General features: G+C 58.3%; 58 protein-coding genes and 1 pseudogene (2 of these 59 only partly in view). 32 read left to right on the top strand and 27 right to left on the bottom strand.

What is annotated here, in order from left to right:
• The 3 genes in view from PHA01_RS20295 to PHA01_RS20285 are tightly spaced (at most 29 nt apart) and all read right to left on the bottom strand, a layout consistent with a single transcriptional unit that may run on beyond the window.
• Positions 1-368, bottom strand: the 5' end (the start) of a protein-coding gene (locus PHA01_RS20295) for an NAD(P)/FAD-dependent oxidoreductase (protein WP_271898168.1). It extends 871 nt beyond the left edge of the window; only the first 368 of its 1,239 coding nucleotides appear in the window; it begins with the start codon at positions 366-368; its stop codon lies beyond the left edge, outside the window.
• Positions 368-682, bottom strand: coding sequence for a MocE family 2Fe-2S type ferredoxin (locus tag PHA01_RS20290; RefSeq protein ID WP_271898167.1), 315 nt, complete (start codon positions 680-682; stop codon positions 368-370). Before PHA01_RS20290 ends, PHA01_RS20295 begins: the two co-directional genes overlap by 1 nt.
• A gap of 29 nt (positions 683-711) precedes the next feature.
• On the bottom strand, positions 712-1,815 hold the full coding sequence (locus tag PHA01_RS20285; RefSeq protein ID WP_271898166.1) for a fatty acid desaturase family protein: 1,104 nt from the start codon (positions 1,813-1,815) through the stop codon (positions 712-714).
• A 134-nt stretch (positions 1,816-1,949) separates the two neighbouring features.
• Between PHA01_RS20285 and PHA01_RS20280 the strand changes: the two genes are divergently transcribed.
• Together PHA01_RS20280 and PHA01_RS20275 are read left to right on the top strand one after the other, a co-directional pair.
• The gene (locus tag PHA01_RS20280) at positions 1,950-2,981 is read left to right on the top strand and encodes a LacI family DNA-binding transcriptional regulator (RefSeq protein ID WP_271898299.1); all 1,032 of its coding nucleotides are present in this window, start codon (positions 1,950-1,952) and stop codon (positions 2,979-2,981) included.
• A 311-nt stretch (positions 2,982-3,292) separates the two neighbouring features.
• On the top strand, positions 3,293-4,120 hold the full coding sequence (locus PHA01_RS20275; RefSeq protein ID WP_271898165.1) for a TIM barrel protein: 828 nt from the start codon (positions 3,293-3,295) through the stop codon (positions 4,118-4,120).
• 48 nt (positions 4,121-4,168) lie between these two features.
• Here the strand turns inward: PHA01_RS20275 and PHA01_RS20270 are convergent, their stop codons facing one another.
• Both PHA01_RS20270 and PHA01_RS20265 read right to left on the bottom strand, forming a co-directional pair.
• Positions 4,169-4,315 carry a hypothetical protein gene (locus PHA01_RS20270; protein ID WP_183661624.1) on the bottom strand — a complete coding sequence of 49 codons (147 nt, stop codon included), beginning with the start codon at positions 4,313-4,315 and terminating at the stop codon, positions 4,169-4,171.
• Between the two features lie 127 nt (positions 4,316-4,442).
• Positions 4,443-4,574 (bottom strand): hypothetical protein, encoded by a 132-nt coding sequence (locus tag PHA01_RS20265; protein WP_271898164.1) that lies wholly within the window; start codon positions 4,572-4,574, stop codon positions 4,443-4,445.
• A 340-nt stretch (positions 4,575-4,914) separates the two neighbouring features.
• Between PHA01_RS20265 and PHA01_RS20260 the strand changes: the two genes are divergently transcribed.
• The 5 genes from PHA01_RS20260 to PHA01_RS20240 all read left to right on the top strand — a co-directional run bounded on the left by PHA01_RS20260 (position 4,915) and on the right by PHA01_RS20240 (position 10,371).
• A complete protein-coding gene (locus tag PHA01_RS20260; RefSeq protein ID WP_271898163.1) occupies positions 4,915-5,844 on the top strand; it encodes a sugar ABC transporter substrate-binding protein in 930 nt (309 codons plus the stop codon).
• A gap of 233 nt (positions 5,845-6,077) precedes the next feature.
• A complete protein-coding gene (locus PHA01_RS20255) occupies positions 6,078-7,619 on the top strand; it encodes a sugar ABC transporter ATP-binding protein (RefSeq protein WP_271898162.1) in 1,542 nt (513 codons plus the stop codon).
• Positions 7,620-7,795: 176 nt separating this feature from the next.
• Positions 7,796-8,824, top strand: a complete 1,029-nt coding sequence (locus tag PHA01_RS20250; RefSeq protein ID WP_271898161.1) for an ABC transporter permease — start codon at positions 7,796-7,798, stop codon at positions 8,822-8,824.
• 257 nt (positions 8,825-9,081) lie between these two features.
• Positions 9,082-10,071, top strand: a complete 990-nt coding sequence (gene iolG / locus PHA01_RS20245) for an inositol 2-dehydrogenase (RefSeq protein ID WP_271898160.1) — start codon at positions 9,082-9,084, stop codon at positions 10,069-10,071.
• Between the two features lie 84 nt (positions 10,072-10,155).
• Complete coding sequence (locus PHA01_RS20240) at positions 10,156-10,371, top strand: DUF4287 domain-containing protein (RefSeq protein ID WP_271898159.1); 216 nt, start codon at positions 10,156-10,158, stop codon at positions 10,369-10,371.
• Between the two features lie 68 nt (positions 10,372-10,439).
• Here PHA01_RS20240 and PHA01_RS20235 read toward each other — a convergent pair whose 3' ends face one another.
• Positions 10,440-11,549: a Gfo/Idh/MocA family protein gene (locus tag PHA01_RS20235; RefSeq protein ID WP_271898158.1), complete on the bottom strand. Its 1,110-nt coding sequence runs from the start codon at positions 11,547-11,549 to the stop codon at positions 10,440-10,442.
• 154 nt (positions 11,550-11,703) lie between these two features.
• Between PHA01_RS20235 and PHA01_RS20230 the strand changes: the two genes are divergently transcribed.
• The gene (locus tag PHA01_RS20230) at positions 11,704-12,537 is read left to right on the top strand and encodes a MurR/RpiR family transcriptional regulator (protein ID WP_114430296.1); all 834 of its coding nucleotides are present in this window, start codon (positions 11,704-11,706) and stop codon (positions 12,535-12,537) included.
• On the opposite strand, the gene PHA01_RS20225 is transcribed toward PHA01_RS20230, so the two are convergent.
• Positions 12,534-12,866, bottom strand: coding sequence for a type II toxin-antitoxin system PemK/MazF family toxin (locus PHA01_RS20225; protein ID WP_271898157.1), 333 nt, complete (start codon positions 12,864-12,866; stop codon positions 12,534-12,536). The two genes, PHA01_RS20230 and PHA01_RS20225, sit on opposite strands and share 4 nt — an antisense overlap.
• Positions 12,863-13,165: a hypothetical protein gene (locus PHA01_RS20220; protein ID WP_271898156.1), complete on the bottom strand. Its 303-nt coding sequence runs from the start codon at positions 13,163-13,165 to the stop codon at positions 12,863-12,865. The genes PHA01_RS20225 and PHA01_RS20220 overlap by 4 nt, the downstream gene beginning before the upstream one ends.
• Positions 13,166-13,351: 186 nt before the next feature.
• On the opposite strand from PHA01_RS20220, the gene PHA01_RS20215 reads away from it, so the two are divergent.
• The 5 genes from PHA01_RS20215 (at position 13,352) to iolB (ending at position 19,241) form a co-directional block, all read left to right on the top strand.
• The gene (locus PHA01_RS20215; RefSeq protein ID WP_271898155.1) at positions 13,352-15,280 is read left to right on the top strand and encodes a bifunctional 5-dehydro-2-deoxygluconokinase/5-dehydro-2-deoxyphosphogluconate aldolase; all 1,929 of its coding nucleotides are present in this window, start codon (positions 13,352-13,354) and stop codon (positions 15,278-15,280) included.
• Between the two features lie 24 nt (positions 15,281-15,304).
• Positions 15,305-17,155, top strand: a complete 1,851-nt coding sequence (gene iolD, locus PHA01_RS20210; protein WP_271898154.1) for a 3D-(3,5/4)-trihydroxycyclohexane-1,2-dione acylhydrolase (decyclizing) — start codon at positions 15,305-15,307, stop codon at positions 17,153-17,155.
• Between the two features lie 116 nt (positions 17,156-17,271).
• Complete coding sequence (gene iolE, locus PHA01_RS20205) at positions 17,272-18,189, top strand: myo-inosose-2 dehydratase (RefSeq protein WP_271898153.1); 918 nt, start codon at positions 17,272-17,274, stop codon at positions 18,187-18,189.
• 14 nt (positions 18,190-18,203) lie between these two features.
• Positions 18,204-18,443 carry a DUF3329 domain-containing protein gene (locus PHA01_RS20200; protein WP_271898152.1) on the top strand — a complete coding sequence of 80 codons (240 nt, stop codon included), beginning with the start codon at positions 18,204-18,206 and terminating at the stop codon, positions 18,441-18,443.
• A 3-nt stretch (positions 18,444-18,446) separates the two neighbouring features.
• Positions 18,447-19,241: a 5-deoxy-glucuronate isomerase gene (gene iolB, locus PHA01_RS20195; RefSeq protein WP_271898151.1), complete on the top strand. Its 795-nt coding sequence runs from the start codon at positions 18,447-18,449 to the stop codon at positions 19,239-19,241.
• A 170-nt stretch (positions 19,242-19,411) separates the two neighbouring features.
• Here the strand turns inward: iolB and PHA01_RS20190 are convergent, their stop codons facing one another.
• Both PHA01_RS20190 and PHA01_RS20185 read right to left on the bottom strand, forming a co-directional pair.
• Positions 19,412-20,053: a DUF1109 domain-containing protein gene (locus tag PHA01_RS20190; RefSeq protein ID WP_271898150.1), complete on the bottom strand. Its 642-nt coding sequence runs from the start codon at positions 20,051-20,053 to the stop codon at positions 19,412-19,414.
• A complete protein-coding gene (locus tag PHA01_RS20185; RefSeq protein ID WP_114430304.1) occupies positions 20,040-20,594 on the bottom strand; it encodes a sigma-70 family RNA polymerase sigma factor in 555 nt (184 codons plus the stop codon). Before PHA01_RS20185 ends, PHA01_RS20190 begins: the two co-directional genes overlap by 14 nt.
• 200 nt (positions 20,595-20,794) lie before the next feature.
• On the opposite strand from PHA01_RS20185, the gene PHA01_RS20180 reads away from it, so the two are divergent.
• From PHA01_RS20180 to PHA01_RS20160, 5 genes are all read left to right on the top strand, one after another.
• Complete coding sequence (locus tag PHA01_RS20180; protein WP_271898149.1) at positions 20,795-21,511, top strand: DUF1223 domain-containing protein; 717 nt, start codon at positions 20,795-20,797, stop codon at positions 21,509-21,511.
• Positions 21,512-21,615: 104 nt separating this feature from the next.
• A complete protein-coding gene (locus tag PHA01_RS20175; protein ID WP_271898148.1) occupies positions 21,616-21,906 on the top strand; it encodes a pentapeptide MXKDX repeat protein in 291 nt (96 codons plus the stop codon).
• A gap of 98 nt (positions 21,907-22,004) precedes the next feature.
• Positions 22,005-22,877 (top strand): cytochrome b/b6 domain-containing protein, encoded by an 873-nt coding sequence (locus PHA01_RS20170; RefSeq protein ID WP_271898147.1) that lies wholly within the window; start codon positions 22,005-22,007, stop codon positions 22,875-22,877.
• Positions 22,874-23,647 carry a molybdopterin-binding protein gene (locus PHA01_RS20165; protein WP_271898146.1) on the top strand — a complete coding sequence of 258 codons (774 nt, stop codon included), beginning with the start codon at positions 22,874-22,876 and terminating at the stop codon, positions 23,645-23,647. The genes PHA01_RS20170 and PHA01_RS20165 overlap by 4 nt, the downstream gene beginning before the upstream one ends.
• A 262-nt stretch (positions 23,648-23,909) precedes the next feature.
• Positions 23,910-24,953 (top strand): Tim44 domain-containing protein, encoded by a 1,044-nt coding sequence (locus PHA01_RS20160; RefSeq protein WP_271898145.1) that lies wholly within the window; start codon positions 23,910-23,912, stop codon positions 24,951-24,953.
• A 229-nt stretch (positions 24,954-25,182) separates the two neighbouring features.
• Here PHA01_RS20160 and PHA01_RS20155 read toward each other — a convergent pair whose 3' ends face one another.
• The 3 genes from PHA01_RS20155 to PHA01_RS20145 are packed head-to-tail and all read right to left on the bottom strand — an operon-like array spanning position 25,183 to position 28,930.
• Entirely contained in the window at positions 25,183-27,477 is a 2,295-nt protein-coding gene (locus PHA01_RS20155; RefSeq protein WP_271898144.1) for a xanthine dehydrogenase family protein molybdopterin-binding subunit, read from the bottom strand.
• On the bottom strand, positions 27,474-28,457 hold the full coding sequence (locus PHA01_RS20150; RefSeq protein ID WP_271898143.1) for an FAD binding domain-containing protein: 984 nt from the start codon (positions 28,455-28,457) through the stop codon (positions 27,474-27,476). The genes PHA01_RS20155 and PHA01_RS20150 overlap by 4 nt, the downstream gene beginning before the upstream one ends.
• Complete coding sequence (locus tag PHA01_RS20145; RefSeq protein WP_271898142.1) at positions 28,454-28,930, bottom strand: (2Fe-2S)-binding protein; 477 nt, start codon at positions 28,928-28,930, stop codon at positions 28,454-28,456. Before PHA01_RS20145 ends, PHA01_RS20150 begins: the two co-directional genes overlap by 4 nt.
• A 204-nt stretch (positions 28,931-29,134) precedes the next feature.
• Here PHA01_RS20145 and PHA01_RS20140 point away from each other — a divergent pair, with 204 nt between their 5' ends.
• Together PHA01_RS20140 and PHA01_RS20135 are read left to right on the top strand one after the other, a co-directional pair.
• On the top strand, positions 29,135-29,758 hold the full coding sequence (locus PHA01_RS20140; RefSeq protein WP_271898141.1) for a TetR/AcrR family transcriptional regulator: 624 nt from the start codon (positions 29,135-29,137) through the stop codon (positions 29,756-29,758).
• 87 nt (positions 29,759-29,845) lie between these two features.
• A complete protein-coding gene (locus PHA01_RS20135; protein WP_271898298.1) occupies positions 29,846-30,526 on the top strand; it encodes an HAD family hydrolase in 681 nt (226 codons plus the stop codon).
• Positions 30,527-30,603: 77 nt separating this feature from the next.
• Here the strand turns inward: PHA01_RS20135 and PHA01_RS20130 are convergent.
• Positions 30,604-31,203 (bottom strand): annotated as a pseudogene (locus PHA01_RS20130) (TetR/AcrR family transcriptional regulator); the annotation flags it as partial.
• A 240-nt stretch (positions 31,204-31,443) separates the two neighbouring features.
• On the opposite strand from PHA01_RS20130, the gene PHA01_RS20125 reads away from it, so the two are divergent.
• Positions 31,444-32,391, top strand: a complete 948-nt coding sequence (locus PHA01_RS20125) for a homocysteine S-methyltransferase family protein (RefSeq protein WP_271898139.1) — start codon at positions 31,444-31,446, stop codon at positions 32,389-32,391.
• Between the two features lie 82 nt (positions 32,392-32,473).
• Complete coding sequence (locus PHA01_RS20120; protein ID WP_271898138.1) at positions 32,474-32,989, top strand: TIGR02444 family protein; 516 nt, start codon at positions 32,474-32,476, stop codon at positions 32,987-32,989.
• A 68-nt stretch (positions 32,990-33,057) separates the two neighbouring features.
• Here PHA01_RS20120 and PHA01_RS20115 read toward each other — a convergent pair whose 3' ends face one another.
• From PHA01_RS20115 to PHA01_RS20105, 3 genes are all read right to left on the bottom strand, one after another.
• On the bottom strand, positions 33,058-33,642 hold the full coding sequence (locus PHA01_RS20115; RefSeq protein ID WP_271898137.1) for a UbiX family flavin prenyltransferase: 585 nt from the start codon (positions 33,640-33,642) through the stop codon (positions 33,058-33,060).
• Between the two features lie 2 nt (positions 33,643-33,644).
• Positions 33,645-34,331, bottom strand: coding sequence for a GntR family transcriptional regulator (locus PHA01_RS20110; RefSeq protein ID WP_112530535.1), 687 nt, complete (start codon positions 34,329-34,331; stop codon positions 33,645-33,647).
• Positions 34,332-34,433: 102 nt separating this feature from the next.
• On the bottom strand, positions 34,434-36,068 hold the full coding sequence (locus PHA01_RS20105) for a UbiD family decarboxylase (RefSeq protein WP_112530744.1): 1,635 nt from the start codon (positions 36,066-36,068) through the stop codon (positions 34,434-34,436).
• A 274-nt stretch (positions 36,069-36,342) separates the two neighbouring features.
• On the opposite strand from PHA01_RS20105, the gene PHA01_RS20100 reads away from it, so the two are divergent.
• The 5 genes from PHA01_RS20100 to PHA01_RS20080 are packed head-to-tail and all read left to right on the top strand — an operon-like array spanning position 36,343 to position 41,535.
• Positions 36,343-38,721 carry a xanthine dehydrogenase family protein molybdopterin-binding subunit gene (locus tag PHA01_RS20100; RefSeq protein WP_271898136.1) on the top strand — a complete coding sequence of 793 codons (2,379 nt, stop codon included), beginning with the start codon at positions 36,343-36,345 and terminating at the stop codon, positions 38,719-38,721.
• 16 nt (positions 38,722-38,737) lie between these two features.
• The gene (locus PHA01_RS20095; protein WP_271898135.1) at positions 38,738-39,679 is read left to right on the top strand and encodes an ABC transporter substrate-binding protein; all 942 of its coding nucleotides are present in this window, start codon (positions 38,738-38,740) and stop codon (positions 39,677-39,679) included.
• A 12-nt stretch (positions 39,680-39,691) separates the two neighbouring features.
• Complete coding sequence (locus PHA01_RS20090; RefSeq protein WP_271898134.1) at positions 39,692-40,198, top strand: SRPBCC family protein; 507 nt, start codon at positions 39,692-39,694, stop codon at positions 40,196-40,198.
• Between the two features lie 14 nt (positions 40,199-40,212).
• Complete coding sequence (locus tag PHA01_RS20085) at positions 40,213-40,704, top strand: (2Fe-2S)-binding protein (RefSeq protein ID WP_271898133.1); 492 nt, start codon at positions 40,213-40,215, stop codon at positions 40,702-40,704.
• 15 nt (positions 40,705-40,719) lie between these two features.
• The gene (locus tag PHA01_RS20080) at positions 40,720-41,535 is read left to right on the top strand and encodes an FAD binding domain-containing protein (RefSeq protein WP_271898132.1); all 816 of its coding nucleotides are present in this window, start codon (positions 40,720-40,722) and stop codon (positions 41,533-41,535) included.
• A 21-nt stretch (positions 41,536-41,556) separates the two neighbouring features.
• Here PHA01_RS20080 and fic read toward each other — a convergent pair whose 3' ends face one another.
• The 4 genes from fic to PHA01_RS20060 form a co-directional block, all read right to left on the bottom strand.
• The gene (gene fic, locus PHA01_RS20075) at positions 41,557-42,678 is read right to left on the bottom strand and encodes a protein adenylyltransferase Fic (protein WP_417020995.1); all 1,122 of its coding nucleotides are present in this window, start codon (positions 42,676-42,678) and stop codon (positions 41,557-41,559) included.
• A 156-nt stretch (positions 42,679-42,834) separates the two neighbouring features.
• A complete protein-coding gene (locus PHA01_RS20070; RefSeq protein ID WP_271898131.1) occupies positions 42,835-43,671 on the bottom strand; it encodes an ABC transporter permease in 837 nt (278 codons plus the stop codon).
• Positions 43,672-43,680: 9 nt separating this feature from the next.
• Positions 43,681-44,442, bottom strand: coding sequence for an ABC transporter ATP-binding protein (locus tag PHA01_RS20065; RefSeq protein ID WP_271898130.1), 762 nt, complete (start codon positions 44,440-44,442; stop codon positions 43,681-43,683).
• A 12-nt stretch (positions 44,443-44,454) separates the two neighbouring features.
• The gene (locus PHA01_RS20060) at positions 44,455-45,450 is read right to left on the bottom strand and encodes an ABC transporter substrate-binding protein (RefSeq protein ID WP_162701944.1); all 996 of its coding nucleotides are present in this window, start codon (positions 45,448-45,450) and stop codon (positions 44,455-44,457) included.
• A 234-nt stretch (positions 45,451-45,684) separates the two neighbouring features.
• Between PHA01_RS20060 and PHA01_RS20055 the strand changes: the two genes are divergently transcribed.
• Entirely contained in the window at positions 45,685-46,431 is a 747-nt protein-coding gene (locus PHA01_RS20055) for an isochorismatase family protein (RefSeq protein WP_271898129.1), read from the top strand.
• Between the two features lie 40 nt (positions 46,432-46,471).
• Here the strand turns inward: PHA01_RS20055 and PHA01_RS20050 are convergent, their stop codons facing one another.
• Positions 46,472-47,299 carry an alpha/beta fold hydrolase gene (locus PHA01_RS20050; RefSeq protein ID WP_271898128.1) on the bottom strand — a complete coding sequence of 276 codons (828 nt, stop codon included), beginning with the start codon at positions 47,297-47,299 and terminating at the stop codon, positions 46,472-46,474.
• Positions 47,300-47,510: 211 nt separating this feature from the next.
• On the opposite strand from PHA01_RS20050, the gene PHA01_RS20045 reads away from it, so the two are divergent.
• Positions 47,511-48,089 carry a transglycosylase SLT domain-containing protein gene (locus PHA01_RS20045; protein ID WP_271898127.1) on the top strand — a complete coding sequence of 193 codons (579 nt, stop codon included), beginning with the start codon at positions 47,511-47,513 and terminating at the stop codon, positions 48,087-48,089.
• 58 nt (positions 48,090-48,147) lie between these two features.
• On the opposite strand, the gene PHA01_RS20040 is transcribed toward PHA01_RS20045, so the two are convergent.
• The gene (locus PHA01_RS20040; RefSeq protein ID WP_112530554.1) at positions 48,148-48,807 is read right to left on the bottom strand and encodes a peroxiredoxin; all 660 of its coding nucleotides are present in this window, start codon (positions 48,805-48,807) and stop codon (positions 48,148-48,150) included.
• A gap of 117 nt (positions 48,808-48,924) precedes the next feature.
• On the opposite strand from PHA01_RS20040, the gene PHA01_RS20035 reads away from it, so the two are divergent.
• The gene (locus PHA01_RS20035; protein ID WP_334312043.1) at positions 48,925-49,281 is read left to right on the top strand and encodes a DUF982 domain-containing protein; all 357 of its coding nucleotides are present in this window, start codon (positions 48,925-48,927) and stop codon (positions 49,279-49,281) included.
• Positions 49,282-49,418: 137 nt separating this feature from the next.
• Positions 49,419-49,679, top strand: coding sequence for a hypothetical protein (locus tag PHA01_RS20030; RefSeq protein ID WP_271898126.1), 261 nt, complete (start codon positions 49,419-49,421; stop codon positions 49,677-49,679).
• A 10-nt stretch (positions 49,680-49,689) separates the two neighbouring features.
• Here the strand turns inward: PHA01_RS20030 and PHA01_RS20025 are convergent, their stop codons facing one another.
• Positions 49,690-50,310 carry a pyridoxamine 5'-phosphate oxidase family protein gene (locus PHA01_RS20025; RefSeq protein ID WP_271898125.1) on the bottom strand — a complete coding sequence of 207 codons (621 nt, stop codon included), beginning with the start codon at positions 50,308-50,310 and terminating at the stop codon, positions 49,690-49,692.
• Between the two features lie 112 nt (positions 50,311-50,422).
• On the opposite strand from PHA01_RS20025, the gene PHA01_RS20020 reads away from it, so the two are divergent.
• The gene (locus PHA01_RS20020; RefSeq protein WP_271898124.1) at positions 50,423-51,319 is read left to right on the top strand and encodes a LysR family transcriptional regulator; all 897 of its coding nucleotides are present in this window, start codon (positions 50,423-50,425) and stop codon (positions 51,317-51,319) included.
• Between the two features lie 24 nt (positions 51,320-51,343).
• Here the strand turns inward: PHA01_RS20020 and PHA01_RS20015 are convergent, their stop codons facing one another.
• The 3 genes in view from PHA01_RS20015 to PHA01_RS20005 are tightly spaced (at most 11 nt apart) and all read right to left on the bottom strand, a layout consistent with a single transcriptional unit that may run on beyond the window.
• The gene (locus PHA01_RS20015; RefSeq protein ID WP_271898123.1) at positions 51,344-52,894 is read right to left on the bottom strand and encodes an adenylate/guanylate cyclase domain-containing protein; all 1,551 of its coding nucleotides are present in this window, start codon (positions 52,892-52,894) and stop codon (positions 51,344-51,346) included.
• Positions 52,895-52,900: 6 nt separating this feature from the next.
• Entirely contained in the window at positions 52,901-53,266 is a 366-nt protein-coding gene (locus PHA01_RS20010; RefSeq protein WP_112530571.1) for a response regulator, read from the bottom strand.
• A gap of 11 nt (positions 53,267-53,277) precedes the next feature.
• Positions 53,278-55,296, bottom strand: the 3' portion of a protein-coding gene (locus PHA01_RS20005) for an ATP-binding response regulator (protein WP_271898122.1). The gene runs 696 nt beyond the window's last position; the window shows 2,019 of its 2,715 coding nt (coding positions 697-2,715); its start codon lies beyond the right edge, outside the window; the stop codon is at positions 53,278-53,280.

Below are 55,296 nucleotides of genomic sequence, written 5' to 3'. Positions count from 1 at the left end.
CTGCCCGCCGCGAGGGGCAGAGGGCGCGGACTGGCACCTGTCGCAAACAGAAGACGCTCATAGGGAATTTTCCGGCCATCCTCGAGTGCCACGCTCTTCTCCCCTCGGTCGATTGACGTCGCCGTCGAGCTGCCGATGAAGTCGATGTTCGTTTCGTTAAACAGGGATAGGGCGGCTATGGTGCGAGGTGCCGGATGGTCCTCCGAAACAATTGCTGCCTTGGAAAGAGGCGGGCGCTCATAGGGGAGGTGCTTTTCACTGCCAATCAAGGTGACGGGCCCGTCATAGCCGTTTTCCCGCAAGGCAAACGCCGCGCGCACTCCACATTCGCCGGCGCCAATGATGACCATTCCTCGTTCCATCGCCATTATCCCAGCTGTATCAATATTTTACCGGCCTCGATCTTAACCGGGTAGGTTTTAAGGTTGATGCAGACCGGCGCTCCCTTGGCTTCTCCGGTTTTGTAATTGAAGCGGCCGTTATGCTTGGGGCACTCGATGATCTCGTCCATCACAAGACCATCGGCGAGATGGATGTGTTCATGAGTGCACAGCCCATCCGTAGCAAAGAACTCGTCGTCAGGACTGCGGTAGATCGCAAAGGTCTTTCCCGCATGGTCGAAACGCATGACGTCTTCTTCGTCTATGTCGTCTGAAGTGCAGGCTTCCACCCAGTTGCTCATCGTTCGATCTCCCGGTCGTTTATGGACTATTATTCCGCCGCCGCCGCGACAGGTTCGCTGTGGAATTCCTCGCGATAAGGCTTGGCGGTCGGCGGCAATTCCCGCTTGAGGAAATAGTCTTCGTTGCGTAGCTGGCGCAGGAATGCAGGCACCATCTCGCGGTACCCGTACAGGATCGACGCGTTGGCCACCGGCAGATCATGCTTGATCATCGCATGAAGCTGCGGCAGCGCGTGATACGGCACCATCGGGAACATATGGTGTTCGACGTGGTAGTTCATGTTCCAGTAGATGAACCGGCTCACCGGGTTCATCAGGACGGTACGGCTATTGAGCCGATGATCGGTGACATTGTCGGCGAGCCCGCCATGCTGCAACAGTCCAGTCAAGACATGATGCCAGGCACCATACAGTCGGGGCAGACCGATCAGCACCAGCGGCAGGATTGATCCGAGGTACAATGAAAACCCGATCGTGGCGACGTAGATCGCGGCCCAGATGCGGGCGATGCGTACGACCCTTGGCTGTTCTTGCTCGGGTATGAAGGTCTTTTCCTCGGCACTGACAATTCCCAAGGCGTTGTGGATGAGATCTCCCATGGCGTGCCAGACATCCAAAATACCGAAGAAATTCAATGCGACGCGCAACAGATCGGGCGGACGCATGACCGCGATTTCCGGATCGCGGCCGACGATAACCGTGTCCGTGTGGTGTCGCGTATGGCTCCAGCGCCAGGTGACGGGATTGCGCATGATCATGAAGCAGGCGATCTGATAGACGACATCATTCATCCAGCGTGTCTTGAACGCCGTACCGTGACCGCATTCATGCCAGCGGCTGTCCGAGGCGGAACCATAGAGGACGCCATAGGCAAGGAAAAACGGCACGCAAAGCCAGGTACCCCAGAAATAAACGCCAAGGCCGGCGAAAATCAACATGCTGCCGAGCCAGATCGCAGTGTCGCGGATTGCCGGGCCATCAGAGCGCTTCATCAGCTCTTTCATTTGCTTGCGGGGAATATCGGTGTGATACCATTCGGCCGCAGCAAGACCCGACTCCACAGCCAGTTGCGAGTCACGGCCGATAAGGCTGTAATCGCGCCTTGTCGGAACGGCTAGCGCTGCTGCTTGCATATGAGACCTCCCTCAATCGTCGGGAGAAGATACGCGTTGCTGCAACCTGCCTCAATCTGAAATGATGAAATTCTATCATTTTCAATCAGAGATTGGTATAAATGACTGATAGATTCTATCAGGGAGCGCATCAGGTGGCAAACAGGCCGACAATCTCCGATCTGGCGCGTGCGGCGGGGGTCGGCGTCGCGACAGTCGACAGGGTGCTGAACGGACGGTTGCCGGTGCGCGAGGAAACGGCGCGGCGGGTGTATGAGGCGGCCAACAGCATCGGATACCATGCGGCGGGATTGATCCGCCAGCGTATGCGGCAGGAACTGCCTGAATACCGCCTGGGTTTTCTGTTGCAGAAACCCGGACATTATTTCTATCAGGAGTTCGCGCGGGAGATCGAGAATGCTGTCGGTCAGGCATCGCATTTCCGAGGGGTTTCTGCGATAGAGTTTTGCGCATCACAGGCGCCGGACGAGATTGTCGCCAAACTGAAGTCGCTGGCGGGACGCTGCCATTCAATAGGTCTCGTCGCGCCGGATCATCCGTCCATCACGGCTGCTGTCGATGAATTGAAGGCAAAGAACATCCCGGTTTTTTCGCTGCTTTCAGACCATGCCGCCGGAATTCGCGAAGGCTACGTTGGCGTCAACAACCGCAAGGTAGGGCGCACGGCGGCCTGGATGATCACGAAAGCTGCCAAAATGCCCGGAAAAGTCGCGATTTTCGTCGGAAGTCATCGCTTCCACGGGCACGAACTGCGCGAAATCGGTTTTCGTGCCTTCTTCCGTGAGGAGGCGCCGGAGTTCACTGTGCTAGACACGATGGTCAATCTGGAGACGCGCCAGATCACCAATGAGGCGATGTCGGAGCTGCTGCGCCGCCATCCGGATCTTGCCGGCTGCTATGTGGCAGGCGGTGGAATGGAAGGCGCAATCACCGCTGTCCGCGGGGCGCAATTGGAACAGCCGCCGGTGATGATCGTCAATGAAATCACGCCGGAATCGCGGGCGGCACTGGCCGACAACATCGTCATCATGGTCATCGCGACGCCCTTGCCAAGGCTCTGTCGGGAGCTCACAGAGCTGATGGGTCACGCCATCGAAAGCGGTGCGGCTAACGCTCCGGGTCAGACCTTTTTGCCGTTCGATATCTACCTTCCAGAGAACATCTGAGCGGCATTTACACGCGGCCACAATCAAATTGCCCGTGCCGATTGAAATTCTTGCGCCGGAATCGAGGATCCCTGTTCCATTTTTGCATGTTCTTGCGCCAGATCCGGACATTCTTGCGCAAAAGCTCCGCCGGATCCCGCAAACCCCGTTCTTTTTTTCTCGCGCATCGGAATCTATCAGAAATGATAGTTTTTTAGGCAAGACGGAGATTGACGGAATAGCGGCTTCGACAGATGGTTGCGCCGGATTTGCGGGCTCTTGTCAACCCATGGATGCATTCAGTTTTAAGTACTACCTGGAGTATTATTCAGATGAGCGACACGATTTCTCACCCCGTCTTTGCGATCAATCATATCGCCGCACCGAACATGACACCGGCCGAATTTTTCCAGATGGCGAAGTCGCTCGGCCTCAGCGATGTCGAGATCCGCAACGACCTCGGCGGCAATGCTATTGTCGACGGAACGCCCGCGGCAGAGGTCCGGGCGATGGCTGAATCGGCAGGCGTTCGCATCGCTACGATCAATGCGCTGCAGCGCTTCAACGAGTGGACGCCGGAGCGCGAACGGGAGGCGATCGAGCTTGCCGACTATGCGCGCGATGTGGGTGCAAGCGCGCTGGTTCTTGTCCCGGTCAATGATGGTTCCGGCCAGACAGATGGCGAGCGTCAGGCGAACCTGCGCACCGCATTGACGGCACTGAAGCCTATCCTCGAAGAGCGCGGTCTCATGGGTTTCGTCGAACCGCTCGGCTTCGAGATCTGTTCGCTGCGTTCAAAGCGCGAAGCGGCGGAAGCGATCGAGGCTGTCGGCGGCCGGGACCGGTTCAAACTCGTGCATGACACTTTCCATCACCACCTTGCCGGCGAGCCCGAGTTGTTTCCGGCGATGACGGGCATGGTTCATATTTCAGGGGTTACCGACCCTGAACTTGTGGTTGGTGAAATGCGCGATCCGCACCGGGTGCTGGTCGATGCGGATGACCGGCTCGGCAATGTCCGCCAGATGCGCGAATTGATCGACCAGGGTTATACCGGCCTGTTTTCATTCGAACCGTTCGCGCGGGAAGTGCAGGAACTGGAAAACCCGTCCGAAGCGCTGGCCTCCAGCATGGATACGATCAAGGCCGGCTTGATTTGAACTAGGGTCAGGACCCGTTAGCTGGTCCTGCCCCTAGATTTCCCGGGATCAATTCTCCTGGATGGACACGCCGCCCTCTCCGATTTTCAGTTCGACGCCTGCGGGCTTTGTTTCCTCCCGGTAGGCGTAGACACCGAGACCGATAACAGCGACGAGAAGCGCTCCAATAATCAGATACAGGCCATTGCGATTCACTATTTGATCCTTTGTTTGTTAGGAACTAGAGCAATTCCGTTTCTCTTCGAATCACGGAATTGCTCTGGTTCTTTGTTTATACGCAATTCCGGGCGGAAAACCGCTTCACACTTTTCCTGGAATTGCTCTAATTGGACTGATCCAGCGCATGCGGAGCAGGTTGGCCGGGTGTTTGATCGCCGGCCGAGTAAAGCCAAACGAATGCCGCGACCGCCAGGGCGATAATAACAGCCGTCGATATCCATGTTTGAACGCGCATGTGATTGTCTCCGGTTACGGAGTTAAACCGCGTGCCGCCCAGAAAGTTCCGCAAGCAGGCTGCACAGCAGTGCAATCTGCGACCTCTCAATAATTGGTCTATAGTCCTCAAATCCCGCTTGACGCTCCTTGCATAAAATGGAATAAATATTTCAGAAGCTGGGCATAACGGTTCGTATATTCCGTAATGAGTGTTCAGATTAAGATTTGCGCGCAAACGCCGCGCACGCTTCATATCAAGATATTGCCAGCCAGGGACAAGGTGGGTTGGCAGGATCGGGGTATGAAGGGTTCCGGATTAAAACAGGTGCAGCCGGGGCACCATTTGTGGAGGAGAAGACATGAAAAAGTTTTTGCTTGGAGTGGCTGTTTCAGCATTGATGGCTGGTTCGGCTTCGGCCGCGAATATTGGCGTCTCGATGGCGAAGTTCGACGATAACTTCCTGACCGTCCTGCGCAATGGCATGCAGGACTATGCCAAGACGCTTGATGGCGTGAACCTGCAGGTCGAGGACGCGCAGAACGACGTTGCCAAACAGCAGAGCCAGATCCAGAATTTCATCGCTTCCAAGGTTGATGCGATCATCGTCAATCCGGTCGACACGGACGCTACCGGCGCCATGTCGAAGATTGCCGCCGATGCGGGCATCCCGTTGGTCTATGTCAACCGCGAGCCGGCAAATGTCGACAGCTTGCCGGAGAAGCAGGCTTTCGTTGCTTCCAACGAAGTTGAATCCGGCACGCTGGAAACCAAGGAAGTCTGCCGCCTGCTCAAGGGCAAGGGCAAGATCGTGGTGATGATGGGCGAACTCTCCAATCAGGCCGCCCGCCAGCGCACCAAGGACGTGCATGATGTGATTGCAACCGACGAGTGCAAGGGGCTTCAAATCGTCGAAGAGCAGACCGCCAACTGGTCGCGCACGGAAGGCTCCGACCTGATGACGAACTGGCTTTCGGCTGGTCTCGAATTCGATGCGGTCGTGTCCAACAATGACGAAATGGCCATCGGTGCGATCCAGGCCCTGAAGGCTGCGGGCCGCTCGATGGACAGCGTCGTTATCGGCGGCGTCGATGCCACACAGGACGCGCTTGCCGCCATGGCTGCCGGCGACCTCGATGTGACAGTTTTCCAGAACGCTGCCGGTCAGGGCAAGGGTTCGGTCGATGCGGCGCTGAAGCTCGCCAAGGGCGAAAAGGTCGAGACCAAGGTCTATGTGCCGTTTGAGCTGGTGACGCCTGAGAACCTGTCGAAGTATCAGAAGTCCAATTAAGACTTCTGTTTCAAACCACGCCGAGCTTCACCCTCCCCCTTGTGGGGAGGGACGGAGCGAAGCGACGGGGAGGGGCCTTTGAGCCTTCATTCTTGCGATGGCGCACTACGCCTTACTCGTTGCAAGAAAGACCCCGCCCCGGACCTGCGGTCCGACCCTCCCCACAAGGGGGAGGGAATGCGTCAACGTTTGGCGTATGATTGAAACGAGAGCCCCTCTGGGAGGAGATGATCATGGCAGTCAGTCCCTCGACCATGGCGGCGGTGCGCGCCAGTGGCGCTGTACCGCAATCGGAATATCTCTTGAACGTCGAAAACATCCGCAAGGAATTTCCCGGCGTTCTGGCACTGGACAATGTGCAGTTCCGGTTGAAGCGCGGCACGGTTCACGCGCTGATGGGCGAGAACGGCGCCGGTAAATCCACGTTGATGAAGATCCTTGCTGGAATATATATTCCAGATGAGGGCGAGGTTCATCTGAAAGGCCTGCCGATTCGCCTGAAATCGCCGCTCGACGCGCTGGAAAATGGTATCGCCATGATCCATCAGGAGCTCAATCTGATGCCATTCATGACGGTGGCAGAGAATATCTGGATCCGGCGCGAACCGAAGAACGGCTTCGGCTTCGTCGATCACGGCAAGATGTACGACATGACCGCAGACCTGTTCGAGCGGCTGAACATCAAACTCGATCCGGAAAGCCAGGTTCGGGATTTGAGTGTCGCCAACCGGCAGATGGTTGAAATCGCCAAGGCGGTTTCATACGAATCCGATGTCCTGATCATGGATGAGCCGACGTCGGCGCTGACCGAGCGCGAGGTGGCACATCTGTTCGAGATTATCCGTAGTCTGCGGGAACAGGGCATCGGCATCGTCTATATCACCCACAAGATGAACGAGCTCTTCGAGATCGCGGACGAGTTCTCGGTGTTCCGCGACGGCCGTTATATCGGCACGCATCTTTCCACCGATGTGACGCGCGACGATATCATCAAGATGATGGTCGGGCGCGAGATCACGCAGATGTTTCCGAAAGAGGAGGTGCCAATCGGCGATGTGGTGCTTTCGGTAAAAGACCTCTCGCTGAAAAACGTTTTCCACAATGTGTCATTCGACGTGCGTGCGGGCGAGATCCTCGGCGTTGCCGGACTGGTCGGTTCCGGGCGCTCGAACGTTGCCGAGACGATTTTCGGCGTGACACCCGCGACGAGCGGAACCATCGAGATCAAAGGCGAGGTGGTCAAGATGACTTCGCCGACGCAGGCCATCAGCCACGGCATGGCTTTTATCACCGAGGACCGCAAGGAAACGGGCTGCCTGCTTATCCTCGACGTTCTCGAAAACATGCAGATCGCCGTGCTGCAGGACCGTTTCGTCAAGTATGGGTTTGTCCAGGAGAAGGGCATTACCGCGGCATGCACCAAGATGAGCGATACGTTGCGGGTCAAGACTCCGAACATGGAGGAAAGGGTCGAGAACCTTTCCGGCGGTAATCAGCAGAAAGTATTGATCGGCCGGTGGCTTTTGACCAATCCCAAGATACTCATTCTCGACGAACCGACACGCGGCATCGATGTTGGCGCCAAGGCGGAGATTCACCGCCTCGTATCGCAGCTCGCCAAACAGGGCGTCGCGGTGATCATGATCTCGTCGGAAATGCCGGAAGTGCTCGGCATGAGCGATCGGGTCATGGTGATGCATGAGGGCCGGGTTACCGGTTTCCTCGATCGCGCCGAAGCCACGCAGGTGAAAGTGATGGAGCTGGCATCGAAATGAACAACCATTTGATAATTCACCCTGACGGTTCTCTGATGCGATTTTTTGCGCTTCCGGTGCTCACGGACTTTAACGTCCGCTGCGCTCCGGTCCTCAAAAATCGCACCAGCCAACTCGTCAGGCTGAATTCTTAAACGGTTGTTTGGCGCTGCCTGAAATATTGGGAGGAATTTACAATGACAAGCGAGCAGGTGACGGCCAAGGCAACAACACCCGCACTCGGGCGCAAGCACCGCCGGCGTATGCCGCCCGAGGTCAACATTCTTTTGGTGCTGATCGGTATTGCGCTGGTTTTCGAAATACTCGGCTGGATTTTTGCCGGACAGAGCTTCCTGATGAACGTACAGCGCCTGCGGATCATCATCCTGCAGGTCTCCGTCATCGGCATCATTGCGGTGGGCGTCACGCAGGTGATCATCACCGGCGGTATCGACCTTTCCTCTGGCTCCGTAGTGGGCATGACGGCAATGATTGCGGCCAGTTTCGCGCAGGCCTCCACCTGGGCGCGGCCGGTCTATCCCGCCTTGACGGACCTGCCGTTTTTCATCCCGATCGGTATCGGCCTTGGCATCGGCCTTTTCGCCGGCATCATCAATGGCTGGCTGATCGCCTATACAAAGATACCGCCATTCATCGCCACGCTCGGCATGATGGTGTCGGCCCGCGGCATAGCAAAATGGTACACCAAGGGCTCGCCGGTTTCGGGCCTGACTGACCAGTTCAACTTCATCGGCACGAGCATCTGGCCAGTGGTTGTGTTTCTCGTCGTGGCGCTCGTTTTCCACATCGCCTTGCGCTACACGCGCTATGGCAAGTTCACCTACGCCATCGGCGCAAATGTGCAGGCGGCGCGGGTTTCCGGCATCAATGTCGAGAAACATCTCATCAAGGTGTACGCCATTGCCGGATTGCTGGCTGGACTTGCAGGCATCGTTACCGCTGCCCGGGCACAGACTGCGCAGGCCGGCATGGGCGTCAATTATGAACTCGACGCAATCGCGGCGGCCGTCATCGGCGGCACCTCGCTTGCCGGCGGCGTCGGGCGTATTACCGGCACGGTGATCGGCGCGATCATCCTTGGCATCATGATCTCCGGCTTTACGTTCCTCCGGGTCGATGCCTACTACCAGGAAATCATCAAGGGCGTGATCATCGTTGCCGCGGTTATCGTGGATGTGTATCGCCAGAAGAAGAGAAAAGTCTGACAGTGCTCTCGAGACTAGCCAGGCGTGCATGACCATGTGCGTGGTTCGACGGGGCTCACCATGAGGGGACTTGAGTTTTGCAGGGGGCCAAGGCAGGAACGGTTGCGGCCGTAATGGCCAACATCAAAGTCTTGACTCCCTGCAATCAACTCACCTCCCTCATGGTGAGCCCCGTCGAACCACGCACAATGGATCTGCTGCCCAAATCAATCAATAACGCCTGGGACTCCCACCGGGCTTCTTTAATGAGGTAAGAAATGACTGTACGTTTTGGCCTGCTCGGTGCAGGCCGTATCGGCAAGGTTCACGCGAAAGCGGTGACGTCGAACCCAGAGGCGAAGCTCGTCGCCGTCGCCGATGCCTTTGAACAGGCGGCCAAGGATCTTTCCGCTGCGCATGGCTGTGAGATTCGCACCATCGACGAGATCGAGAAGGCATCCGATATCGATGCGGTTATCATCTGTACGCCGACCGATACGCATGCGGACCTGATCGAACGCTTTGCCCGCGCCGGTAAGGCGATCTTCTGTGAAAAGCCGATCGATCTTAACGTGAAGCGGGTTGAAGAATGCCTTGCGGTGGTGCGCGAAACAGGCGCTACGCTGATGGTCGGGTTCAACCGCCGTTTCGATCCGCATTTCGCTGCGGTACGCAAGGCGATCGACGATGGACAGATCGGTGATGTCGAAATGGTGACGATCACGTCGCGCGATCCGGGTGCACCGCCGGCCGAATATATCAGCCGCTCCGGCGGCATTTTCCGCGACATGACCATCCATGATTTCGACATGGCGCGGTTTCTTCTCGGCGAAGATCCGGTTGCCGTCACCGCGCATGCCTCGGTGCTGGTGGACAAGAAGATCGGCGAGCTTGGCGATTACGACAGCGTCAGCGTGATCCTGTCGACGGCGTCCGGCAAACAGTGCGTGATCTCCAATTCGCGTCGCGCGACCTATGGCTATGACCAGCGCATCGAAGTGCATGGATCAAAGGGCATGGTCGCGGCGGAAAACCAGCGGCCGGTGTCGATCGAGATCGCCAACGGCAGTGGCTATACGCGCCCGCCGCTGCACGATTTCTTCATGACGCGCTATACGGAGGCTTATGCCAACGAGATCGCCGCATTTATCAGCGCGATTGCGAAGGGCACGAAGGCGGCGCCGAGCGGCGAGGATGGGCTGATTGCACTGGCGCTCGCCGACGCAGCCGTGAGGTCGGTGAAGGAAGGCAGGACGATCAAGGTTTGAAGCCTCCGATATCTCTTCGCTGGCGGAGTTGTGTTTGGCCGCGAACCCAGAAGCGTGACTATAAAAGATAGGAGTTGGTTTAAAATGTCGGCAGAGAACAAGCTGAAGGGCCCTGCTTCGTACTTTCCTTCCATTGAGAAGACATATGGCAAGCCAATAAGTCACTGGCTAACGATGTTGGATGAAATGAAGGAAAAGAAGCACATGGAGATGGTGGCCACGCTGAAATCAGAGCACAAGATGGGTCATGGTCACGCCAATGCCCTCGTTGCGCATCATCGGGCCCTGAATGCAACCTAAACTATCTATGAGCCACTTCCGCGTCATATCCGCCACAAGGGAGAGATCATCGGCATCATATGCCGGTGCTACCTGGCATCCACCCAGCGCTGCTCCTGATAGGAACGCGCCATCGCATGCACGGTGCGTTCTATTTCGAGCCCGTTGGCGAATTCGATAAGGTGGGCGGGCTGGCCGTTGATGCGCTTGATCAACTCGCGGCACTCGATGATCTTGAGGTCGTTGAAGCCGAGGCCATGGCCCGGGGCCGGGATAAACTGGCCGTAGGGCTCATGGTGCGGCGCCGTAAGAATGGTGCGGTAGCCCTGCTCGGTGGGCCGATCTGCGGTGACGTAGAGCTGGAACTCGTTGGCGCGTTCCTGATCGAACAGGATCGAACCCTTGGAGCCGAAAATCTGCAGAGCGATGCGGCCCTTGCGGCCCCAGGCGGAGCGATTGGCCTGCAAGGTGCCGGCAACGCCGTTCTCCATGTGCATGAGGACGCTGGCGCTATCGTACGTTTCGACCGCGCGGTCCGTGCCATTGGCCGTCTTGCGGGTGGCGTAGGGCTTCGACATATCGCAGATGACGCGGGAAACCCGGCCAAACAATGTGAACAGCAGCGACAGGGGATGGACAGCAAAATCGTCCAGCGCACCATAGCCGGACGTGGCCTCGTGCTTCCAGTTGAAGAGGGCATCGGGATCGGCCATGAAGTCCTCATCCATCTCGATACGCAGATGGTTGACGTCGCCGATAATCTTTTCGGCTAGCAGCTTGCGAATGTGGCGAATGGCAGGCCCCTGGATATAGTTGTAGCCGAGGGCTGCAACCTTGCCCGACTGTTTCGCCGCGGCGAGCATGGCTTCCGCGTCGCTGAATGTTGGCGCCATGGGCTTCTCGCACCAGACATGCTTGCCGGCTTTCAGCGCCGCAATCGCCATTTCCGGGTGAAACTGGTTGGGGGTGGTGATGGAGACCACATCGACTTGCGGATCGTCGATGACGGCACGCCAATCGCCCGAGGCTTTCTGGAAACCGAACTCGTTGGCGCGGCGCACGGCCAACTCCGTGTTGGTTTCGCCGAGATGCACGAGCTGCACTGCCGGCACATCACCGAAGACGGCGCGAACCGAATTCCACGCCAATGCATGGCATTTTCCCATGAAGCCCGTTCCGATCAGTCCTACACCTAACATTGCTCTCTCTCCTGACGATTCAGCTTGGGCCATCGCTTGCAGTTCTCGATTGAAATAATCTATAACAAGAGAAAATGGAATAACTGATCCGTCTTGATATAAATATTTTGCTCGGACCAGGAGCAGCAACGAGGGAACTCTGCGGGTGGAAAGCATGGACAATGAAGTGTCGTTGCCACGGGATTTCGATGCGCTGCGCACGATGATCCTCGATCGTCGCGAGATGCTGCCGAAGCGTCTGGCGCAGATCGCGGCCTATGCGTTAAGCAATCCCGACGAGATCGCCTTCGGCACGGCGGCAAGCATTGCCCAGACAGCAGGCGTTCAACCTTCGACGTTGATCCGCTTTGCCCAGCATCTCGGTTTCGACGGTTTCACCAGCCTGCAATCGGTATTCCGGGAACGGCTGCGCGAGCGGCAGGTTTCCTATGAGGAGCGGCTGTCAGCGCTGCGCGGCGATACGCACGGCCTTTCCAAAAATCGCGTCATTCTCAACGGATTTTTGACTGCGGCCAGCCATTCAATCGAGACGATTTCGCATAATGTCGAAGAGGACGTGTTGGCTAGCGCGGTAGATATCCTGGCGGGAGCCGAGACGATCTATCTGCTGGCGCGGCGCCGTTCCTATCCGATCACCGCCTATATGGCCTACGCCTTCGGCAAGCTGAAAATCCGCAACCAGTTGATCGAATCGACAGCTGGTATCGATCCGGAAATCCTCTCCTTTGCCAAGCCGACCGACGCCGCCATCGCCATCAGCTTTTCGCCCTATGCCTCGGCGACAATCGAGCATGCGGCTGCACTGGCCGCACGTAATGTGCCCGTCGTCGCCATCACGGACAGTGCGTTTTCGCCGCTCGCCCAGTCTGCCAAGGTGTGGTTTGAAGCGGCGGAAGGGGATTTCTCCGGGTTCCGGTCGCTATCGGGAACAATGGCGCTCGCCATGGCGCTGACGGTCAGCGTGGCGGAGAAGCGGCGGAGTTTCTAGGCGCTTTCATCCAATCCCAGAAAGCGCGTCATCGCCTTGTTGATATTGGCTATCGTCTCGCTGTCCAAATGTCCGAACACCCGTCCAACCTTTGTTCGCGGCACTGTCATGCCGCGATCGATCATTACCTGTGAACGCTCACGTAGACCATTTTCAATCGTGGGGCTAACTGTGATGCGTGCCAGGTGTTCATCGTGGACGTCGCTCGTCAACTGGAGCACCGTTACTGACGGAAGCAGGTCAAATGCATCCGACTGCACAATGAGTGCCGGACGAGGTTTGCCATAATCACCATTGACAACGATCGTTACCAAATCGCCTCGCTTCATTTGGCGCTATCATCATCGATAGCGGTCTCGTCAAACAGAGCTTCCAGTTCCTGCAGTGACGCGTACTCATCCGTCGCTGGATTGCGAGATCTTCTTGCAATTGCAAGAGATTGCCGCCGCGCTTCAAGTTCAAATGCCTTGCGCTGTTGGCGGTCCACATAGCTGCGCATGAAGTCCCGCAGAACTTGAGCGGCAGGCTTGTCCTCAGCCTCGGTTGCATGGGTAAAAGCCGCCTTCAGGTCAGGGTCTATCCGGAAGTTGAATGTATCTGCCTTGGGATGCTGAGTGGTGCGTGGCATGGAATACTCCTGTATATACTTTATGTAATTATAATGCACGTACGTTTAACATTCAATGTGAAAGCGTGCTCCAAAAGATAAAAAGAACAGACATTCCATATTGACGATTCGATAGAATTATTATTTCATATAGGAAAATTCCTGGCCTTTGTGTGCCGGAGTTTATCAGTCTATCGGGAGGATATCATGGACAGAGCTGATACGGGCCACGCGCTCGATGTCATTACCATCGGCCGCTCGTCCGTCGATCTCTACGGCCAGCAAATCGGCTCCCGGCTCGAGGATATTACGTCCTTCGCCAAGTCGGTCGGCGGATGCCCTGCCAATATAGCGATCGGTACGGCGCGCCTCGGTCTGCGCTCAGCGCTGTTGTCCCGCGTGGGCGACGAGCAGATCGGCCGGTATATACGCGAGCAGATGGTACGCGAAGGCGTCGCGACGGACGGAATCATCACAGATGCGGAGCGGCTGTCGGCCCTTGTTATCCTCTCGGTCGAGAACGACAAGAGTTTTCCGCTGATATTCTACCGTGAGAACTGCGCCGATATGGCGCTTGACGAGGGAGATGTCGATCCTGAATTCATCCGTTCGGCCCGCGCCGTCGTAGTCACCGGCACGCATTTTTCCAAGCCAAAGCCCGACGCGGCGCAACGCAAGGCCATTCGTCTGATGAAAGAAGCGGGCGGGAAGGTCGTGTTCGATATCGACTATCGCCCCAATTTGTGGGGTCTCGCAGGGCACGGCGAGGGAGATAGCCGCTACATCGCCTCCGATGCGGTGTCGAGCCATCTGAAGACCGTCCTTGCCGATTGCGACCTGATCGTGGGCACCGAAGAGGAAGTACTGATTGCGTCGGGTGAAGAGGATCTTCTCAGCGCATTGAAAACCATTCGGGCCCTATCGAGTGGGACAATCGTATTGAAGCGCGGGCCGATGGGCTGCATCGTCTACGAAGGCGCGATTTCCGACGATCTCGAGGATGGCATTGTCGGCAAGGGCTTTCCAATCGAGGTGTTCAACGTCCTCGGCGCGGGAGATGCCTTCATGTCGGGCTTCCTACGCGGTTGGCTCGGCGGCGAATCGCTGGCGACCGCCGCGACATGGGCCAATGCGTGCGGTGCCTTTGCGGTGTCGCGCCTGCTGTGCGCACCCGAGATTCCGACCTTCGAGGAACTGCAATATTTCCTCAAGCATGGCAGCAAATTTCACGCCCTGCGCAAGGACGAGGCAATCAACCATGTGCATTGGGCAACGACGCGGAGGCGCGAGATACCCTCGATGATGACGTTCGCCATCGATCATCGTGTGCAGCTGGAGGACCTTGCGCAGAAGGTCGGTGCCGACGCCGCCAAAATCCGTGCATTCAAGGAGCTGGCGGTGAAGGCAGCGGCAAAGGTTGCGGATGGTCGTGGTGGTTACGGCATGCTGCTTGACGAGAAGTTTGGGCGTGAAGCCATGTTTGAGTTCGCTCGCCACAATTTCAATTGGCTTGGACGGCCGGTGGAACTGCCCGGGTCGCGTCCGCTGCGCTTCGAGTTTTCGCAGGATATCGGCTCGCAACTGGTGGAATGGCCGGTGGACCATTGCATAAAGTGCCTGTGCTTCTACCACCCGGATGATCCGGCCGATTTGAAGCTGGAACAGCAGCAGAAGTTACGCACGCTGTTCGAAGCCGCGCGCAAGGTCGGACGCGAACTGCTGATCGAAATCATCGCCGGCAAACACGGCAAACTCGACGACAACACCATTCCGCGAGCGCTGGAAGAACTTTATACGCTGGGTATCAAACCGGACTGGTGGAAGCTCGAGCCGCAAGCCTCGGCGACGGCCTGGAAGAACATCGAGGCAGTGATCGAAAAGCACGATCCCTGGTGCCGCGGCGTCGTGCTGCTCGGGCTGGAGGCGCCGCATGACGAGCTGGAGGCATCCTTTGTCGCAACCGCAGGGACTCCCATTGTCAAGGGCTTTGCCGTCGGCCGGACATTGTTCATGGGTGCGGCGGAAGGCTGGCTTTCGGGCAAACTTTCCGATGACGCCGCGATCGATGACATGGCCGATCGTTTCGAAAAATTGACCAAGGCCTGGCTTGCCAGCCGCAACAAACAAGCGGCATAGCATATAGCCCGGGAGGAGACTGACATGACGAAGACAATACGCCTGACCATGGCACAGGCCCTGACGCGGTTTCTGAGCCAGCAGATGACAGTGATCGACGGGAAGAAAGTTCCGGTCTTCGCAGGCGTCTGGGCCATCTTCGGTCATGGCAATGTCGCTGGTCTCGGCGAGGCGCTTTATCAGGTCCGCGAAGAACTGCCGACCTATCGCGCCCACAACGAACAGGCGATGGCCCATGCCGCCATCGCGTTTGCCAAGGCGACTTTCCGCCGCCGCATGATGGCGGTGACGAGTTCCGTCGGGCCCGGCGCAACGAACATGGTGACGGCTGCGGCGCTGGCACATGTCAACCGGCTGCCTCTGCTGCTCCTGCCCGGCGATGTCTTCGCCAACCGTGTTCCGGATCCTGTGCTGCAGCAGGTGGAATCCTTTGGCGACGGTACCGTCTCGGCCAACGACTGCTTCCGCCCGGTTTCGCGCTATTTCGACCGGATCACGCGGCCCGAACAGATCATTCCTGCGCTGCAACGAACGATGACCGTGCTCACCGACCCTGCCGAATGCGGGCCGGTCACGCTCGCCCTGTGCCAGGATGTGCAGGCCGAAGCCTATGACTATCCGGAAAGCTTCTTCGAGGAGCGGCTTTGGGCACCGAGACGTCCGCGGCCCGATGTCGGCGAGCTTGCCGCCGCAATCGGCGCGCTGCGTTCGGCCAAAAAGCCGCTGGTGATCGCCGGCGGCGGTGTCATCTATTCCGAAGCCTCCCGCGAACTCGCCGATTTCGTCGAGGCGGCCGGCATTCCGGTCTGCGAGACCCAGGGCGGCAAATCTTCGCTGCCCGACAGGCACCCGCTCAACATGGCGGCGATCGGCGTTACCGGTACGTCCGCTGCCAACCGGCTGGCGCAGGAGGCCGATGTCATCCTCGCGGTCGGAACGCGGCTCCAGGACTTCACCACCGGCTCCTGGGCATTGTTCCAGAATACCGAGAAGACCTTTATCGGGCTCAACATCCAGCCGTTCGATGCGGCCAAGCACCGGGCGTTGCCGCTGGTGGGTGACGCACGAGAGGGCCTGATCGAACTTACCGCCGGGCTCAAGAACTATCGCGCTCCGAAAGGCTGGACCGAGAAAGCCGAAAATGGCAAGGCGGAATGGCAGAGAGCTGCGGCAAAGGTCACAGGCCCGACAAATGCAGCGCTGCCTTCTGACGCGCAGGTCATCGGTGCCGTTCAACGAACCATGGGCAGCGAAGCAACGGTGTTGCACGCGGCTGGAGGCTTGCCGGGCGAGATGCACAAGCTCTGGCAGGCGGGCGCGCCGGGATCGTATCATGCCGAATATGGTTTCTCCTGCATGGGTTATGAGATCGCCGGAGGGCTCGGTGCCAAGATGGCCAAGCCTAACGATGAGGTCGTGGTCATGATTGGAGACGGCTCTTACCTGATGCTGAATTCGGAGATCGCCACATCGGTGATGCTCGGCCAGAAGATCAATATCGTACTGCTCGACAATCGCGGCTATGGCTGCATCAACCGGCTGCAGATGGGCACAGGCGGGGCGAACTTCAACAATCTCCTGAAGGACGCCAGGCACGAGGTCTTGCTGGAGATAGACTTCGCTGCACACGCTCGTAGTCTCGGTGCAATATCCGAGAAGGTCAGCTCCATTGCCGACATGGAGAGCGCTTTGGAGCGAGCCAAACGGAATGACCGAACGACGGTCATCGTCATCGATACCGACCCCCTGATATCCACCGAGGAGGGTGGATTCTGGTGGGATGTCGCTGTGCCTGAGGTCAGCCAGCGCAGCGAGGTCAATACCAAGCGCAAGGCCTATGAGGAAGCGATCAAGCTGAGGTCGGCCGGGAACTGAATGTCGTGACAAATTGATCCCTCTGGCCAGAGGGGGTGACAGGTTATAGAGCCGAGTGATGACTGCCTGGTTCTCGACTGGCAAAAACAAAACCTCAATTCGGAATGGAGAATGACGTGAAGGCAAAACTGGGCATGTCCCCGATCGCATGGTGGAACGATGATCTCGCGGAGCTCAGTGACGACGTCTCGCTGGAGGAGTGCCTTCGCCAATCGCGTTTTGCGGGCTTTACCGGCATGGAAATGGGTCGCCGATTTCCCAACGATCCGGATGTGATGCTGCCGATCCTGCGGGAGGCGGATGTTACGCTGTGCGGCGGCTGGTTCTCAGGCACGCTGGTTGACGAGGATCTGGCGAAGAACAAGGAACGCATCCAGCCGATGATCGACCTTTTCAAGGCCGTGAATGCGCCCTGCATCGTCTATGGCGAGGTCGGCCGCTCGATCCAGGGCGATCGGTCCAAGCCCCTGGCTACCAAACCGAAACTCGGCGACGAGGAGATGAAGGCCTATGCTCGCAAGGTCACCGAGTTCGGTGAATGGTGCGCACAGCAGGGCATGCCGCTCTCCTACCATCACCACATGGCGGCAGTCGTCGAAACCGAACCGGAGCTCGACGCCTTCATGAAACATTCCGGCGAGGGTATTCCGCTCCTGCTGGATGCCGGCCATCTGGCCTTCGCCGGCGGCGACGTACTGCGCGCAATCGACAATCATCACCGGCGGATCAACCACGTGCATGTCAAGGATGTTCGCATGACGGTGATCGACGGTCTGGACCGCTCGAGGCAGTCCTTCCTCGACGCGGTTGCCCTCGGCGCCTTCACCGTACCGGGTGACGGCTCGCTGGATTTCGGTGCAATCGTCCAAAAGTTTGCCGATTACGGCTATGAAGGCTGGTTCGTGGTCGAGGCCGAACAGGATCCGAAGAAAAATCCACCGCTCAAGATGGCGCAAGTCGGGTATAAGGAGCTGATGCGGGTCATGACTGCCGCCGGTTATACGGTCGAGACTCAGGGTTTCCCCAAGGGTTGAAAAGTGGGTTCAACATGAACAAAGACAGTAATCACCCCTGGTTTCGCCCGCTGTGGCGGCGCGTCGCCGTTGTAGCGTTCTGTATTGCGTGGTCGATCTTCGAGTTCGCAACCGGGACACCATTCTGGGGCATCATCGTTTTGGCTTTCGCCGCCTACGGGATCTGGCAATTCTTCATCATCTTCGATGCATCCGAACCCGTTCAGCCGGCGGAAACTGTCAAGTCGGAAGACGCTGGCACCGATAAGGAGTAAACCATGTCGAAACTGCTTTTGAAGGCCATGCAAGGCCCGGGCCATGTGGCTCATGTGACGCCTGAAACAGCGGGCTGGAGCTATGTCGGTTTCGATTTGCACAAGCTGGATGCCGGCCAGTCGGTTTGCGGAAAAACGGAAGACAAGGAAGTCTGCCTGGTCTTCGTGACGGGCAAAGGCAAAGTCACAGCCAATGGCGAGGACCTCGGGCTGCTCGGGACCCGCATGTCGCCCTTCGAAGGCAAGCCCTCGTCGGTGTATCTGCCGCAAGGGTCCGATTGGTGGGTATCTGCGGAGACCGACGTCGAGCTCGCCGTTTGTTCGGCGCCGGGTCTTGGCGGCGGCTTGCCGGTGCGGATAATTTCGCCGGAGGGTCTTTCCCAGGAAACGCGCGGCAAGGGGACCAATACCCGCTACGTCACCAATATTCTGCCGGAGAACGAGCCGGCGGATTCGCTCTTGGTCGTCGAGGTGATCACGCCGGGGGGACATACGTCGAGCTACCCGCCGCACAAGCACGACCAGGACAACCTTCCCGCAGAGTCCTACCTGGAAGAGACCTACTATCATCGCTTCAACCCCCGCCAGGGCTTTGGCTTTCAGCGGGTCTATACGGATGACCGCTCGCTGGACGAGGCCATGGCAATCGAGGACGGCGACGTGGTGATGGTGCCCAAGGGTTATCACCCCTGCGCCGCCTGCCACGGCTACGATCTCTACTATCTCAACGTCATGGCCGGGCCAAAGCGCACGTGGAAATTCCACAATGCTGTGGAGCACGAATGGCTCATGAAATGAGACCTTTGCCAATCCACCCTGATGGCCATCTGATGCGATTTTCTCCGCTTCCGGTGCTCATGGACCCAAATGTCCACTGCGCTTCGGTTCTCGAAAATCACTCCAGCTGACTCATCAGGCTGAATTCTCAAAAGGTCTCAATCCCCCTCCCGCAAGGGGAGGGCAAAGAGCTACCACCGCAGTACGAAACGCCCGGCAATGGCGCCGATCAGGCCGGGGATCAGAATGCCGAGCGTGTACCAGACCGCAATAAACGGCATGGCGCTTTCATCGCAGTGGAACGAATAAACCAGCGAAGCAATGGCGCCGGCGGCAAGACCTGCCGCAGCACCCGCCACCGTCAGACGCGTCGGCGCCAGACCGCGCAGCACCCAGAACGCACCGACCAGCAAGGGCAGCGACAGAAGGACGATGTTGCGGGTACAAACGGCAATCGTATGCCCCGTCATCATCGCCATATGTTGATCGGGCGGTGTCATCGCCAGTTTCGCCATGGCAAGAACGATCATCACCACAATCGTTGCGGCCATCACGGCGAGACTCACCCGGATGCTACCGAGCGGATAAGCGATGCGCTTGACCGCCCATGTACCAGCGACAGCGAGGATCAGCGTATAGGCGAACTTGGTCCAGAACATCATCGTTCCCGTGGCCGTCATCATGTCGGGCCGCATGCCGAGCCAGAAGTACATCATGGCGGACGAGACAACGAGGCTGATGCCGAGGCCGATCACGACCCGCCAAAAAACGGCCAGGCGCGATACCGGTTTCAACTCGCCGGTCAGGCGGGCGATCAGGTCATCGGTCGTCATCTGCCCGTCCTTTCAACTTCGCGGCAATCGCCTTGATTCCTCTGTGTATCCCTACCTTGACCGAAGCCTCCGACAAGCCTGTGCTCTGCGCCACTTCGGCGATAGACTGGCCTTCGATCTTCGTCCTGTAGATCAGGTCCCGCGATTTCTCAGGTACCGATTGCAACAGCCGCTCCACATCCATGCGATCCGCCGCTGCGTCGGACTGGTCAACAGCGAACAGATCCTCCGCATCGTCGAGCGGAACCGTTACGCGAATACGGTTTCGCCTGAAATGATCGATCAGCTTGTAGCGTGCGATCGCATGCAGCCACGCTGTAAAAGGCCGGTCGGTCTCGTATGTCGCGCGCCGTGTATGCAGCGACATCAGGGTTTCCTGCACCAGGTCGTCGGCATCGCCTTTGTGCGCATCCGACAACCGGCGCAGGAAATAAAAGCGCAGATGCCTGGCAAGGTCATTCAGGAGAATGCCATAGCTCCGCGCATCGCCATCGAGGCTCGCGAGCATCAGTTCTTTCAACCGCGTTTCGACCGGATTCACTCCGTTTCAATCCTTATTCGCGCGATGCGGGATAAAGGTTACAGATGAGATGGAACATGGCGGCACGTCAATGCTTGAAACTGGATTCCACCAAAGATTGATCACCAAACCGTGATCGCTGTAACCTATTTCTGGTTCCCTTCGTATTCCCTGATGTGACCGGCACATGACCGCTCATTTGCAGTTTTCAGGAGTTGAAGATGGGAATTCAGCCAAAGCGCTCTCACATGGTGTCCATCGCATTGACCGCCGCAACTGTCATGCTTGGCGCGGGCGGTGGAGCCTATGCCGACACCTCGCGGCCGCTCACCGTGGTTGAACTCTTCACCAGCCAAGGCTGTTCTTCCTGCCCGCCGGCAAACGCCAATCTGATCGAGCTCAGCAAGCGCCCGGGCATCCTTGCCCTGAGTTTTGGCGTGACCTATTGGGACCGACTCGGGTGGAAGGATATTTTTGCCAAGCCAGAATATACGGACCGCCAGGAGGTCTATGAGACGCCGCTTGGCCGCGATGGACCTTTCACGCCGCAAATGGTGGTTAACGGGCGCGCCGATGTTGTCGGCAACAGGATTTCCGAAGTGGACCAGCTTATCAAGGCGCAAGGAACACTCAGTGCGCCGCGGCTGGATTTGAAAGACCGTTCCCTGACGATCGGCGAGGGCAAAGCACCCGGCGGCAATGCCGACATCTGGCTCGTCACCTACAATGACCACACCGTAAACGTGCCGGTCAGAAGCGGCGAGAATAGCGGCCACACGCTCCCCCATAAAAACGTCGTTCACAGCTTGACCAAGGTTGGAAGCTGGAGCGGCAAGCCGCAGACGGTGACTTTCCCCGCTACCAAGCCGGGGCTGCGGACAGCCGTTCTCGTACAGACACCGAATGGCGGACCGATACTCGCCGCCGCCACCGAATAATTCAAAGAATTCCTGGTGTTCCCAGGATCACGCGGATGTCAAAGGGCATCTGAAACTCGAAGACACTTGCATTCGTGTCTCATTCAAACCAAGGGAGAACATCCATGAACATTCTCACACGCAGCCTCGCGCTTTCGGCTTTCGCTTTGACAACAGCATTTGCTGGAGCCAGCATTGCCCAGGCCGAAGACGCCATGAAGCCCATGAACAAGGCTGACTGTATGAAACATGCCGGCATGGAAAAAGACGCCATGAAGAAGGATTCCATGATGAAGGAATGCGACACAATGGCGATGAAAAAGGATACAATGAAGAAAAGCACCATGACGAAAAAGGATGCGATGAAGCCTGATGCCATGGGCACGATGGCTCCGAAGAAGAAGACGACAAACTAATATTTGATTGGGTTGTGCGTGGTTCGCCGTTTTACAAGCGGCAAGCTCGTCAAAGGGTAAACCACGTACAACCAATTTCCAGTACCATGGAGGCTCGAATGGCAAGCGTCACATCAGGTGTCACAGACACCGCCAAGCCGAAGAAGGTTTTGTTCTACCGTCATTCCGTGGCGGTGCGCATCACCCACTGGCTGAACGTCTTGTGCCTGAGCTTCCTTCTGATGAGCGGCCTGCAAATCTTCAACGCCCATCCAAATCTTTACTGGGGCCAATACGGCGCCGATGCGCTTCCCGACCCTTCGTTCATTTCCATCGGTGCTGTCGAGGATGGCAATACGATCAAGGGCGTGACACGCATCGGTTCGCTTTCGGTGAATACGACCGGTGTGCTCGGCGCCTCGACCGAGGACGGCGAGCTCAGCCCGCGTGCTTTCCCTGCCTGGATCACCATCCCGAGCTATCAGGATCTTGCGACGGGCCGTCGCTGGCACTTCTTCTTCGCCTGGTTCTTCGTCATCAATGGTCTGGTCTATCTGCTCTATGGCCTGATCGGCCGGCACTTCCGCCGCGATATCGTACCAACCAAGGATCAATTGACGCCGGGCCATCTGGCGCAGGAGATTGCGGATCATGCGCGGCTCAAGTTTCCCAAGGGCGAGAAAGCGCGTCATTACAATTCTCTACAGAAGCTGACCTATATGGCCGTTATCTTCATCATCCTGCCGTTGATGGTGCTGACCGGGCTAACCATGTCGCCGGGCTTCAATGCGATCTTCCCCTGGCTGCTCGATGTCTTCGGCGGCCGGCAGTCGGCACGTACCATTCATTTCATCACCGCGTCGCTGATCGTCATCTTCGTTATTGTCCACATCGTCATGGTGCTGGTTTCCGGCGTCTGGAACAATCTGCGATCGATGATCACCGGCTACTACGCGCTGAAATTCGAACCAAAGAACGAGGTGTCGAAATGAGCTTCGATCTTACCCGCCGCCGTTTCCTGATCGGCTCGAGTGTCGCGGCGACAGGACTGCTCACAGGCTGTGATGCAATGGTGCAGAGCACGACCGTCAACGACATCCTGCAAAAAGCCGAGTCCCTGTCGATGGGCGCACAACGGTTGCTGATGTCACAGCAGACGCTGGCACGCGAATTTTCCGAGGCTGACCTGTCCCCGGTCTTCAAGGCCAATGGCACCTCGCAGCCGGACAGCGAAGATTACGCGCGCATGACGGAAAACAATTTCGCCGACTGGAAACTCGTCGTGAACGGCATGGTAAAGACGCCGCTGAACCTGTCGCTGGCCGACCTCAAGGCGATGCCGTCGCGCACTCAGATCACCCGGCACGACTGCGTCGAAGGCTGGAGCGCCATTGGCAAGTGGACCGGCGTGCCGCTCGGCCTCGTGCTGGAAAAGGCCGGCCTTGCACCGGGCGCCCGCTATGCGGTGTTCCATTGCGCCGATGACCTCGAACCATCACTCGACGGCAGCGGCCGGTACTATGAAAGCATTGATCTCGTCGATGCCTGGCATCCGCAAACGATCCTTGCCTACAGCATGAATGGCAAGGACCTTGAAGTCGCCCACGGCGCGCCACTACGGCTGCGCGTTGAACGTCAGCTCGGCTACAAGCACGCCAAATACGTCATGGGTATTGAGCTCGTGGACAGTTTCAAGAACCTCGCAGGAGGCAAGGGCGGGTTCTGGGAGGATCGGGGTTACGAGTGGTACGCCGGAATCTGAGACCGTTCGATTTATTCATCCCGATGGCCATCTGATGCGGTTTTCTGCGCTTCCGATGCTCACGGACCAATAAGTCCGCTGCGCTTCGGTTCTCGACAACCACACCAGCTGACTCATCAGGCCGAATTCTCGAACGGTCTCGCGCCGCACCCGGTCATTCTCGTTCTTTCGATATTTTAGCGTCAATCCTTCAAATCCGCTGAAGCCCTCACCATATGCGTGGACGAAGTGTCACAGGACACGCATAGAGGAGATCATCTGCATGCCGCTTTACCTTTCTCGCCTTGGCAGGATAGCCGCGATACTCGTCATAGGATTGGCGGTATCGTTCAGCGCTGTTTATGAGGCCGATGCCCGGCGTGCCGGCGGTTTTGGTGGTGGTGGTTTCGGCAGCCGCGGCTCGCGTACCTTCCAGGCGCCTGCGCCGACGCGTACGGCGCCAGCACCTGCTGCGCCAATCGAGCGTTCGATGACGCCGAGGCCGCAAAATCAGCCGGGTGCCACGGCGCCGACGGCGGCGCAGCAACGTCCGGGACTGTTCGGCGGCATGGGCCGTTCGCTGCTGGGTGGCCTGCTTCTCGGCGGCCTGCTCGGCGCGTTCCTTGGATACGGTTTCGGTGGCGCTGCAGGCATGCTCGGCATGCTGTTGCAGATCGCATTGGTGATCGGAGCAGTCATGCTGGCCATGCGCTTCTTCCGTTCGCGCCAGTCTTCGCCGGCAGCTGCCGGTACGGCGCAGGGCTTTGGACGTAACGCCTATGATGAAGAACCATCGAACGTCTCGCCGATGCGCGTGCCGACGATCGGCTCTGCCTCGAACCAGAATACGGCCGGTCAGGCTCCTGCGGGTAACAACAACAAGGGTTACGCGACGGCCGGCCTTGCTGGGGCGTCGGATGAAATCGGCCTCAAGCAGGATGATCTCGAAACGTTCGAGAAGCTTCTGACCGAGGTGCAGACGGCCTATGGCAAGGAAGATTACGCGACGCTGCGCAATCTTACCACGCCGGAAGCCATGTCCTACCTCGCGGAGGAGCTCGGCCAGAATGCGACGGACGGGTTGCGCAACAGCGTCTCCGATGTGAAGCTCCTGCAGGCCGATATCGCCGAAGCCTGGGCCGAAGGCGACGCGCAATACGCGACTACGGCCATGCGGTATGAGAGCGTCGATTCCATGGTGGACAGGCAGACCGGACGCGTCGTCAAGGGCGACGAAGAGCAGCCCTCGCAGACGACCGAAGTCTGGACGTTCGTGCGCAAGCCCGATTCGGACTGGAAGCTGGCTGCCATTCAGGACGCGGCATAAATCTTTGTCTCCGCCCGGCAGCCGATGCCGATTATCTCTCCCCTTGTGGGAGAGAAAGGATTTTCTTGGGTTTAGCCCCTTCGCTAAACCCCTTAGAAAATCCCAGAGAGGGGATTTGGAATACACGGCAAACGATCCCCTCCCTTGTGATTTCTAGCACTTAGCAAGAGCTAAGATGCTGAAATCACTTTCTCCCCCACAAGGGGGGAGATAAGCGTTGCACCTTTATCTAGATCAGCTTTTCGAGCGTGATCGGTAGGTCGCGGACACGAATGCCGGTGGCATGGTAGACCGCGTTGGCGATGGCTGGCGCGACACCGACGATGGCGAGTTCGCCCACGGCCTTGCCGCCGAGGATCGAAGCATTCGTATCGGGAATGCCGACTGAAATCACCTTCAAATCAGGGATGTCCGCATTGGTCGGGACAAGGTAGTCGCCGAGGTTATTGTTCATCACGTGGCCGTTGCGCTGATCGACAAGGCCTTCCTCGAGGAGGGCCTGGCCGATGCCCATGATGATCCCGCCCTTCCACTGACTTTCGGCCAACTTGGGATTGTAGAGCCGGCCCGAATCCAGAGCCGACACCATGCGCGAAACGCGGACCGTGCCGAAATCGACATCGACCCGCACCTCGACGAAATGTACGCACCAGCTGTGCATCGAGTAGTCGCCCTCGGTCGGTGAAAGCATGGTCGAGATCGTCGTGAAGTTGCGGAAATGGTCATCCTTGTTGCGCAGGTTTTCCGGCAGCGTGTTGCGCAGCGCCTCGATACGATCTCGCCCTGTGCGTCGCATCACCTCGGCGATGGCAACGCTTGAACCCGCATCGCGTGGCGATGACATCTGCCCGCCCTCGATGGTCAGCGTATTGGCCTGCAGGTCGCGGAACGGCGAATTCTGATCGTTGATGGCAAGACCGATAAGTTCGTCGCGGGCGGCGAGAGCTGCTACGTGCACGGCGCCGGTCATCAGATTGGCAAGCTGCGAACCACCGGCAACCGGGGCGCGCGGCAGTGAAGAGTCGCCGAGCTTGACCACGACTGTCTCGACCGGCACGCCGATCGCCTCAGCCGCCGTTTGCGCGAGGATCGTATAGGTGCCCTGGCCCATATCGATGCCGCTGCTGGCGACCTCGATGGTGCCATTGCTCAAGATCCGGACCATTGCTTCACCCGGGGTGCGGCGAACCGGATATGTGCCCGCGGCAACGCCGTAGCCGATCAGCTGCTTGCCTTCGCGCATGGAGCGGACGCTTGGGCTGCGCTTCGCCCAGCCGAAAGCTTCAGCGCCCGCAGCATAGGCTTCGCGCAAGCGGCGCGTCGACCACGGCTTTTTGGCGTGCGGGTCTTCTTCGGCATAATTGAGCAGGCGGATATCGAGCGGATCGATACCGACCTCGTAGGCCAGTTCGTCAATGGCGCATTCGATGCCGAAGGCGCTGGGGTTTTCACCGGGAGCGCGCAGGGCGCCCGGCTTGACCGTGTTCACCGGCACGATGTTCTGGCGCGACGAAAAATTCGGAACCGCATACATGATCGAGGTGACCGAGCCCAAGGGTTCGATCGCGACGTCGTCCATCGACGTCTCATTGGCACTGCGATGCACGATCGACAGCAGTTTGCCTTCGCGGGTAGCACCGAGTGCGATGGTCTGTCGTGTCGCAGGACGGCCGCCGAAAGCGGTGAAGGTCTGCGGCCGGGTGATGGCAAGCTTGACGGGCCGGTCGAGCATTTTTGCAGCAATGGCCGCAACCGCGCCGTAGCGCGTTGGCAACGCCTTGGAACCGAAGCCGCCGCCGATATAGGGCGACAGCATGCGCACGTTCTCGAACGGAATGCTGAACCATTCCGCATAGGTGCGGGACATGCCGTCGATCCATTGGCTCGGCTCCCACAGGGTGAGCATATCGCCTTCCCAATGAGCAATCAGGCCGTGCGGCTCGATGGGCACGTTGTATTCGCGCGGTGTCTTGTACTCCTGCTCGATGCGGACTGGAGCAATAGCGAGCGCAGCATCAGCATCGCCCCATTCCTTGGTCATCATGTCGATCGGGAAGGCCTCGCCGGAGCGCGGATCATCGAAACTCGAAATCGGCGCGCTCTCTTCGTAGGTAACCTTGACGAGCGCTGCGGCAGCGGTCGCCTGCTCGAAGGTCTCGGCGATGACAGCAGCGATGTGCTGGCCGGCGAAAGTGATCTCGCGTGCCAGCGGCTCGTAGGGAACCTCTGGCGGCGGTGCGCCAGTCCAGTCGGTCGCGGTCTTGATCGGCAAGGCGTTGTCCGGTGTCAGGACGAGCAGAACGCCGGGATAGGCCTCGGCAGCGCTCGTATCGATAGCGACCACGCGGCCGGAAGCGATCGTGCTGTCGATGATGACAGCGTAGACCATGCCTTCCGGAGAGTGTTCCATAGCATAATCAGCGGCGCCGGTGATCTTCGCCGGGCCGTCGATGCGGGCAAGACGCCCGCCGAGCAAGCCGTCGGAGGCGTCGCCATGTTTTATTTTGGTGTCGACAATGGTCATGCCAAAGCTCCCGATTTCAGGATGGCGCGTTCAACGACGCGGGGGGCGAGCTCGATCTTGTAGTGATTGCCGCCATGGGCGATGGCGCCCTCGACGGCGAGACGGCTGGCGCTCTTGATGGTGTCCGGCTCCAGGACCTTGCCGCGAAGAGCATCTTCGACGGTGCGGGCGCGCCAGGGTTTCGTCGCAACACCGCCGAGACCGATGCGGATATCGCGGATGGTCTCGTGATCCGCCTCGAACTCGATGCCGACAGCAGCACTGGCGGCGGCGAACTCATAGGACTGGCGGTCGCGCACCTTCAGATAGGTAGAATGCCGCGCGGCAGCAGAGGCGGGGATGGTGATCGCAGTGATCATCTCGCCCGGGTGCATCGCGTGTTCCTTGTGCGGTGTGGTGCCAGGCAAGAGGAAGAAATCGTCGATGGGAACCTTGCGTTCGCCCAGATGCACGACAGCATCGAAGGCGACGAGGGCAGCGGCGAGATCACCCGGATAGGTTGCGATGCAGGCGTCGCTGGTGCCGAGAACCGCATGGCCGCGATTGACGCCTTCCATAGCGGAGCAGCCGCTACCCGGAACGCGTTTGTTGCAGGCGGGAAAGCTTGCCGGGTCACGGAAATAGGCGCAGCGCGTGCGCTGCAGAAGATTGCCGCCAATCGTTGCCATGTTGCGGATCTGCGCCGAAGCCGCCTGCCAAAGCGCTTCCGACACCGCGGGAAATTCGGCAAGGATCGCCGGATCGGCAGCGACGCGGCTCATTTTTGCGAGCGCGCCGATGAAAGCACCCTTGGCATCGACACGGATTGCATCGAGACCCTTGAGGTGGGTGATATCGACAACCCGTTCAGGTGCGTTGACACCGCATTTGGCCAGATCGAGCAAAGTGGTGCCGCCGGCGAGCAGCATGGTTGCGGGCATGGACGCAGCGCTGAGCGCTTCGTCGACCGAGCTGGCGCGCAGATAGGAGAAATCTCTCATGACATCACCTTAGCAGCTTCGCGGACGGCCTCGACGATGTGCGGATAGGCACCGCAACGGCAGAGATTGCCCGACATATATTCGCGGATTTCATCATCGGAGCCTGCATGGCCTTCGCGGATGCAGGAAACGGCGGACATGATCTGACCCGGCGTGCAGTAACCGCACTGGAAGGCATCGTGTTCGAGGAAGGCCGACTGGACGGGATGGAGTTCGGCTCCGGGATCGGAGAGGCCTTCGATGGTGGTGACCGCGCGGCCTTCGACCTGAACTGCCAGCGTCAGGCAGGAAAGCACGCGCTCACCGTCGACATGAACAGTGCAGGCACCGCATTGGCCCTGGTCGCAGCCTTTCTTGGTGCCGGTCAGTTCCAGGTGATCACGCAGTGCATCCAGAAGGGTCACGCGCGGTTCAACGACGAGGGTATGTGCCTGGCCATTGATTTCGAGATTGATGGTGGTTTGATTGGTCATGGGAGTCCTGCTCCAGTATGCTTGGGAAGAGTCCAACGGGGCCGCCAGCGTTCAGTTGCGTTCAAGGCGCAAAAAACATGACATGCAGGCCCCAAATAGGGTATTAGTCCGGAGGTGACAAGATAATCGGAGGTGCCTCCGTTTCTTGAACATAGCGGCTTGGCCAAGCGGGTTCAAGCCCCAATCGCCTCTGGAGCCGAAATATTGCATCATAAGGAGCTGCCCGAATTGAAGGAAGCAAAGCGACCGGCACCCGCGAAGCGGTTGCGGGCGGATGCCAGCCGGAATCGGGAAAAGCTCATTGGGATTGCTGCGATTGAATTTGCCGAACGCGGCGGCAGCGCCTCCCTTGAAGAGATAGCGCGCAAGGCTGGCGTTGGGATTGGCACGCTTTACCGGCATTTTCCAACGCGCGAACATCTGGTCGAAGTGGTGTACCGCCGGGAGGTCGAGGTGCTTTGCGCTGCCGCGGATGAACTCGCACAGCACAATGCTCCGGATGTGGCGCTTGCCGAATGGATGCAGCGCTTCGTCGACTACATCGCAGCAAAGCGCGGCATGGCCAACAGCCTGCGCATCCTTTTCGATGCGAATTCTGAGGTGTTTGCCAATACCGCCGGTATGATTGCATCGGCTTTGCAGCGCCTTGTCGATGCTGCCGTTGCAGACGGTTCCGTTCGCAGCGATATCGATATATCGGATATTTCTCAGGCATTGTCGGGGATTTATTCAGCGCCGGATACGCCCGATTGGCGCGATCGATCCCGCCGCCTTGTCGCGCTGCTGATGGATGGGCTTCGCTGGGGATCGGCAAGATCCCGACGATGAATTTGCGTGGTTTGCCGTTCGACAGGCTCAGGCGCTCACCATGAGGGTAGTAGCGCCTTCCATTTACAACAAAGAGAAGAGAGAACCATCGTGCCGACAACGCCATCCGCCTTCGACAAGAAATACGCCGCGTTCCTTTTTGATATGGATGGTACGCTGATTAATTCCACGGCCGCGGCAGAACGTGTCTGGGCAAGATGGGCGGAAGAACAGGGGCTCGACGTCAAGACATTCCTGCCGACGATGCATGGCGCCCGGGCTGTCGATACGGTGCGCCGGCTGGGTCTGCCCGGCGTCGATCCAGAGCAGGAAGCCAACAAGATCACCGATGCCGAAATCCAGGATGTGGAGGGCATCGTTCCGCTGCCGGGGGCTGCGGAATTCTTGAAAGCACTCCCGCGGGAAAAATGGACGATCGTCACCTCATCGCCGCTCGAACTGGCAAAACGCCGGCTGGCCGCAGCGGGGATTCCCGTGCCGGACAATCTCGTCACGGCCGAAGACGTCAAGGTTGGCAAGCCAAATCCGGACTGCTACCTGCTGGCGGCGCGCAAGCTTGGGGTTGACGCGAAAGATTGCCTCGTCTTTGAGGATGCCGTACCGGGCATTCTGGCAGGCGATGCCGCCGGAGCCGATGTGATGGTGATCACGGCTACGCATAAGCACCCTATCGAGACTGCGCATACGACCATTCACGACTACCAGGACCTGCGCACACAGGTCGACCCGGAGGGCCGACTGTTCTTGATGAGAACAGTCGACGCGTAAGCTCTAGCCCGATCAGTTGACCGTTCCCGAGCCCCCGTGGAATTCGGCATCGGGACCCTTATTTGCGGGGTTGACGAAAACAGCAGTTTTATAAAACTGCGAAAGGCCATGACCTGCCGCTCAATCCTTGAAGGGTCGTTCAGTGCCTTGGACATGATGATGCTGCCATCGACGACGCAGGAGAGCATGTCCGCTACATCGTCGAAATCAATCGGGTCGCGCGGAGGGTGCTCGAGTGCGATATTGTCGAGAATGGCGCGGAACCTGGCGTTCCATGCTTCAACCGATCGCGCCGTCAGGTTCAGGACTTCACGGTCGAACTGGCGCTCCTGATAGCAAATGCAAGCGATCAGACAGCCGGGGTGACCGTTCGGCAGATCGGACATGACCTCGGCGAGAAGCTTCAGGCTGATCAGGAATGCCTGGAGAGGATCATCTGACAGTTGATGCCCGCGCTCGATGACATCGTCGAACACCCGGTCATTGGCGCAGACGTAGCGCTTCAGCATAATGTGCGCGAGTTCGTTCTTGTCCTTGAAGTGATAGAAGAACCCGCTTTTCGTAATGCCCGCTTCAGCGATAATCTCCTCTATCCAGGTCGCCGCGAAGCCCTTGGCCAGCACCGACATCTCGGCGATTTCCAGAATACGTTCGCGGGTTTCGTCTCCCTTGCGCATGATGTTGTCCCCCCGGTATACTGTACCGCCGGTACGGTTTCGGCTGTTGGAGTGTAGCACGGGGGAGGGTTCTGTCGCCACGATATCGCCTATCCGACTGAATCTACTTGTGTTTTCTCATATGTGAGACAACCCGACCATGAGGTTTCTAGATTGCGTCAACTGAAAGGCGCAAAACAGAACATGCCGGGTGGAGAGGCAATCAGCCCATGCCGGTCACTCTTGGAAGGGACGATAATCATGGCCAAGTACCGCAAAAACCTGCCGCAACTCGCGGGGACCACTTTCCTCAGTGACGGTGGCATGGAGACGACATTCATCTTTCATGACGGGATCGACCTGCCCGAATTCGCATCTTTCGTTTTGATGGGGACGCCGGAAGGCCGACAGCGATTAAAAGACTACTATATCAGCTATCTCAAAATTGCCCGCGAGAACGGCACCGGCTTCATCCTCGATACGCCGACATGGCGGGCAAACCCCGATTGGGGCGCCAAGCTCGGCTATGACGCCGAGGGCCTGCGTGCAATCAACCGGGATTCGGTCGATCTGCTGCTTGAACTTCGCAAGGAGTTTGAAACGGCCGCGACGCCTTGTGTGATCGACGGGGTCATTGGACCGCGCGGCGATGGGTACAAGGCTGGCAACATGAATGCCAACGAGGCTGAAACATACCACGCGGCGCAGATCGAGAGTTTCGCACAAACCGAAGCGGACATGGTCGCCGCCTATACGTTGACCAATTACAATGAGGCCATAGGGATTGCAAAAGCTGCCAAGACCTATGCCATACCTAGCGTCATCTCGTTCACGGTCGAGACTGACGGAAAACTGGTGACCGGCTTGTCGCTCGGCGATGCGATCAACCGGGTGGACGATGCAACCGGAGGTTCACCAGCCTACTATATGATCAACTGTGCACATCCGAGCCATTTCGTCGATGCACTGGAGAAAGGCGAGGCGTGGCTCGACCGTGTGCGCGGGACCAAGGCGAATGCTTCGACCAAGAGCCATGCGGAACTCGATGATTCAGTTACGCTCGATGCCGGAGATCCTGCCGATCTCGGGCGGTGGTATAATGGTTTGACCCGATCATTTCCGCAGATGCGTATCCTCGGCGGCTGCTGCGGCACGGACCATCGCCACGTTGCGGCGATCTGCGAGGCCTGTTCAACGCAAACGGCCTAGTTTGCCTTCCTTCATGCTCGCGAAACTGGTAAAGCGGGGCCGGATCAAGTCATCCGGCCCCGCAATTGCGATGAGGGAAAGCATGCAGGACATGAATATCGGGCTATGGGATTTCGCGCTGCGCCTCTACAAAGCCCCTGACGTCGCCGATGCATGCCTGGCATTGCAGGAGCGCAATGGCGTCGACGTGACGGTGCTGTTGTTCGCCGCCTGGCTCAAACATGGTTCCATCGCACTTTCTCCGGCAAAGACAGTCCAGATCATCGGGCTGGTCGACGAATGGCGCGATGACGTCGTTGCCCCATTGCGCGCCATCCGCCAGCGCATGAAGACCGGACCAAAACCGGGACCTGACAAACACACTGAAACCCTGCGCGACGCCGTGAAAGCGGCCGAGCTTTCCGCGGAACGCATCGAGCTTATGGAACTTGAAACGGCGGGGCTGGCACTCGCCACGATTTCAGACGATAGCAACCGTTCGACCGATGAGAACCTGCCACTCGTCGTGCGTTATTATCATGGCTCGACCCTGGATTCCGAAGCTCGCAAGTCCATCGCAACAGTGGAACGGGCAATAGAGCAAATTTTGGCCAAGTAGGACTGTTCTGCCAGCGAACTCGGGCCAAATTCACAGTGCTTCGGCGTCGTTTGATGGAACTGGTCGGCCTATGATTGCTGCTGCCCGGTTTCGTCTTCTTTCCAGCGTTTGACGAGCGGCAGATTGATATCGAACAAGTCCAATGCGCGTCCGACTGTCTGGTTGACCATGTCGTCGATGGTCTTTGGCTTGCTGTAAAAGGCCGGAACGGGCGGCATGATGATGGCGCCATTGCGCGTGGCCTGATCCATCAGCGCAATGTGCCCGGCGTGCAGCGGCGTTTCGCGGAGCAGCAAAACGACCCGGCGACGCTCCTTGAGGCAGACATCGGCGGCGCGCACGATCAGTTCGTCATTGTAGCAATTGGCGATGCCGCTCAAGGTCTTCACCGAGCAGGGCGCAACCAGCATGCCGGCGGTGCGGAAGGACCCCGACGAGATGGCGGCGCCAATATCGCGATAGTTATAGAGTTTGTCGCCGAGGCCGCGGATTTCTTCGGCACTCATGTCGAGTTCGTCGGCCGCGGTGCGCAGTGCTGATGGCGAGACGATTGCATGCGTCTCGACGTCTTCGACGTCGCGCAAGAGCTGCAAGGCACGAACGCCATAGATGACCCCGGAGGCCCCGGTTATGGCGATGATGAGACGGCGCATGACTAGTTCGCCGACTCTGAAGCATGGAGCGCCGAGCGGGCGGAGTGGGCAACATGCTCCTCGGCAGCAGCTTTTGCAGCGGCCTTGTCGCGTTTGGCGATGGAAGTGACGATCTTCTCGATTTCGGCGATGCTCTGGACGCGCCGCTCGGGACGCACGACGGAACGCCGGCGCAGCGGGGACGTGAGAACGGTCAACTTGCTCAAGACACCGAATGCAATAGGATTGCGTGCTCCGGTGCAGATACGGTCATAGAAATCGCGTTTGCTGGCGACGATTTCCTCGGCATTGCCATGCAGATAAGCTTCCTTCAAACGCAGGAAGTGGGCTTTCAAGGCTTCGACCTCTGCATCCGGCGCATTCTCGATGAACTGTTCGACGATAAGGGGTTCGAGCACGCCGCGGATGCGATAAATATTCTCCGCGTCCTCCGATGTCACTGTGACCACGGCAAGGCCGCGATTGTTGAGGTCGGTAAGAATACCTTCGGACTGCAACTGGCGCAGCGCTTCACGCAGCGATGTGCGGCTGACGTTGAGCTGCTGGCACAGATCTTTCTCCACAAGACGCGTACCTGGCTCCAGCAATCCTGTCTCGATTGCACGCCGCAGCGACTTCATGATCTTGTTTCTCAGCGGCGCAGACTCATGTGTAAGCGGACCGAATGGTTCCATGACCGGATCGTTCATTTTATCCCTCGCAATGCTGCTGCCTGCGTTGTGTTGTCTGTCCCTCAGCGCCGACCCCCGCCGGCGCTGAAACTATATCAGAATCGGGCGATAGTCGCCTGATTATGCTTTCTTTTCAATATCACGCGCCGGTGTTTCGGGTTTCATACCACCTTTACGCCGGGAGAAAGTGTTTTCGCCATTGGCGCGCCAGTCGCCGCTGACAGCCTTGTCGGCAAAGTTACTCCAGACATCGCTCCAGTCGCCGAGCGAATAACCGTGCCATGGTGGCTGCGGCGAGAGCGGTGGCAATTGCAGGTTTTCCCATATCTCGCGGGCCCGCACCATATAGGGTTCGGCGGGCAGGGCGAGAGGCGGCATCGGTGCTTTCAACGTTGCATCGATGAGAAGGGTGCCTTCGGCATTCTTGTTTGCCGATTTCGGCCCATGCCCGCCCGAGCGGTAGGGCGTCACATGCACGTCATCGATCATATTGGCGCGGTAAGCGAGCGACCAGAACACGGCGTCGGCATTGCGGGCGTCGATATCGTCAGAAACGGCGATGACGATCTTGCCGCACTGCGCCTGAAGCATCGCCGCACCCTGCAGGCCGCGCCAGATCTCGGACTGCGGCGCGCTGCGGTCGAATTCCAGGAAGATCACCTTGCGGATGTTGGTCAAAGGCTCATGCATGACGACGCGCTTGATGCCCTTGATGTTGAGCACTTTCTTCAGGTGATTGAAGAATAGCGGCTCATAGGCAACGCGCTTGAGAACGCTCGATTCGCTGGGTGTAACCTGACTGACGATCGAGACAAGCACGGGTTTGCGCTTGCGGGTGATCGCCGTCACGCGCATCGACATGTTGAAATCTTCGAGCGCGACGTGGCCATGGCTTTCGCCAAACGGCCCTTCCGGCTCAAGCAGCTCAGTATCGATGAGGCCTTCAATGACGATTTCAGCGTCGGCCGGCACTTCAAGATCGATAGTCTTGCACTTGACGATACGAACGGCCTCGCCGATGAGACCGCCGGCAACGCCGAGTTCGTCCTGATCGATAGGCAGCTTCTGGGGCCCGGTGAAAAGTACGGCAGGAGCACAGCCGATAACAATGGCGCAGGGCATAGGTTCGCCGCGTTTCTGATACTTCAGCCAATGCTGATACCCGCCGGCACCGGACAGGCGGCTTGCCATGCGCACGCCAAGCCGGTCCTCGGCTTTCAGCGCGGCGCGATAGGTGCCCATGTTGCGGATGCCATTTTCCGGATCACGTGTGACGCAAAGCGTCGCGGTGAAATAGGGGGCACTGTCGAAGCCCGGTGTCGATACCGGAACCGGCAAGCTGCCGAGACCACGGCCTTCGAGCTTGAGATCGTCGCCCGTGATGACGACTTCCTGGCATGGCGCGTCCTCGACCATGACAGGGTCGATGGGGTTTTCCATGGCGTTGACCCAGACATCGCCGATCTCGCTCTCGGGAACGCCAAGACCGATGGCATAGATTTCCGGCGAAGCGGCGAGGACCCCGACGGCAACCGGGATATCGTATTTCTCGCCCTTCGCATCTTTCACGTCGGTGAAAAGAAAGCCGCGTCGTTGCGATTCGGGCAGACCGCCCTGGAACTGCCAGCGCGCCAGCGGATGCAGTTCGCTATCCTTGTCGATCGGCACCTGAATTCGCGTCAGCAGGCCTCGTTCTTCCAGCCGTTCCAGATGTTCTTGCAGGTCCAGTGGAGCCTTGCGCTTGTGCGTCGTCATGTAAGTCTCATTCTCCCGAAGATGCGCCTCTCCAGTGCCGTGCAGGCGAGATAAAAAGCGCAAAACCCACTCATAATCATAAGAGCGATCCGCCCAATCAGAAAGATATTGCATCTTTTCGATTGCATTACTCCGACATACTGTCATACATTAATACGAAGAGCAACAGAATGTCGTCGGCGTAATTTCAGCCGGTAAGGGTAGAGGATTTATGGGAAGCCCACTTCATAAAAGCACGAGCGGACCTGGGACAGCGGTATTGGAAAAGCCCGAGATGGCTGATCTGTCGCCGGAAATGAAGCTTGTACGCGATGCGTTGTTCCGCCATGTCGGAAAGCCGCTTCCGCGCAAGGAAGACGGGCGGCTCATTACCGGCAAGGGCCGGTTTTCCGACGATTTCAGCCTGCCCGGGCAGACGTTCGCTGCGATGGTTCGCTCGCCATATCCGCATGCGCGGATCCTCGGCATCGACACAGCGGAAGCGCTGGCCAGTCCCGGCGTTCTGGCCGTCCTGACTGGCGCCGATTTGTTGGCTGACGGACTTGAGCCAATCCCGCACAATCCCGTTCCTTCGACGAAATTCGATGTGAAGCTGACGGCTGCCGGCGGCGGCATACCATTCACAGGTCCACATTATCTGCTCCCGGCCGACAAGGCCCGCCATGTGGGCGAAGCCGTGGCTGTGGTGGTTGCCGAGACAGCGGCCCAGGCGGCGGATGCGGCCGAAAAAGTGTTTGTCGATTACGAGGAATTGCCGCACGTCACCGAAACCAAAAAGGCCGCGCAGCCCGGCGCACCCGCGGTGTGGGACGAAGTGCCGGACAATGTCTTCATTGACTCGAGCTTTGGCGACGAAGCGGGGACAGCAGCAGCCTTCGCGGCGGCCGATCACGTGGTCACGGCCGAATTCCATATCGGCCGCGTGACCGCCGTACCGATCGAGCCGCGCTCGTCGCTCGGTCATTTCGACGAGGAGACCGGGCGCTATACGCTTTATGCCGGCAGCGGCGGCGCTGTGCGCCAGAAGGGCGAGCTTTCCAAGGTTCTCGGTATAGAGCCGAAGAACCTGCGTGTGCTTTCATACGACGTCGGCGGAAATTTCGGCGCGCGCAATCGCGTCTATGTGGAGTTTGGTCTGGTGCTTTGGGCGTCGAAGAAGATCGGGCGGCCGGTGAAATATACGGCGACGCGCTCCGAGGCGTTTCTGACGGATTATCAGGGTCGCGATCTCATAACCAAGGTCGAACTGGCGCTTGATCGCGAGGGCAAGTTCCTGGCGATGCGGGCGGACAACCTCAGCAATGTCGGCGGTCGGTGCGTGTCGCTGTCGCCGCTCAGCAAGGGCTCCGGTCTCATTACCGGCTCCTATCACATTCCGGTGGCGACGCTGCGCGCCCGCGCCGTCTTCACCAATACGATGTGCACGCAGGCCTACCGTAGCTCCGGCCGGCCGGAAGTAACCTACGCGATCGAGCGTCTTGTCGAGAAGGCCGCGCGCGAACTCGGTTTCGACAAGCTCGAACTGCGCCGCAAGAACCTCGTTTCGCCGGATATGATGCCTTACACCAATGCCGTCGGTTCGATCTATGACAGCGGCGAATACGAAAAGAACATGGACCGCGCGCTTGAGCTTGCCAATTGGGACGGCTTCGAGGTGCGCCACGAGGAAGCGGCCAGCCGCGGCAAATTGCTGGGCCGGGGCTTTGCCAATTACGTCGAGTCGTCCATCGGTTCACCGAAGGAACGTGCCGAGATCGAAATCAAGCAAGATGGCACGGTCGAAGTTGTCATCGGTACCCAACCGAGCGGCCAGGGTCATGAGACGAGCTTTGCGCAAGTGGTCGCCGACATGATCCAGGTGCCTGTCGAAAAGGTATGGATTATCCTTGGCGATACCGACATCGTCAGCGTTGGCGGCGGGTCGCATTCGGGCCGTTCGATGCGCCACGCGGGAACCGTCATGGCCATGGCGTCTGCAGACCTCCTGAAGGAAGGTCGCCGGCGCGCAGCGGAACATTTCGGCGCAGACTTCGACGCTATCGATTTCGAAAGCGGTCATTTCAAGCTGCGCGGCACCAACCAGACGATCGATATCTTCACGCTCGGCGACCTGACGCGTGAGAAGGATGGGCCGTTGCGGGTGGCGCGTGACAATGAGATGCACACTCCGGTGTTTCCGAATGGCGCAGCGATCTGCGAAGTCGAGGTGGATCCGGAAACCGGACACGTTCTCATTACCAGCTACGCGACCGTGGACGATGTGGGCCGCTGCATCAATCCGCTGATCGTTCATGGCCAGACCCATGGCGGCATTGCGCAGGGCGTAGGGCAGGCGATGTGGGAGCTTTGCGCCGTCGATGCCTCGTCGGGCCAGCCGCTCGCCGGATCATTCATGGATTACGGCATGCCGCGCTCCGACAACATGCCTTCCTTCAAGTGCGAGATTGCCGAAGTGATTTCTCCGACCAATCCGCTTGGCATCAAGGCCGGCGGCGAAGGCGGAACAACGCCGGCGCTGGCTACGGTCGTCAACGCCGTGCTCGACGCGCTCAAGGACTACGGCGTCACCGATATCGATATGCCGGTCACCCCGCATGCGGTGTGGCGGGCCATTCATCAATCGAAAGGCGAGCGCGATGCTCGTGCGTCCTGAGGAGGATTTCTCGCAAATGACTGCCGAAACCAAGACCAATATCCGCATCATCGCCTTTCCGGGCGCTCCCAACCTGCCGACATTCGCAGCGGTGGAACAGGGGTTCTTCGCCGATGAAAACCTGTCGGTTGATCTGACGTTGACGGGGAGCTCGGTTGAGCAGGCGCAGCGGACTGCCGCGGGCGAATTCGACATCGTCTTTACCGCTTTTGATAATGTCGTGGCTTATGGCGAGGGGCAGGGAGCTGCTGGCGCCGGGGTTGATCCGGGCTATGTCGTGCTCATGGGCGGAACGCAGCTCGAGCTTGCCATCGTTACCGCGCCCGAGATCAAGGAATATTCGGATCTCAAAGGCAAATCCGTCGCGCTCGATGCACTTTCGACGGGGTTCGCGTTTGTGCTGTTCGATATGTTCGAAGATGGCGGATTGAAGCGGGACGACGCAACCTACGCACCCGTTGGAGCGACGCCGCAGCGTTGGCAATCGGTGAAGGGCGGAGAGCACGCTGCGACCTTGACGATCGAGCCATTCACCAGCATTGCCCGCCGTTCGGGCTTCAACGTGCTCGACGTGTCGACCCGGATCTACGACAGCTATCAAGGTGGCGTAGTCACGGCGAGGCGCGCATGGGCGGCGGAGAATCCGCAAGCTGTTCGCGCGTTCATCCGCGGTTACCTGAAGGGCCTTGCCTGGACGCTTGATCCGGCAAATCGCGAGGCGGCTGAACAGCTCTTGCAGGCGAAGATGCCGGAAATCCAGCCCGCTGCGCTGCAGTCTGTCATGAACAGCCTGCTGTCGGCGAAATCGGGCCTGACACCGGATGCGAAAATCATTCCGGAAGGCATGCAGCGCGTGCTCGAATTGCGCTCGCGCTACGGCATAGCCGGGGCACCACTGACCGATCCGGCGAGGTATCTGGACCTGTCGCACTACGAGGCCGTGACTGGCGCGAACTGAGAGGAGAGTTTGATGGATCTCAAAGGTGAATACCGCATCGCTGCGCCGCGCGAGCATGTCTGGGCGCTGATCAATGACCCGCAGGCGCTGCGCGAATGTATCCCCGGTTGCAATAGCCTTGAAGGCTCGCTGGAGGATGGGTTTACCGCCCGCGTGACCACCAAGATCGGCCCGGTCAAAGCGACATTTGAAGGTGAAGTCACCCTGAGCAACGTTGTAGCGCCCGAGAGCTATACCATCTCCGGTGCTGGCAAGGGTGGTATCGCCGGTTTCGCCAGGGGTGGCGCCGACGTCAACCTTGCCGATGTCGATGGCGAAACCGTCCTGACCTATGTCGCCAAGGCGCAGGTAGGCGGCAAGCTGGCACAGCTTGGTTCCCGGCTGATCGATTCAACGGCCAAGAAGCTTGCAGACGAGTTCTTCGCCAGCCTTGCGGCCCGCGCCGCCCCTGTTGACGCTGTGGCGATAGCGATTGAAACACCAGCGGAACGCCCCAAGGCCCGCTGGTTCTCCAGATAAAAGGGAAGGCACCCATGTCCAAAGTCGCCATCACCGTCAACGGCACGCTCCACACGAAGGAGGTCGAAGACCGTACGTTGCTCGTCCAGTTCCTGCGTGATCATCTTGGCCTGACCGGAACACATGTCGGCTGCGACACGACGCAGTGCGGCGCCTGCACGGTCATCGTCGACGGCAAGGCTGTCAAATCCTGCACGATACTTGCGGCCTCGATCGAAGGAGCATCGGTTTCCACGGTCGAAGGCTTGGCCGATGGCGAAAAGCTGCACGATGTGCAGGCGGCCTTTCATGAACACCACGGGTTGCAGTGCGGTTTTTGCACGCCCGGCATGATCATGGCATCGGTCAACATGATTGAGCGACACGACGGTGTTCTCGATGAGGCAACGGTTCGCCACGAGCTCGAGGGCAATCTTTGCCGTTGCACGGGATATCACAACATCATCAAGGCGGTACTCTCCGCCGCTGAAAAGCACCGCGCGGCGCACGCCGTCGCGGCGGAATGAAGAAGGCAGACGCCAATGTATGAAACAACCTATCATAGGCCGGGAACGCTGCAGGAAGCAGTCAGTCTTTTCTCCAAAGTCGAGGAAGCCGCTTACCTCTCCGGCGGGCATACGCTGATCCCCACGATGAAGGGAAGGCTGGCGGCGCCTGCCCATCTGATCGATGTTCGCCGCATTCCCGAGCTTTCGGGTATTACCGTTGGTCCCGATCGAATCATCGTCGGTGCGGCAACCACGCATGCCACCGTCGCTGCATCCGAAAAGATCAGGGCGCTCATTCCGTCGCTTTGTGGCCTTGCCGGTTCGATCGGTGACGTTCAGGTCAGGCATGTCGGCACGATCGGCGGCTCGGTTGCCAATAATGACCCGGCAGCCGACTACCCGTCGGCCGTGCTGGCGCTCGATGCGACATTGCATACGGATCGCCGCAGCATCCCGGCTTCCGAATATTTCGCCGGGCTCTACACCACGATGCTGGAGCCTGGTGAAATTCTCGTCCGTATCGAGTTCAAGATGCCGGAGATTGCCGGGTATGCCAAGTTTCGCAATCCGGCGTCACGGTATGCCTTGGCAGCTGCGTTCGTTGCCCGTCATCGCGACGGCAATATCCATGTGGCGATCACGGGGGCCGGAAACGCCGGCGTCTTTCGCTGGACGGAGGCCGAGGAAGCGCTGCAGGCGCGGTTCGAGCCCGATGCGGTGAAAGGGCTGCTGCCAGATGAGAACGACCTGATGGGCGACATGCACGCTCCTGCCGATTACCGCGCGCATCTTGTCGGGGTCGTGACCCGCCGTGCAGTGGAAAACCTCGGCGGCACATTGATCGAATGATGATAGATCATGCTGATGGAGTTATGCTCCGTTCAATCCGCCGCCTTCGGACAGGAGATCCAGCATTGCCGGATTGATGAAAAGGTTTTCGCGTCCTGATTTGATTTCCCGAAGCACGCCTATTTCTACGAGCGCTTTCAGATAGGTGGAGGCCGTTTGCCTCTTGGCAATTCCTGAGTCAACCAGATCGCCAATGCGGCAATAAGGATTAACGAAGATAATTTCTGCAAGCTCTCGAGAATAGATTTTTGGCAGTTCTTGACGAATTCTGGCGGTAGTTTCATTCAAAAGGTCGCGAATTGCGCGGATCTTCAATGTCGACCATTGTGCAGTCTCCTTCACTGCTTCAATCATGAAAAGAATCCAGTTCTCCCATTCGCTATTTGTAGTGACGGCCAGAAGCCGCTGATAGTAGAGCGATTTGTTCCGGATAATGTAGCGGCTAAGATAGAGGATCGGAATTTCCAACAATCCTTTGTCGACGAGAAACAAAAGATTCAAGACACGGCCTGTTCTGCCGTTCCCGTCAGTGAACGGGTGGATTGCCTCGAACTGATAATGCATTACCGCAAGGCGGATGATTGGATCGATGTCTTCCGCTTCATGGATATAACGCTCCCAGTTTGCGAGCTTATCGCGCAGCAAGTCCTGCCCATCAGGGGGCGTATAAATAACGGCGCCGGTTGCCTCGTTCACAAGTGCTGTCCCGGGTGTAGCACGAATATCCAGATCAAGACCTTTGATCGTACGGCAAACCTTAACTGCTATTGACGTGGAGAGTGGGCGTTGTTCGAGCAGTCGAAACCCTTCCCGAAGAGCGGTGCGGTATCGTAAAGCCTCCTTTGTTGCCGCATCCGCTTGATTGCTTTCTTCGTTGACAAAGCGAAACAGACGATCCGTTGTTGTGACAATATTTTCGATCTCGGAACTTGCCTGTGCTTCCAGGAGAGGGATGGAACTGATCAACACAGCTTGGTTGGGTATGAGTTGGCCCGATACCAGCAGTTCTGTCAAGGCTACGCGTGCCTCGGTGCAGGCCTTTAGTATAGACTTTGTCTCTATATCCCGCGATGGGGGCAAAAGAGGCAAATCATTGTAGGGACGTTCAGGCCGAAAGGTCATGTCGATGTTCTCGGTTTTCATCGACGTATCATTGTTACATGTCGATTGGGTCGACACGATGCCCTATTATGTCGACAAAATCAATTTATATCGACATATTATTAAATCGGTCAAAGCAAAAAGAACCGCCGCGGTTGCCCGCAGCGGATTCTTCAATAAGCGATGGACCTTGTCGTTTCAGACGCTGTCGTGGCCGGTGATTTCGCTCTGCCACGGGGCAACGTATTTTTCCAGCCATCCGACCAGCGCGGTCAAGGCCACGGCGAGCACCATGATCAGAATGACGGGCACGAACATCTCTGCGGTGCGGAAACTATTGGCCGAAGTGATGATGATGCCGCCGAGGCCGGAGATCGCGGTGAGGAACTCGGCGATGACGATACCGATGACCGCCTTGCCGATACCGAGACGCAGACCTGCCATGATGTAAGGGATTGTTGCCGGCAGAATGATGCCGCGCATGATGGCCGTCTGCGAGGCGCAGAAGGCGGTGCCGACCTCGATCATGGTTTTCGGCACGGCCTTCACACCGAACCACGTGTTGATGCAGATCGGGAAGAAGGAGAGGAGGAAAACCACAACGGCCTTGACCATGAAGCCAAGACCGAACCACAGGATCAGCAAGGGAACAAGGGCAATCAGCGGGGTGGCATAGCCAGCGGTGACATAGATGCCCAGGGCGGACTCGAGAATGCGGTATCGGCCGAGGAGAAGACCGACCGGGATACCGACGATCGCAGCGACGATATAACCAACGATGAATGGCTGGCTGCTTTGAATGAGCGCGTCCTGCAGGCGGCCGGTCTGCAGCATCGAGAAGAATGCCTTGATGATGGCGCTGGGGTAGGTGCCAAGCAACGGGTTGACGTCGCGGCCGAAGAACTCCCAGAGACCAGTCGCTACGGCGACCGATATGGTGGTGATCACCCACGCCGGTACAGTGGTTGTCCAGCTTGCCTGACCTGTGCGGCGCTCCACGCGGGCTGGCGCCTGTATTTCTGCGTCTGTCGTCATAGTCTTTCCTTAGGCTGCAGCCGAAACGCCCGCATCGTGCAGGGCTTCCCAGATCAGCGTGCGTTTCTTGGAATATTCCGCCGAAGTGCGGATGGCGCGCATATCGAGGCGCGGGCGCTCCAGTTCGATCGGAATGATCTGGCTTATCTTGCCGCCATGCATGACCGCAACGCGGTCTGCGAGCATCACCGCTTCGTCGAGATCATGGGTCACGAAAATGATCGTCTTCTGGGTCTTGGCATGGATGGAAAGCAGTTCGCCATGAAGCCCCTCACGCGTTTGTGAATCCAGCGCGCCGAAAGGCTCGTCCATCAGAAGGACTTCGGGATCGATCGCCAGCGCGCGAGCAATACCCACGCGCTGTTTCATGCCGCCGGAAAGCTGGTGAGGGCGTCTGTCCTTTGCCAGGGTCAGACCGACCAGTTCCAGATAATGCATGGCCGTCCGGGAAAGTTCAGGCTCCTTCATGCCCTTCATCTCCAGCCCATAGCCGATATTGCTGAGCGTATTGCGCCAAGGCAGCAATTCGGCATGCTGGAACACCATGCCGCGGTCGTGACCACAGCCGGAGACAGGACGCCCGGCGACTTTGACCTGCCCGGACGTGGCTGTCTCAAGGCCCATGATAATGCGCAGGGCGGTCGTCTTGCCGCATCCGCTTGGGCCGATCAGGGCAACGACGTCACCCTTTTCGACATTGAAGGAGACACCGTCCAGGGCATGATGCGTGCCAAAGGACTTGGTGATGTTCTGTACTTCCAGATGGGCCATATTCTTTTCCAGTTATTTCTTGACGCGTGCGAGAGCCTCGGTGCGCACGCTGTCATCGACGAACTTCTTGGTATCGGCGTTGCCGTCGAGGAACTTGAGCTTGACCATCTCATCGTCAACCCACTGCAGCTTGTCCAAGGGGATGGCCAGATCCGCATTGATCGCCTTGTATTCGATAGCTTCATTGTAAATGAACTCGGCGGTCTTGTCGTCCTCGGGCAGGTGACCGACCTTGCGTGCAACCTCGAGCATTGCGTCCTTGTTGGCAATCGCATGAGCGAGGCCTTCCATCTCGGCGGCGAGGAAATTGGTCATCGCTTCGCGGCGCTCGGCGATCTTCTTGCCGGTGGTCATGATGCACACCTTGAGGAACTGCGGTGTAACCTCGACACCCTTCAAAAGCGGCTTGACGTTCAAGGCGTCTGCATCGACGGCAAATTCGCTTGAGCTGGCAGCAGCAGCAACGACGCCGCCGCCAACTGCCTTGACGCGATCGGCGCTGCCGCCGGCATTGGCAAACGTTACGTCCGTATTGGCAAGGCCGGACGCTTCAAGCGCGAGGCGGGTGAAAATATCGGGAAGCGAGCCAGGCGCAGAAACGCCGACCGTCTTGCCTTTGAGATCAGCCGCACTCGCGATGTCTTTACCGGAAAAGACCGTATAGGTCATGCCGGGCCAGTCGCAGCCGATGATCTTGACGTCGGCGCCCTGATGCAATGCGGAGAGCGCGATAACGGGGCTCGCCTCGAAACTGTCGAGATCGCCGGCGATGAGCGCCTTCAACGCAGTTGGACCACCGGTGAATTGCACCATGTCGATGTTGATGCCGTGCTTGTCATCGAAGCCGCCTTCTGCAGCTTGAAAGAGGAAACCGGAATCGCCCTTGGCTTCAACGATGCCGTGGCGCCACGCCTCTTGAGCGCTGGCTATCGACGTCATTGCGGTTGACGCAAGGATCACACCGGCGAAAGCGCAGGCAAAACGGGTTTTAAGAGACTTGTGAATCATGAGTTCCTCCTCCAAGGGCGCCCGTGCCGGGCATTCACGCAAATGCAGTTGGCTTAATTTCTCTTGTCATTCTGTTATAATGTATGTTTGCCATACAAACAAATTTGTGGGAGAAGTCAAGTCGCCAAGGCATCTTTTTGTCGGAAGGAGGGTACACGGAAGCGTGTTTTCATCCGATCGGCGACGCCATGGCATGGTTTTCCGGTGATTTTCAGAGGATGGAGGATAGACACAATGGCAGAGCGAATTTGGGACAAATTCCTGACGGAGCGCGACAAGGAAGTGTTCAAGCTAGCCGGATATGGCGCGCGGGCAGGCTTTGGCAAGCGACCGGCGCTGCTGATCGTCGACGTCAACTACGCGTTCTGCGGCGACAAGCGGGAGCCGCTGCTTGAATCGGTCAAACGCTGGCGCCAGTCGGGTGGCGAAGCCGCCTGGGATGCCCTGCCTGTTCTGCAGAACCTGATTGGAACAGCCCGCGACCGCGAAGTCCCGGTGATCTATACGACCGGAGTGCGACGCTCCGACAATTGGGACGCGGGCAGCTGGGCCTGGAAGAATGAACGCAGCGGTGAAAAACCTGGCGGCAGCAATCGTGACGGCAACGAGATCATGCCGCAGATCGCGCCCGAACCGAGCGACGTTGTCATCTACAAGCAGAAGCCCAGCGCTTTCCACGGTACCAACCTCATCAGCTATTTGACGCTGCTCGGCTGTGACAGTGTCATCGTTGCTGGAACCGCAACCAGCGGCTGTGTGCGCGCGACGGTGGTCGATGCCTTCAGCTATAATCTACGGGTGACGATGGTCGAAGACGGGTGCTTTGAGCGTTCCGAGGCGAGCCACGCCATGACGCTGTGCGACATGAACGCCAAGTATGCAGATGTCATCGACAGCAGCGAAGTCATCGAATTTCTGTCACGACTGCCGCGCGGCATGTACAATCTGCCGCGTGGTGCCAGCCAAAAGGCGGCGGAATAAGTCAGACGGCGCGAGTGATCGCGCCGTCCTTTATATCCCCTCAGGCCTTGGCGGCCTCGATCAGCAGCTGCAGATTGCCGGCGATGATGGCCGGTACTTCCAGCGGGGTAAAATGGCGGGCGCCCTCGAGGATCGTCAGCGTAGCGCCGGGAATGTTATCTGCGAGCACACGCGCCATTTCCGGCGGCGTCGCATAATCCTCGGTTCCGACAAGAACGCGGCAAGGGAAGTCAAACTTCGGCAATGCTTCGCGCAGGTCGGCTGCACCGAGCATGTTGCAGGTCGCGACATAGGCGTCGATTTCATTGGCGAGGAAGGTCGAGACAGCGGCTTCCACCACGTCCGGATTTGCCTCGTGAAAGCCATCGCTGAACCAGCGCGTCTTCTGGAAACCGACAAGCGCCTTCAGGCCTTCGTTCCTGGCTTTTTCAGCGCGTTCAGCCCAGGCTGCGGGAGCATTTTCTCCGTACCAGGCCGTGGTGTCGAAGAGACCAAGAGCGTTGACACGCTCAGGATAGGCTGCGGCAAAGGCAAGGGCGATGCAGCCACCCATCGACGCACCGGCGACGACGGCCGATGACCAGCCGACATGGTTCATGAGATCGGCGAGATCATCGGCGAATTGCGCAGTGCTGTAGGGGCCTGCCGGTTTGCCGGAAACGCCGTGACCGCGGCAGTCATAAATGAGAACCTCGGATGCACCGGCGAGTGCCGCCGCGGTTGGCTCCCAGAAAAACTTGTCCATGGCCAGCGAATGAATGAGAACGCAGCGGCCTTCGCCGTTCCCCGGGACGATGCGATAGGAAAGCCTTATCCCGTCGCGGGTTTCCGCAAAGCCTATCGTTTGAGTGGGCATCAAATCGCTCATGGTAATTGTTCCGCTTCAGCATGGATGGAGATGTTTGTCGCGCATCGTAGTATTGTATGACGGTATTAATTGACGGGTCAAGAGGCGAAGCCGCGCAGTGCCAAATCGATCTTTAATCAAATTTTAAGGAGGAGATTACGAATCAATTAACCGGTAACCAGTCGTTAGGAATTGCGGAATAGGTGAAGGGATCTAGACCAAGGACTCGCCCATGCGCCGCATCATGTTCATCGCGTTGTTGTTGCTCACAGGCTGCGCCACAGCGCCAACCCAGACCAGCAATGTCTGTGCCGTGTTCGATCAGAGAGACGGCTTCTTCAACAATTGGTACAAGCAGGCCAAGAGCGTCGAGACGGAATATGGCGTGCCGGTTCCCATCCTCATGGCGACGATCTATACGGAATCCGGCTATCAGGCCCGGGTCAAGCCGCCGCGTACAAAATTGTTCGGCTTTATTCCATGGTCACGGCCATCCACCGCATATGGGTATTCGCAGGCTCTGGATGGGACCTGGGCAGACTATCAGAGGGAAACCGGACGCTGGACAGCCCGGCGAACGGATTTCAGCGACGCCGTGCGTTTCATTGGATGGTACCACGCAAGAAGCCATCTGCTGAACGGCATTCCGCTCAACGATGCCTATAATCTCTACGCCGCTTACTATGCAGGGCCGAATGACTATGCGCGTGGAACGTGGCGGAGCAAGCCGGGCATCGATCGAACCGCGCGGCGGACTGCCACTGTGGCTGGTACCTATGCCGCGCAGCTAGCGAGTTGCGGATTACAATAGGAACAACGTGATAGAAAAATGAAACCCGCCGGTCAGGGCGGGTTTCATGTCGTATCGTTCAGGCGCTTGGCTGCTTGGTCTTGCGCAAGTAGGGCAACACACGCTCGAAGCCGCCGAAACGCTGGTTCGCGTCCTCATCCGAAACCGCTGCGGTGATGATGACATCCTCACCCTGCTTCCACTGGGCCGGTGTCGCAACCTGGTGTTTCGCGGTGAGCTGGATGCTGTCGATTGCGCGCAGGATCTCGTCGAAGTTACGGCCCGTGGTCATCGGATAGGTGAGGGTCATCTTCACCTTCTTGTCCGGACCAATGACGAAGACGGAGCGTACGGTGGCGTTGTCGGCGGGTGTGCGGCCCTCGGACGTATCGCCGGCTTCCGCGGGCAGCATGTCATACAGTTTCGCGACCTTCAGATCCCTGTCGCCGATGAGGGGGTAGTCGACCTCATGCCCAGTTGCCGTCTTGATATCCGCCTTCCACTTGTCGTGGTTTTCGACAGGATCGACCGAAATGCCGATGATCTTGGCATTGCGTTTGGCGAACTCCGGAGCAAGTCCGGCCATGTAGCCAAGCTCGGTCGTGCAGACTGGCGTGAAATTCTTCGGATGACTGAACAACACGGCATAGCTACCGCCGATCCAGTCGTGGAAATGGATTTCGCCCTGCGTGGTTTCAGCAGTGAAATCCGGTGCAGTGTCATTAATGCGAAGGCCCATCGCGTTTCTCCCTTGGTCGTGATTTGAAGGTCTTCGCCTATTCGCCGCGCGAACCAGGCGAATGTATCCAATTTGATTTCAGCGAACGTAGCACATGGTCGCCGAAGTAAACAGGCAATGCACGGCGAAGTTCAACTAGCTACAAGGATGCAAGTTTTGAAACGGGAACCTAAATTTGAGCCCTTGCGTTCTAGCACCATGGAAAACGTTCACTTCAGATCTGTAACAGTAGAGTCGCTTTTTCCCGATAGGCTTCGCACGATAGCCTCCGTCGCGGAGGCTGCAGAATTTCTCTTGAACGAATGGCCCGGCAAACGCGGACGACTGCATGGTCTCGCACAACTGGCGTGTCTTGAAGCCATGGACGGAAGTGCGACCGGCGACATGGCGCGGTCCATGTTCATCGAGGCAGCCAAGGAAGCGGATATCTATGTCGAAGGAAGCATTGCCAGCACCATGATCCCGGGACTGTGAACAAAATGGCCCGTCGCCCGAGGCCCTAAATCACATTGGTTAGCAAACTGACGATAAAATAGCTCTTACGGTCTATTACGTTTCCGTCAAGAATCTTGGAATGATTCAGGCAGGGGTTACGTGGTGGGCACCGAATAATGAACGAAAAACTGGGGCAGCTTTTTAGCATTCTCAAAGAACAGTCAGACGAAATAGCACAACTCAATATGGACTATGCGGTAGAACGCACGCTCGTCACAGGCGTGATGTCCTTGCTGAGTGCACGCGGCTTGTTGCTCGACGTCGACTTCGACGAAATCGCCGAGATTGGTTCGAGGGTCGGGAATTCGCAATTCTCGTCACTCCTGGCAAGCCGGATCGAGTGCTTGAAGACGGGTAATCCGGCGTCTTACAACTAGGACCCAAACCTTAGAGCGCCGGGTTCCGCAAGCGGGCGAGTTCCGCTTCGAGCGCCTTGATACGCTCGTCGCGCTCGGCCAACAATGCGGCCACGTCGCTGGCCTCGAAACGCATGGGAATGTGCTGCGGGCAGTTCATGTCCCACGCAGTAACTGTGAACAAGATCGTTTGCTCAGGCCGTGCGCGATAGCCCTCCGGCATCAGTTTTTGCATGAGATCTGGGTCGTCTTCGACAGTTCGCGCTTCGCCCCATAGTTTCACCCGCTGGCGATTGCGGTAGTCGATGAGAAACAGGAACGCCTTGGAGTTATCCGCGAGATTACCGGAGGTTATGTACTGCCGATTGCCGGCAAAATCCGCGAACGCGATGGTCGTATCGTCGATGACGCGCAGAAAGCCGGGCGGGCCGCCGCGGTGCTGAATATAAGGCTGACCCTCGTCATTCGCGGTGCCGAAGAAAATACTGGTCTGGTTGCGGATGAAATCCGCCAGGTCTGGCGTAATACGCGTTTGCCACGAGCCACGCTGCTCCATGCTCTCATAGCCATGGCGAGACCCCTTGCGGGTCTGGATCGCTTTGACGGTCGGCGTGAAAGCGACGTCGCTGGAAAAGGCGTGTCCGGATGACATGACCAACTCCTCGGAGGGATTCAGATACGTGAACGCGTAACATAGTTTCTTCCATGAAATTGCTGTAGACATCGGTTATTGGAGTTTTCATTCCGAAAAGTGGAAGGTTTGAATGGATCGTCTGGATGCAATGGCCGTGCTTCTTGCTGTTATAGAGGCAGAAAGCCTATCCGCCGCTTCGCGCCGCCTTGGGATTCCGCTTGCCACGGTCAGTCGCAAAATCTCCGACCTTGAGGCGCATCTGAAGACGCGTTTGCTTATCCGTTCGAGCCGCCATGTCTCGCTGACCGATGCAGGCCGCGCCTATGTCGAGGCGAGCAAGGCCATTCTGGAGCAGGTCGATGAGGCGGAACGCACTGCAGCGGGCGAATACACAACGCCGAGGGGTGATCTGGCAATGAGCGCGCCGGTGGTATTTGGCCGGCTTCACGTGCTTCCCGTCGTGATCGAATTCCTCAAGATTTATCCGGAAATCAATTTGAGGCTCAGTCTCAGCGACCGTCAGGTCAATCTGGTGGAAGACCATATCGATCTCGCACTGCGCATTGGCAATCTGCCGGACAGCAATCTTGTCGCGACCAGGGTCGGCTGGATCCGCCGTGCGGCCTATGCGAGCCCGGCCTATCTTGCGCAACGTGGTGTGCCCGAGCGCCCCGAGGGTCTTGTTGGCCATGAGTGCATCACGTTCGAGGGACTGAATTCGCCACGAAGCTGGACTTTCATGGATGGTAGGAAGGAGGTCACCGTGCCGGTCCACTCCCGACTGAGCGTCAGCACAGCCGACGCGGCAATCGATGCGGCGGTTGCGGGTCTCGGCGTGACGCGACTTCTGTCCTACCAGGCCACCCGCGCTCTGGCGGCAGGCGAATTGCAGATCGTGCTCGAGACCTTCGAACCGGAGCCGTGGCCGGTGAGCCTGATCTACGTAGGACAGGGGTTGATGCCGCTGAAACTGCGGGCGTTTATGGATTTCGCCGTGCCTAGGCTGAGGGTGGCCTTGGCGGAGTAGATGTTGGGCAAGACGATGGCCAGATCATAAAAGCAGGTACGTCGGATACTTGCCAATCCCATGAATATCCCGGATCTCCCGATGGCACTCGCCGAAGTCCGGGCCGAGCGCGTCGAAAGTGCTTTGAGAGATCTGGATACGTCCCGGCGTCCCGCAGGATTCCATGCGGCTGGCAACGTTCACCGTGTGTCCCCAGACATCGTAGACAAAGCGTTTTCGACCAATCAGACCGGCGATTACAGGGCCGGAGTTTATTCCAATTCGCAGGCTGAGCCGACGCTCACCTGTCATCTGGTACGTCTCGGCCAGCATGGCCCTTGCAAACGCCACGGCTGCCTGGGCATGGTCCGGACGCGGGTCGGGCAACCCGGCCGCCGCCATATAGGCGTCACCGATGGTCTTGATCTTCTCGATACCGTGCTGATCCGCCAATTCGTCGAAGCGCGAAAACAGCTCTCCAAGTCTCTGAACCAGTGTGATAGGTGGGGTGCGCGCCGCGAATTCCGTGAAATTGACGATATCTGCGAAGACGATCGTCGCCATATCGATGCGATCGGCGATCACTTTTTCCCCGTCGGCGAGCCGCTTCACCACCTGTCTCGGCAAAATTGCGTCAAGGAGCGTATCGGCGCGCTCCTTCTCGAATTCGATCTGCGCCAGATAGCGCCTTTCGCGCTCGCGCCAACGGCTGCGTTCAAGACAGGCGGTTATGCGTGCGCGCAACAGCACCGGATCGATCGGCTTGTGCAGATAATCCTCGGCTCCTGCCTCTATGCAACGGATAATGGCGTCATCGTCTTTCAGGCCCGAAATCATGATGACGGGTATCTCGCGCAGGCGTTCGTGCGATTTGAGCCGGCTGAGGAGTTCAATGCCGTTCATGTCGGGCATCAGGATATCGGCCAGGGCCAAATCGAATTCCTGCGTCTCCAGGATGCGCAGCGCTTCTTCGCCGGAACTGGCGACAGTGACGAGATGGCCGTCGCGCGTGAGGCGCCGGTTCAGAAGATCGCGGTTAGAGGCGGTGTCGTCAACGACGAGGATACGGCCCGTTTCGTCCGACGAGGGAGCCACGCGGGCGGCAATGGTCCGCGCGAGATCGGCTGCTATGGTGACGTCAATATGGTCTGTCGGCTTTTCATCGGGATCATCGGAGAAAACATCGAGCCTTCCATCGATCTGCTCCAGCAAAAACCGGCTTTCCTCGATGATCTTCGCAATATCATCAACGATGCTTGCGGCGAGAACATCCGAGAAATCCTCCAGGACCATTTCCGAATAGCCGAGAATGGCGTTCATCGGCGTTCGCAAATCGTGCCGCAATTCACTATCGACGGTGAATATTCCGGCAGTTTGCGACGCTTCCATCTCCAAAAGCCGCTTGATAAGCAAGTTCAGGTCGCGAGCAGCGCCAAGCACCTTCTCGAGATCGGGCAGTGCTTCGGCGGGCCCGTTTTCCAATACCGCTTCGATCACCAGTTCCTGATAACCAAGGATAGCCTGTGCGGGATCGGCGATCTTCTGCACAAGGCGGGCAATATAGGCGCGGCGGCCGATGTCATTGGGAACGGACACCGGCGCTCAACCTCCGGTCAGACGGGCGATCTTGTCGAGGAGCGCCGGTAGTTCAATTGGTTTGGTATCGTAGTCATCGCATCCGGCTTCCATGGCCTTTTCCCGGTCCCCGGCCATGGCATGGGCGGTGAGGGCGATAACAGGAATGGCGGCCGTGACGGGATTTCCCTTGATCCGCCGCGTAGCTTCCCAGCCGTCGATGACCGGCAGGCTCATGTCCATAAGAACAAGATCAGGCTTGTTGCTCACCGCGGCTTCGACGCCGGCAAGGCCATCGGTTGCGATGATCACCTCATATCCCCGCCGCTCCAACCGGCGCGAAAGCATGTCGCGGTTCATCTCATTGTCTTCGACGAGAAGAATCTTGACCATATTCCAGCTCCTCAAGCATCTTCACTGAGCGGCACGTGCCGCTTCAAGGCTGCGATCAGGTCGGCGCGGCCTTTCGTTCCCTTTCTGACGACTTCACTCGCACGCGTATTGAGCCAATTCAGTTCATCGCGAGTAAGGTCCTTCGATGTGACGACGACGACGGGAATATCGACGAGGTCAGACCGGTCCTGAATAGCCCGAAGCAGCGCGAAACCGTCCATGTTGGGCATCATCAAATCGAGGACCATGACCGTGGGGCGTCCTGCCTCAAGCTCCGCAAGCCCACGCTGGCCATCGATGGCCTCGCGAACCCGCCAGCCTTCACGAACGAGGACCCGCCGAAAAAGTTCCCGCGTTGCCGGGTCATCGTCTACAATGAGCACGTCATGCTGCCCGGCGCCCGCGACAGCGTTCAACATTTCAACGAGTTGACGCGGATCGATGGGCTTGACCAGATGGCCCGCAGCACCGAAGGCCAACCCCATCTCCCGATCCGCGACGACGGTTGCAAGGATTACAGGGATATCGCGCAGCGCCTTGTCCGACTTGATCTCGCGCAGCACCGACCAGCCGTCCTGACCGGGCATGATAACATCCAGAATGATCGCGTCCGGGCGCGATTTGCGCATCTTGGCCATGCCCTCTTCGCCGCCGGCGGCTTCGATGACGTTGAAGCCCGCGCTGCGAACAGTGTCAGAAATGAACTTGCGCGCCCGCGCTTCGTCGTCGATGACGAGAACAGTTCCGCGCCGCGCGTTATCAGGCAGCTCCGCCTGCGGAGCGGTTTCCTCAGCGAGGGGCAGGGTGCCGTTTGCCGGTATTGTGAACCGGAAGGTCGAGCCCTCGCCGAATTTGCTTTCCACCTCGATCGCACCGCCCATCATCTTGATGAAGTGCTGGGTGATCGCCAGACCAAGGCCGGTTCCGCCATAATTGCGCGTGGTGGATGCGTCGACCTGTACGAACGCCTGGAAGAGCTTTGCCTGTTGCTCCTTTGTCATACCGATACCATTGTCGCTGACAGCGAATTCCACCAGATCGCCTCTGTCGTCGTCCTGATAGCGCCGGACCGACAGCCGGATCTCATCGTTCTCGGTAAATTTGGCGGCATTCGAGAGCAGATTGAAAAGGTTTTGACGCAGCTTGGTCTTGTCTGTTTCGATTTCGTCGGGCTCGACCGATACGGTTACCGTCAGGCGATTGCCTTTTTTGGCGATCAGCGGAGCAACGGTGCTTTCGACATCGACCAGGAGCTGTTTCAGGCTGACAGGCTCGATATAGAGCTCCATCTTGCCCGCCTCGATCTTCGAAAGATCGAGCACATCATTGATCAATGCGAGAAGGTGACGGCCCGATCCCATGATCTTGCCGAGATCGGCGACAAAGCCGGGCTTATCCCAATCGCTGGCATCCTCCATCAACATTTCGCTATAGCCAATGATCGCATTGAGCGGCGTGCGCAGTTCGTGGCTCATCGAGGCGAGGAAACGGCTCTTTTCCTGGCTGGCGACTTCCGCGCCGCGCCTTGCTTCCTCAAGCTCCGTCTGACGGTGCTTCAGATCAGTGATATCGGTATAGACCGCGACCGTACCGCCTTCCGGCGTCTTGCGCTTGGCAACGCGTATCCAGGTGCCGTTGGCAAACTGTCGTTCCATTGTACCCTGCGGGTCCCGCTGGCGGCGCATTGCCTCCTTGAGCCAAGCCTCCCGCTCGGCACGATCTATTTCGGTCCGGCCACGCTCCGCTTGCGCGCGCATGATTTCTTCGAAGCTGGTTCCGGGTGTCATAAGGTCCGCTGTCTCGGGGAAAATCTCCAGATAGCGCTGGTTCACGAGGACAAGCTTGTCATCGGCGTCGAACAAGGCAAAGCCATCGGGAATGGTTTCGATTGCGGTCCGGACAGTGTTGCGCTGGTGCTCTGCAGCGGCTTCAAGCACACGCCGCTCTGCCTGCCCGTCGCGCAACAGACGCAATGTCGTCGCGAGCCGGCCAAATTCGTCGCGACCCTCGGGAGGCAGCTCGACATCCTC

Source organism: Candidatus Phyllobacterium onerii, assembly GCF_028331445.1.
GTDB lineage: Bacteria > Pseudomonadota > Alphaproteobacteria > Rhizobiales > Rhizobiaceae > Phyllobacterium > Phyllobacterium onerii.
The sequence above is the reverse complement of the archived record's forward strand: the minus strand, read 5'-3'. Positions and strand labels throughout refer to the sequence as shown.

What these genes read in the sequence shown, in the direction of transcription:
- PHA01_RS20125 (WP_271898139.1), top strand. Translation starts at nt 31,444, where the DNA reads ATGGCCAAGTACCGCAAAAACCTGCCGCAACTCGCGGGGACCACTTTC.
- PHA01_RS20170 (WP_271898147.1), top strand. Translation starts at nt 22,005, where the DNA reads ATGGCAAGCGTCACATCAGGTGTCACAGACACCGCCAAGCCGAAGAAG.
- PHA01_RS20105 (WP_112530744.1), bottom strand. Translation starts at nt 36,068, where the DNA reads ATGACGACGCACAAGCGCAAGGCTCCACTGGACCTGCAAGAACATCTG.
- PHA01_RS20030 (WP_271898126.1), top strand. Translation starts at nt 49,419, where the DNA reads ATGAACGAAAAACTGGGGCAGCTTTTTAGCATTCTCAAAGAACAGTCA.
- PHA01_RS20020 (WP_271898124.1), top strand. Translation starts at nt 50,423, where the DNA reads ATGGATCGTCTGGATGCAATGGCCGTGCTTCTTGCTGTTATAGAGGCA.
- PHA01_RS20045 (WP_271898127.1), top strand. Translation starts at nt 47,511, where the DNA reads ATGCGCCGCATCATGTTCATCGCGTTGTTGTTGCTCACAGGCTGCGCC.
- iolB (WP_271898151.1), top strand. Translation starts at nt 18,447, where the DNA reads ATGTCGAAACTGCTTTTGAAGGCCATGCAAGGCCCGGGCCATGTGGCT.
- PHA01_RS20240 (WP_271898159.1), top strand. Translation starts at nt 10,156, where the DNA reads ATGTCGGCAGAGAACAAGCTGAAGGGCCCTGCTTCGTACTTTCCTTCC.
- PHA01_RS20155 (WP_271898144.1), bottom strand. Translation starts at nt 27,477, where the DNA reads ATGACCATTGTCGACACCAAAATAAAACATGGCGACGCCTCCGACGGC.
- PHA01_RS20100 (WP_271898136.1), top strand. Translation starts at nt 36,343, where the DNA reads ATGGCTGATCTGTCGCCGGAAATGAAGCTTGTACGCGATGCGTTGTTC.
- PHA01_RS20025 (WP_271898125.1), bottom strand. Translation starts at nt 50,310, where the DNA reads ATGTCATCCGGACACGCCTTTTCCAGCGACGTCGCTTTCACGCCGACC.
- PHA01_RS20175 (WP_271898148.1), top strand. Translation starts at nt 21,616, where the DNA reads ATGAACATTCTCACACGCAGCCTCGCGCTTTCGGCTTTCGCTTTGACA.
- PHA01_RS20215 (WP_271898155.1), top strand. Translation starts at nt 13,352, where the DNA reads ATGGACAGAGCTGATACGGGCCACGCGCTCGATGTCATTACCATCGGC.
- PHA01_RS20260 (WP_271898163.1), top strand. Translation starts at nt 4,915, where the DNA reads ATGAAAAAGTTTTTGCTTGGAGTGGCTGTTTCAGCATTGATGGCTGGT.
- PHA01_RS20055 (WP_271898129.1), top strand. Translation starts at nt 45,685, where the DNA reads ATGGCAGAGCGAATTTGGGACAAATTCCTGACGGAGCGCGACAAGGAA.
- PHA01_RS20040 (WP_112530554.1), bottom strand. Translation starts at nt 48,807, where the DNA reads ATGGGCCTTCGCATTAATGACACTGCACCGGATTTCACTGCTGAAACC.
- PHA01_RS20150 (WP_271898143.1), bottom strand. Translation starts at nt 28,457, where the DNA reads ATGAGAGATTTCTCCTATCTGCGCGCCAGCTCGGTCGACGAAGCGCTC.
- PHA01_RS20095 (WP_271898135.1), top strand. Translation starts at nt 38,738, where the DNA reads ATGACTGCCGAAACCAAGACCAATATCCGCATCATCGCCTTTCCGGGC.
- PHA01_RS20290 (WP_271898167.1), bottom strand. Translation starts at nt 682, where the DNA reads ATGAGCAACTGGGTGGAAGCCTGCACTTCAGACGACATAGACGAAGAA.
- PHA01_RS20065 (WP_271898130.1), bottom strand. Translation starts at nt 44,442, where the DNA reads ATGGCCCATCTGGAAGTACAGAACATCACCAAGTCCTTTGGCACGCAT.
- PHA01_RS20010 (WP_112530571.1), bottom strand. Translation starts at nt 53,266, where the DNA reads ATGGTCAAGATTCTTCTCGTCGAAGACAATGAGATGAACCGCGACATG.
- PHA01_RS20145 (WP_271898142.1), bottom strand. Translation starts at nt 28,930, where the DNA reads ATGACCAATCAAACCACCATCAATCTCGAAATCAATGGCCAGGCACAT.
- iolG (WP_271898160.1), top strand. Translation starts at nt 9,082, where the DNA reads ATGACTGTACGTTTTGGCCTGCTCGGTGCAGGCCGTATCGGCAAGGTT.
- PHA01_RS20255 (WP_271898162.1), top strand. Translation starts at nt 6,078, where the DNA reads ATGGCAGTCAGTCCCTCGACCATGGCGGCGGTGCGCGCCAGTGGCGCT.
- PHA01_RS20180 (WP_271898149.1), top strand. Translation starts at nt 20,795, where the DNA reads ATGGGAATTCAGCCAAAGCGCTCTCACATGGTGTCCATCGCATTGACC.
- PHA01_RS20285 (WP_271898166.1), bottom strand. Translation starts at nt 1,815, where the DNA reads ATGCAAGCAGCAGCGCTAGCCGTTCCGACAAGGCGCGATTACAGCCTT.
- iolD (WP_271898154.1), top strand. Translation starts at nt 15,305, where the DNA reads ATGACGAAGACAATACGCCTGACCATGGCACAGGCCCTGACGCGGTTT.
- PHA01_RS20050 (WP_271898128.1), bottom strand. Translation starts at nt 47,299, where the DNA reads ATGAGCGATTTGATGCCCACTCAAACGATAGGCTTTGCGGAAACCCGC.
- PHA01_RS20190 (WP_271898150.1), bottom strand. Translation starts at nt 20,053, where the DNA reads ATGACGACCGATGACCTGATCGCCCGCCTGACCGGCGAGTTGAAACCG.
- PHA01_RS20250 (WP_271898161.1), top strand. Translation starts at nt 7,796, where the DNA reads ATGACAAGCGAGCAGGTGACGGCCAAGGCAACAACACCCGCACTCGGG.
- PHA01_RS20225 (WP_271898157.1), bottom strand. Translation starts at nt 12,866, where the DNA reads ATGAAGCGAGGCGATTTGGTAACGATCGTTGTCAATGGTGATTATGGC.
- fic (WP_417020995.1), bottom strand. Translation starts at nt 42,678, where the DNA reads ATGAAAACCGAGAACATCGACATGACCTTTCGGCCTGAACGTCCCTAC.
- PHA01_RS20165 (WP_271898146.1), top strand. Translation starts at nt 22,874, where the DNA reads ATGAGCTTCGATCTTACCCGCCGCCGTTTCCTGATCGGCTCGAGTGTC.
- PHA01_RS20085 (WP_271898133.1), top strand. Translation starts at nt 40,213, where the DNA reads ATGTCCAAAGTCGCCATCACCGTCAACGGCACGCTCCACACGAAGGAG.
- PHA01_RS20120 (WP_271898138.1), top strand. Translation starts at nt 32,474, where the DNA reads ATGCAGGACATGAATATCGGGCTATGGGATTTCGCGCTGCGCCTCTAC.
- PHA01_RS20230 (WP_114430296.1), top strand. Translation starts at nt 11,704, where the DNA reads ATGGACAATGAAGTGTCGTTGCCACGGGATTTCGATGCGCTGCGCACG.
- PHA01_RS20115 (WP_271898137.1), bottom strand. Translation starts at nt 33,642, where the DNA reads ATGCGCCGTCTCATCATCGCCATAACCGGGGCCTCCGGGGTCATCTAT.
- PHA01_RS20070 (WP_271898131.1), bottom strand. Translation starts at nt 43,671, where the DNA reads ATGACGACAGACGCAGAAATACAGGCGCCAGCCCGCGTGGAGCGCCGC.
- PHA01_RS20275 (WP_271898165.1), top strand. Translation starts at nt 3,293, where the DNA reads ATGAGCGACACGATTTCTCACCCCGTCTTTGCGATCAATCATATCGCC.
- PHA01_RS20060 (WP_162701944.1), bottom strand. Translation starts at nt 45,450, where the DNA reads ATGATTCACAAGTCTCTTAAAACCCGTTTTGCCTGCGCTTTCGCCGGT.
- PHA01_RS20035 (WP_334312043.1), top strand. Translation starts at nt 48,925, where the DNA reads ATGCACGGCGAAGTTCAACTAGCTACAAGGATGCAAGTTTTGAAACGG.
- PHA01_RS20080 (WP_271898132.1), top strand. Translation starts at nt 40,720, where the DNA reads ATGTATGAAACAACCTATCATAGGCCGGGAACGCTGCAGGAAGCAGTC.
- PHA01_RS20235 (WP_271898158.1), bottom strand. Translation starts at nt 11,549, where the DNA reads ATGTTAGGTGTAGGACTGATCGGAACGGGCTTCATGGGAAAATGCCAT.
- PHA01_RS20265 (WP_271898164.1), bottom strand. Translation starts at nt 4,574, where the DNA reads ATGCGCGTTCAAACATGGATATCGACGGCTGTTATTATCGCCCTGGCG.
- PHA01_RS20160 (WP_271898145.1), top strand. Translation starts at nt 23,910, where the DNA reads ATGCCGCTTTACCTTTCTCGCCTTGGCAGGATAGCCGCGATACTCGTC.
- PHA01_RS20220 (WP_271898156.1), bottom strand. Translation starts at nt 13,165, where the DNA reads ATGCCACGCACCACTCAGCATCCCAAGGCAGATACATTCAACTTCCGG.
- PHA01_RS20090 (WP_271898134.1), top strand. Translation starts at nt 39,692, where the DNA reads ATGGATCTCAAAGGTGAATACCGCATCGCTGCGCCGCGCGAGCATGTC.
- PHA01_RS20200 (WP_271898152.1), top strand. Translation starts at nt 18,204, where the DNA reads ATGAACAAAGACAGTAATCACCCCTGGTTTCGCCCGCTGTGGCGGCGC.
- PHA01_RS20110 (WP_112530535.1), bottom strand. Translation starts at nt 34,331, where the DNA reads ATGAACGATCCGGTCATGGAACCATTCGGTCCGCTTACACATGAGTCT.